53 protein-coding genes and 1 riboswitch (2 of these 54 cut by a window edge) are annotated in these 57,671 nt (G+C 40.8%); of the genes, 10 read left to right on the top strand and 43 right to left on the bottom strand.

Annotated features, from left to right (window positions below):
* Together BM097_RS04690 and BM097_RS04685 are read right to left on the bottom strand one after the other, a co-directional pair.
* On the bottom strand, window positions 1-270 hold the beginning of the coding sequence (locus BM097_RS04690) for a hypothetical protein (protein ID WP_090546397.1). It extends 978 nt beyond the left edge of the window; only the first 270 of its 1,248 coding nucleotides appear in the window; it begins with the start codon at window positions 268-270; its stop codon lies off the left edge, out of view.
* 19 nt (window positions 271-289) lie between these two features.
* On the bottom strand, window positions 290-1,216 hold the full coding sequence (locus BM097_RS04685; protein ID WP_242944658.1) for an alpha/beta hydrolase: 927 nt from the start codon (window positions 1,214-1,216) through the stop codon (window positions 290-292).
* Window positions 1,217-1,437: 221 nt separating this feature from the next.
* On the opposite strand from BM097_RS04685, the gene BM097_RS04680 reads away from it, so the two are divergent.
* Window positions 1,438-1,635 (top strand): YjfB family protein, encoded by a 198-nt coding sequence (locus BM097_RS04680; protein WP_090546395.1) that lies wholly within the window; start codon window positions 1,438-1,440, stop codon window positions 1,633-1,635.
* Window positions 1,636-1,963: 328 nt separating this feature from the next.
* Entirely contained in the window at window positions 1,964-3,031 is a 1,068-nt protein-coding gene (locus tag BM097_RS04675; protein WP_090546393.1) for a GntR family transcriptional regulator, read from the top strand.
* Here BM097_RS04675 and BM097_RS04670 read toward each other — a convergent pair.
* The 6 genes from BM097_RS04670 to BM097_RS04650 form a co-directional block, all read right to left on the bottom strand.
* The gene (locus BM097_RS04670; RefSeq protein WP_090546391.1) at window positions 3,028-4,242 is read right to left on the bottom strand and encodes an LL-diaminopimelate aminotransferase; all 1,215 of its coding nucleotides are present in this window, start codon (window positions 4,240-4,242) and stop codon (window positions 3,028-3,030) included. The two genes, BM097_RS04675 and BM097_RS04670, sit on opposite strands and share 4 nt — an antisense overlap.
* 25 nt (window positions 4,243-4,267) lie before the next feature.
* Complete coding sequence (gene hisA / locus BM097_RS04665; RefSeq protein ID WP_090546389.1) at window positions 4,268-5,056, bottom strand: phosphoribosylformimino-5-aminoimidazole carboxamide ribotide isomerase; 789 nt, start codon at window positions 5,054-5,056, stop codon at window positions 4,268-4,270.
* A 41-nt stretch (window positions 5,057-5,097) separates the two neighbouring features.
* Window positions 5,098-6,402, bottom strand: coding sequence for a M18 family aminopeptidase (locus BM097_RS04660; protein WP_090546387.1), 1,305 nt, complete (start codon window positions 6,400-6,402; stop codon window positions 5,098-5,100).
* The gene (locus tag BM097_RS04655) at window positions 6,399-6,974 is read right to left on the bottom strand and encodes a flavin reductase family protein (RefSeq protein ID WP_090546385.1); all 576 of its coding nucleotides are present in this window, start codon (window positions 6,972-6,974) and stop codon (window positions 6,399-6,401) included. The genes BM097_RS04660 and BM097_RS04655 overlap by 4 nt, the downstream gene beginning before the upstream one ends.
* An 89-nt stretch (window positions 6,975-7,063) precedes the next feature.
* Complete coding sequence (locus tag BM097_RS16300) at window positions 7,064-7,219, bottom strand: hypothetical protein (RefSeq protein WP_177197371.1); 156 nt, start codon at window positions 7,217-7,219, stop codon at window positions 7,064-7,066.
* A gap of 2 nt (window positions 7,220-7,221) precedes the next feature.
* Window positions 7,222-8,115 carry a 3'-5' exonuclease family protein gene (locus BM097_RS04650; RefSeq protein ID WP_090546383.1) on the bottom strand — a complete coding sequence of 298 codons (894 nt, stop codon included), beginning with the start codon at window positions 8,113-8,115 and terminating at the stop codon, window positions 7,222-7,224.
* Between the two features lie 188 nt (window positions 8,116-8,303).
* Here BM097_RS04650 and BM097_RS04645 point away from each other — a divergent pair, with 188 nt between their 5' ends.
* The 3 genes from BM097_RS04645 (at window position 8,304) to pflA (ending at window position 12,351) form a co-directional block, all read left to right on the top strand.
* Window positions 8,304-8,954, top strand: coding sequence for a hypothetical protein (locus BM097_RS04645; RefSeq protein WP_090546381.1), 651 nt, complete (start codon window positions 8,304-8,306; stop codon window positions 8,952-8,954).
* 298 nt (window positions 8,955-9,252) lie between these two features.
* Complete coding sequence (pflB, locus tag BM097_RS04640; protein WP_090546379.1) at window positions 9,253-11,511, top strand: formate C-acetyltransferase; 2,259 nt, start codon at window positions 9,253-9,255, stop codon at window positions 11,509-11,511.
* Between the two features lie 105 nt (window positions 11,512-11,616).
* Window positions 11,617-12,351 (top strand): pyruvate formate-lyase-activating protein, encoded by a 735-nt coding sequence (gene pflA / locus BM097_RS04635; RefSeq protein ID WP_090546377.1) that lies wholly within the window; start codon window positions 11,617-11,619, stop codon window positions 12,349-12,351.
* Window positions 12,352-12,428: 77 nt separating this feature from the next.
* On the opposite strand, the gene BM097_RS04630 is transcribed toward pflA, so the two are convergent.
* On the bottom strand, window positions 12,429-15,293 hold the full coding sequence (locus tag BM097_RS04630; protein WP_090546375.1) for a beta-glucosidase: 2,865 nt from the start codon (window positions 15,291-15,293) through the stop codon (window positions 12,429-12,431).
* Window positions 15,294-15,476: 183 nt separating this feature from the next.
* On the opposite strand from BM097_RS04630, the gene BM097_RS04625 reads away from it, so the two are divergent.
* From BM097_RS04625 to BM097_RS04615, 3 genes are all read left to right on the top strand, one after another.
* Window positions 15,477-16,184 (top strand): LytR/AlgR family response regulator transcription factor, encoded by a 708-nt coding sequence (locus BM097_RS04625; RefSeq protein WP_177197370.1) that lies wholly within the window; start codon window positions 15,477-15,479, stop codon window positions 16,182-16,184.
* Window positions 16,181-17,422, top strand: a complete 1,242-nt coding sequence (locus BM097_RS04620; protein WP_090546371.1) for an ATP-binding protein — start codon at window positions 16,181-16,183, stop codon at window positions 17,420-17,422. Before BM097_RS04625 ends, BM097_RS04620 begins: the two co-directional genes overlap by 4 nt.
* Before the next feature lie 177 nt (window positions 17,423-17,599).
* Complete coding sequence (locus BM097_RS04615; RefSeq protein ID WP_090546368.1) at window positions 17,600-18,067, top strand: DUF2798 domain-containing protein; 468 nt, start codon at window positions 17,600-17,602, stop codon at window positions 18,065-18,067.
* 37 nt (window positions 18,068-18,104) lie between these two features.
* Here the strand turns inward: BM097_RS04615 and BM097_RS04610 are convergent, their stop codons facing one another.
* Genes BM097_RS04610 through BM097_RS04590 form a run of 5 tightly spaced genes read right to left on the bottom strand, consistent with a single transcriptional unit; the run spans window position 18,105 to window position 24,159 of the window.
* A complete protein-coding gene (locus tag BM097_RS04610; protein WP_090546366.1) occupies window positions 18,105-18,944 on the bottom strand; it encodes a sugar ABC transporter permease in 840 nt (279 codons plus the stop codon).
* Window positions 18,941-20,236, bottom strand: a complete 1,296-nt coding sequence (locus BM097_RS04605) for a carbohydrate ABC transporter permease (RefSeq protein WP_090546364.1) — start codon at window positions 20,234-20,236, stop codon at window positions 18,941-18,943. The genes BM097_RS04610 and BM097_RS04605 overlap by 4 nt, the downstream gene beginning before the upstream one ends.
* A gap of 11 nt (window positions 20,237-20,247) precedes the next feature.
* On the bottom strand, window positions 20,248-21,702 hold the full coding sequence (locus BM097_RS04600) for a sugar ABC transporter substrate-binding protein (RefSeq protein ID WP_090546362.1): 1,455 nt from the start codon (window positions 21,700-21,702) through the stop codon (window positions 20,248-20,250).
* Window positions 21,703-21,717: 15 nt separating this feature from the next.
* Window positions 21,718-23,352, bottom strand: coding sequence for a glycoside hydrolase family 13 protein (locus BM097_RS04595; protein WP_090546360.1), 1,635 nt, complete (start codon window positions 23,350-23,352; stop codon window positions 21,718-21,720).
* Window positions 23,353-23,361: 9 nt separating this feature from the next.
* Window positions 23,362-24,159, bottom strand: a complete 798-nt coding sequence (locus BM097_RS04590; protein ID WP_090546358.1) for an InlB B-repeat-containing protein — start codon at window positions 24,157-24,159, stop codon at window positions 23,362-23,364.
* 202 nt (window positions 24,160-24,361) lie between these two features.
* On the opposite strand from BM097_RS04590, the gene BM097_RS16640 reads away from it, so the two are divergent.
* Window positions 24,362-25,162 carry a LacI family DNA-binding transcriptional regulator gene (locus tag BM097_RS16640; protein ID WP_090546356.1) on the top strand — a complete coding sequence of 267 codons (801 nt, stop codon included), beginning with the start codon at window positions 24,362-24,364 and terminating at the stop codon, window positions 25,160-25,162.
* 149 nt (window positions 25,163-25,311) lie between these two features.
* Here the strand turns inward: BM097_RS16640 and BM097_RS04580 are convergent, their stop codons facing one another.
* The 11 genes from BM097_RS04580 to BM097_RS04530 all read right to left on the bottom strand — a co-directional run bounded on the left by BM097_RS04580 (window position 25,312) and on the right by BM097_RS04530 (window position 36,865).
* Window positions 25,312-26,139: a hypothetical protein gene (locus BM097_RS04580; RefSeq protein ID WP_090546354.1), complete on the bottom strand. Its 828-nt coding sequence runs from the start codon at window positions 26,137-26,139 to the stop codon at window positions 25,312-25,314.
* Window positions 26,140-26,540: 401 nt separating this feature from the next.
* A complete protein-coding gene (locus tag BM097_RS04575; RefSeq protein ID WP_090546352.1) occupies window positions 26,541-28,793 on the bottom strand; it encodes a glycoside hydrolase family 31 protein in 2,253 nt (750 codons plus the stop codon).
* 125 nt (window positions 28,794-28,918) lie between these two features.
* The gene (locus BM097_RS04570; protein ID WP_090546350.1) at window positions 28,919-30,241 is read right to left on the bottom strand and encodes an aspartate kinase; all 1,323 of its coding nucleotides are present in this window, start codon (window positions 30,239-30,241) and stop codon (window positions 28,919-28,921) included.
* Window positions 30,242-30,256: 15 nt separating this feature from the next.
* Window positions 30,257-31,057, bottom strand: coding sequence for an ABC transporter ATP-binding protein (locus BM097_RS04565; RefSeq protein WP_090546348.1), 801 nt, complete (start codon window positions 31,055-31,057; stop codon window positions 30,257-30,259).
* The gene (locus BM097_RS04560; RefSeq protein WP_090546346.1) at window positions 31,057-32,001 is read right to left on the bottom strand and encodes an ABC transporter permease; all 945 of its coding nucleotides are present in this window, start codon (window positions 31,999-32,001) and stop codon (window positions 31,057-31,059) included. The genes BM097_RS04565 and BM097_RS04560 overlap by 1 nt, the downstream gene beginning before the upstream one ends.
* Window positions 32,001-33,062, bottom strand: coding sequence for an ABC transporter substrate-binding protein (locus BM097_RS04555; protein WP_090546344.1), 1,062 nt, complete (start codon window positions 33,060-33,062; stop codon window positions 32,001-32,003). The genes BM097_RS04560 and BM097_RS04555 overlap by 1 nt, the downstream gene beginning before the upstream one ends.
* Window positions 33,063-33,148: 86 nt before the next feature.
* Window positions 33,149-33,673: a hypothetical protein gene (locus BM097_RS04550; protein WP_090546342.1), complete on the bottom strand. Its 525-nt coding sequence runs from the start codon at window positions 33,671-33,673 to the stop codon at window positions 33,149-33,151.
* Between the two features lie 3 nt (window positions 33,674-33,676).
* The gene (locus tag BM097_RS04545) at window positions 33,677-34,510 is read right to left on the bottom strand and encodes a metal ABC transporter permease (RefSeq protein WP_090546341.1); all 834 of its coding nucleotides are present in this window, start codon (window positions 34,508-34,510) and stop codon (window positions 33,677-33,679) included.
* A complete protein-coding gene (locus BM097_RS04540; protein ID WP_090546339.1) occupies window positions 34,504-35,145 on the bottom strand; it encodes a metal ABC transporter ATP-binding protein in 642 nt (213 codons plus the stop codon). Before BM097_RS04540 ends, BM097_RS04545 begins: the two co-directional genes overlap by 7 nt.
* Before the next feature lie 217 nt (window positions 35,146-35,362).
* Window positions 35,363-36,355, bottom strand: a complete 993-nt coding sequence (locus BM097_RS04535; protein ID WP_090546337.1) for a metal ABC transporter substrate-binding protein — start codon at window positions 36,353-36,355, stop codon at window positions 35,363-35,365.
* Window positions 36,356-36,556: 201 nt separating this feature from the next.
* Window positions 36,557-36,865: a hypothetical protein gene (locus BM097_RS04530; protein WP_090546334.1), complete on the bottom strand. Its 309-nt coding sequence runs from the start codon at window positions 36,863-36,865 to the stop codon at window positions 36,557-36,559.
* A 198-nt stretch (window positions 36,866-37,063) separates the two neighbouring features.
* Between BM097_RS04530 and BM097_RS04525 the strand changes: the two genes are divergently transcribed.
* Window positions 37,064-37,633: a cytidylate kinase-like family protein gene (locus BM097_RS04525; protein ID WP_090546332.1), complete on the top strand. Its 570-nt coding sequence runs from the start codon at window positions 37,064-37,066 to the stop codon at window positions 37,631-37,633.
* A 557-nt stretch (window positions 37,634-38,190) separates the two neighbouring features.
* On the opposite strand, the gene thiC is transcribed toward BM097_RS04525, so the two are convergent.
* The 18 genes from thiC to polA form a co-directional block, all read right to left on the bottom strand.
* The gene (gene thiC / locus BM097_RS04520) at window positions 38,191-39,498 is read right to left on the bottom strand and encodes a phosphomethylpyrimidine synthase ThiC (protein ID WP_090546329.1); all 1,308 of its coding nucleotides are present in this window, start codon (window positions 39,496-39,498) and stop codon (window positions 38,191-38,193) included.
* A gap of 17 nt (window positions 39,499-39,515) precedes the next feature.
* Window positions 39,516-40,772 carry a 2-iminoacetate synthase ThiH gene (gene thiH, locus BM097_RS04515; RefSeq protein WP_090546324.1) on the bottom strand — a complete coding sequence of 419 codons (1,257 nt, stop codon included), beginning with the start codon at window positions 40,770-40,772 and terminating at the stop codon, window positions 39,516-39,518.
* Window positions 40,773-40,781: 9 nt separating this feature from the next.
* Window positions 40,782-41,549: a thiazole synthase gene (locus tag BM097_RS04510; protein WP_090546452.1), complete on the bottom strand. Its 768-nt coding sequence runs from the start codon at window positions 41,547-41,549 to the stop codon at window positions 40,782-40,784.
* A gap of 21 nt (window positions 41,550-41,570) precedes the next feature.
* Window positions 41,571-42,206: a thiamine biosynthesis protein ThiF gene (thiF, locus tag BM097_RS04505; RefSeq protein WP_090546322.1), complete on the bottom strand. Its 636-nt coding sequence runs from the start codon at window positions 42,204-42,206 to the stop codon at window positions 41,571-41,573.
* Window position 42,207: 1 nt separating this feature from the next.
* Window positions 42,208-42,402, bottom strand: coding sequence for a sulfur carrier protein ThiS (thiS, locus tag BM097_RS04500; RefSeq protein WP_090546320.1), 195 nt, complete (start codon window positions 42,400-42,402; stop codon window positions 42,208-42,210).
* Window positions 42,389-43,201 (bottom strand): bifunctional hydroxymethylpyrimidine kinase/phosphomethylpyrimidine kinase, encoded by an 813-nt coding sequence (gene thiD, locus BM097_RS04495; protein WP_090546318.1) that lies wholly within the window; start codon window positions 43,199-43,201, stop codon window positions 42,389-42,391. Before thiD ends, thiS begins: the two co-directional genes overlap by 14 nt.
* Entirely contained in the window at window positions 43,198-43,827 is a 630-nt protein-coding gene (gene thiE / locus BM097_RS04490) for a thiamine phosphate synthase (protein WP_090546316.1), read from the bottom strand. Before thiE ends, thiD begins: the two co-directional genes overlap by 4 nt.
* 66 nt (window positions 43,828-43,893) lie before the next feature.
* A riboswitch (TPP riboswitch) is annotated at window positions 43,894-43,998 on the bottom strand.
* An 81-nt stretch (window positions 43,999-44,079) separates the two neighbouring features.
* Window positions 44,080-45,405, bottom strand: a complete 1,326-nt coding sequence (locus BM097_RS04485) for a sensor histidine kinase (RefSeq protein WP_090546314.1) — start codon at window positions 45,403-45,405, stop codon at window positions 44,080-44,082.
* 4 nt (window positions 45,406-45,409) lie between these two features.
* Window positions 45,410-46,561 (bottom strand): MalY/PatB family protein, encoded by a 1,152-nt coding sequence (locus BM097_RS04480; RefSeq protein ID WP_090546312.1) that lies wholly within the window; start codon window positions 46,559-46,561, stop codon window positions 45,410-45,412.
* Complete coding sequence (locus BM097_RS04475; protein ID WP_090546310.1) at window positions 46,561-47,445, bottom strand: DUF3737 family protein; 885 nt, start codon at window positions 47,443-47,445, stop codon at window positions 46,561-46,563. The genes BM097_RS04480 and BM097_RS04475 overlap by 1 nt, the downstream gene beginning before the upstream one ends.
* A 62-nt stretch (window positions 47,446-47,507) precedes the next feature.
* A complete protein-coding gene (locus tag BM097_RS04470) occupies window positions 47,508-49,133 on the bottom strand; it encodes an Mbeg1-like protein (protein WP_090546308.1) in 1,626 nt (541 codons plus the stop codon).
* A 101-nt stretch (window positions 49,134-49,234) separates the two neighbouring features.
* Entirely contained in the window at window positions 49,235-50,599 is a 1,365-nt protein-coding gene (locus BM097_RS04465) for a PFL family protein (protein WP_090546307.1), read from the bottom strand.
* A gap of 73 nt (window positions 50,600-50,672) precedes the next feature.
* Window positions 50,673-50,948, bottom strand: a complete 276-nt coding sequence (locus BM097_RS04460; RefSeq protein ID WP_028242085.1) for an ACT domain-containing protein — start codon at window positions 50,946-50,948, stop codon at window positions 50,673-50,675.
* Window positions 50,949-50,966: 18 nt separating this feature from the next.
* On the bottom strand, window positions 50,967-51,767 hold the full coding sequence (locus BM097_RS04455; RefSeq protein ID WP_090546305.1) for an MBL fold metallo-hydrolase: 801 nt from the start codon (window positions 51,765-51,767) through the stop codon (window positions 50,967-50,969).
* Window positions 51,768-51,800: 33 nt separating this feature from the next.
* A complete protein-coding gene (locus BM097_RS04450) occupies window positions 51,801-53,882 on the bottom strand; it encodes a cell division FtsA domain-containing protein (protein WP_090546303.1) in 2,082 nt (693 codons plus the stop codon).
* A 22-nt stretch (window positions 53,883-53,904) separates the two neighbouring features.
* Complete coding sequence (gene coaE, locus BM097_RS04445) at window positions 53,905-54,498, bottom strand: dephospho-CoA kinase (RefSeq protein ID WP_090546301.1); 594 nt, start codon at window positions 54,496-54,498, stop codon at window positions 53,905-53,907.
* A gap of 20 nt (window positions 54,499-54,518) precedes the next feature.
* Window positions 54,519-55,220, bottom strand: a complete 702-nt coding sequence (locus tag BM097_RS04440; protein WP_090546299.1) for a DUF975 family protein — start codon at window positions 55,218-55,220, stop codon at window positions 54,519-54,521.
* A gap of 27 nt (window positions 55,221-55,247) precedes the next feature.
* Window positions 55,248-57,671, bottom strand: partial view of a DNA polymerase I gene (gene polA / locus BM097_RS04435; RefSeq protein ID WP_090546297.1) — the 3' portion only. 279 nt of this gene lie beyond the right edge of the window; only the last 2,424 of its 2,703 coding nucleotides appear in the window; its start codon lies off the right edge, out of view; its stop codon occupies window positions 55,248-55,250.

The raw sequence follows: 57,671 nt of genomic DNA, 5'->3' as shown, positions 1-57,671 counted from the left end.
TAATCTAGGGCAAACTCTGCCATGCTCCTCTGTAACCACCGGCTGAATATCTGTGTCCTCCATATAATGCCAAAAGACACCTCTTCTGATTCTCACCTGAAATTGTGGTCTAATCTGAATTGCAGATAAAACTGCTTCCTGTAATAATTCTGGATCTATTTCCTCCCAAAGTGTTGCGCTGACACGCAAGGTTCTCGTATCTCTTTTTGCTGCTGTTGCTAGGAAGACCTTGGCAACATTATCTACCTTATACCAATTATCTCTACTCATTTCCTATTACTATCCTTTGCTACGCTAATTGCGTATAGATTGTCTTTGACACGAAGTCTGCAAGCCTTTTCATCGCCCGGCTTGCCACAGGAAGTGGCATCTGCTGATACACATGCCAGCCATCCTTTTCAATATCGATGACCACATTACACCCTGCCTTATGCATTTTCTTTTGAAGGCGCACGCTGTCATCTAAAAGAATTTCATTTTTTCCAACCATGATTAAGGTTGGCGGAAAACCATCAAAGCTTCCGTTTAACGGACTGTATATTTCAACGGAAGAATCAACTTCTTCGCCAATATAAGCATCTCTAACACCTATTACATAATCCTTTGTAAGAATTGGATCTTTGTCCTTGCAGGTTTCGTAGGTGCCTGAGGTTGCAGTCATGTCTGTCCATGGACTGAACAAAAGAAGACATTTAGGTGAAAGATTTTTCTCCTTCAAAAGCTTTTGTGCCATGCACAAAACCAAATTGCCTCCTGCAGAATCTCCTGCAAAAATCACCTGCTTGGCACCATAGCCCTTATCTCTAAGGTAATCCCATATTTTCATGCCATCCTCTATTGCCGCTGGGTATTTATTTTCTGGAGCCAATCTATATTCGAAGGAAATCACTGAAAAGCCTGTGGCAACAGCCAGCTTTGCAGCAAGGATTCTTGCATAGCCCAATCCACCACAGGTGTATCCTCCTCCATGAGCATATAAAATTATGTACTGAGGATTATGAGCGAAATCTGGCTTTAGCCATTCGCAAGAAATTCCATCTACCATAAAACCATCAACTGTAACATCACCAGTTGGCGCCGCAAGCTTCCCGGCTCTTTCCATGGCAGCTCGTTGTTTTTTCAAGTCTTCTTCTGTTAAAGAATTTCCACCGATGGAATTGATTGCCTTTATGGCCTTCATCAGTGGATCATTAAGATTAATCTTCAATAACGCCATACTATCCCTCTATATCAAACATAATTCTATTATAATGATTGCGCGTCGATTTTTCTACAAAACCACAGTAAATTCACCTATATTACACATTTCAAATCCTCAGAGTAGGATTTCACAATTTTTTCACAATTTAGTCACATTTTGACACCAAATAACTATAATCACATGCTAGAATATTTGTGTACGAAAAAGCAGTAGTCTTTTTTAGGGGAGGCGCAGCCATGGATATAGCTGAGATTTCTATGAATTTAAGTCAAAACCAGCTACTTACAGCAGTGGGGACTGCTATGCTAGGCAAGACCTTAGATGTTGTAGAGGGACAAGCTGCGGCTTTTACTCAAAGTATGGATATGAATTCTCCTTCTTTGGAAAGCCTGGTTTATCCTACCTCAGGTACCATGATTGACCTGCGCGTTTGAGTTATAAATGTATTTTGGTTTTTACATTAAGAGCTTGCCCGTTGCAAGCTCTTTTAATTTGCGTTACATGACTTAACCTATATATATCAACTCGAAATTATGCCAAGCAATTCACAAATTAAAATTTAATTTCTATCCTTTATTCACAGTTTATACATTGTTCCTTCATGGCTAGATTGTATTATAATTACATCGCAAGACAGAAGCGATGAACCATTTTTTTCATAACATTATTCTCCCTTTTGAAAAGCGATGCCCCGCCGGCATCGCTTTTTACTGTCTAAAAAACTTCTTTAACACTTCAGCCCTATTTTGATATTATATACTCATGATTAATTCAAAACACGAACTGATAATTAAAGATATAAAAAGCGCTATTAATGCTGGAAAGTTTGATGCAGGAGAAAAGATTCCTTCAGAGAATCAGCTTGCCGCAAAATATAACGTTAGCAGGCAAACTGTGCGAAAGGCACTTGCAAAGCTGATTGAGGAAGGCTATCTCTACGCTCTTCACGGCAGTGGCACCTTTGTTGCGCAGCGAAAGAGTAAAAATAAGAACACCAAAAACATTGCGGTGGTTTCTACATTTATGTCCGATTATATTTTCCCAAGAGTAATCCAGGGCATCAATCAGGTGTTAGATGAAAATGGCTACAGCATTCTTCTTAAAACCACCAACAATTCCCGCAAGGGTGAAGCATGGTGCATGGAGGAGCTACTTTCCAAAAATATAGACGGAATGATTATCGAGCCTAGCCAAAGTGCCATCAGTTGCCAACATCAGGTGCTTTACGACCAGATGGATGCCATGGGAATCCCATACGTATTCATCCAGGGTTGCTACGAGGCCATGATGGACAGGCCATTTGTAATGCTTGATGATGTGGAGGGTGGCCGTCTTATCACAGAGCATCTGATAAACCTTGGGCATCGAAACATTGCAGGTATTTTTAAGGCCGATGATACTCAGGGAATTTTGCGCCACAAGGGTTATGTAAAGGCTCTTTTGGCCGCTGGAATCACCTACAATCCTGATTTAGTTATCTGGTATCACACTAAGGATAAAACAATGAAGCCAATGGAAGGCTTAATTAGAATATTAGAAAGTGGAACTGCATGCCATGCAGTGGTTTGCTACAATGACGAGATAGCCGCCGATGTTATAAAGGGTCTTCAAAATATTGGGCGAAGCGTCCCTCATGATATTTCAGTTACAGGCTTTGACAATTCCCTACTTGCCCACAGCAAAGGAATAACCACCATCGCTCATCCACAGGAGGAGCTTGGAAAAAAAGCTGCCACCACCCTGTTAGGGTTAATCGATGGCAGCATTTCCCGCAAAGAAGCACATATTCTTCTGGAACCTAAATTAATCGAAAGAAAATCTTGTTTCTAAAGATTCTTTATACGCTGGATTGCTCTAGCGGTATTTTCTGCGGATCCGAAGGCTGTCAGGCGGAAGTATCCTTCACCTGATGGTCCGAAGCCTGCTCCTGGTGTTCCAACAATCTGAACCTTCTCTAATAAGTAATCAAAGAACTCCCAAGAAGTCATATTATCAGGTGTCTTGAGCCAGATGTAAGGTGCATTCACACCACCATAAACCTCAAAGCCTGCATCCTTAAGACCTGTGTAGATAGTCTTTGCATTATTCATGTAATAAGCAACCTGCTCCTTAATCTGAGCCTGTCCTTCTGCTGAATAAACAGCCTCGCCGGCACGCTGGATGATATAAGGTGCACCATTGAATTTAGTTCCGTGACGTCTAGCCCACATATTGTGAAGTGACATGCCATCAAAAACTAAATCCTTAGGCACTACAGTGTAGCCAAGTCTTACACCAGTAAAGCCTGCGTTCTTTGAGAATGAATGAATCTCGATAGCACATGTGCGTGCACCCGTACATTCATAGATGGAATGTGGAACATCATCCTCTGAAATATATGCCTCATAAGCTGCATCAAAAATAATCAGGCAGCCATTTTTATTTGCATAATCAACCCATAGCTGAAGCTGGCTCTTTGTAAGAGTAGTTCCAGTAGGATTGTTTGGAAGACATAGATAAATTACATCTGGTGTCTCCTTTGGAAATTCTGGAACGAATTTGTTTTCTGCTGTGGTTGGCATGTAAATAATATCTGACCACTTCTGTGATTTTTCATCGTAAGTGCCGCAACGACCAGCCATAACATTTGAATCAATATAAACTGGGTAAACTGGGTCGCAAACTGCCATTTTAACATCAGAGGCGAACAGTTCCTGGATATCAGCTGAATCTGATTTTGCTCCATCTGAAACAAAAATCTCATCAGCGCTAATGTCGCACCCTCTAAGCTGATAATCATTCTTCGCAATAGTTTCGCGCAAGAATGGGTATCCTAAATCTGGAGCATAACCATGGAATGTGCCAGCGTCGCCCATTTCATCAACAGCGTGATGCAATGCGTTAATCATTGCTGGTGCTATAGGCTGAGTAACATCACCTATACCAAGCCTGATAATATCCGCTGCTGGATTAGCCTCAGAATATGCAGCCACCTTTTTTGCTATTGTGGAAAAAAGATAACTGCCTGGAAGTTTTGCAAAATTAGAATTAACCTTAAACATGTCCGCCTCCCTTTTAAGTATTAAATTATCTATTAACTATTCTTTTAACTATTCTCTCATAGGACATATTCCCGCCGAATAAATCCAGGCATGAGCCAATAGTAAAATCCATATTATTATCACTAAGGTAGCTAATCAGTTCTATGTCGCCATAGTCTGCAACACCACCTGCATAAGTGATAGGAACTCTTTTATACCTAGACAAAAATCCAACTAAATCTCTATCTATACCCTTCTGTCTTCCCTCAACATCTGCTGCATGAATCAAAAATTCATCGCAGTAATATGCCAAACGGTCAAGGAAATTGTAGGTGATAATTTCCTTTGAAACCTTCTGCCAACGGTCAGTAACGATATAGTATTTATCATCGATTCTGGTGCAGGACAAATCAAGTACCAGATGCTCCCTGCCAACAGCCTTGGAAATACGCTCCAACGCATCGTAATCAACTCTTCCATCATTAAATACGTATGATGTAACTATGACATGACTGGCGCCAGCATCTATAAATGATTTGGCGTTTTTATCATCAACGCCTCCACCATACTGCATTCCCCCTGGAAAAGTACTAAGTGCCTTTATTGCCTCTTCCATTGATGCCTTGTATTCCTTAGTATTTTTCTTGTTCAGATTGATGATGTGGCCACCCTTTAAATCGTCTGCCTTGTAGATGTTTGCATAATAAGCAGCATCCTTATCAGCTACGAAATTCTCCTGTGGCTGGTCCTTCTTCTTTCCTGAATCAGAAAGTGTACCTCCAACAATCTGTTTAACCTTTCCATTATGAATGTCAATGCATGGTCTAAATCTCATTTTGCCCCTCCCCCTGATGTAGTTGTCTTTAAGCAAGTAAATTATTGAACAGTATAATCGCTGCCTGAAATATTTTCAATTACACTTTCGTAGAATTTTGTTGCAATTTTAAGCAAATATTCGGTATCTTTTACACCTGCTGTCTCGTAGCAAGAATGCATAGCAAGCTGAGCTAAACCTATATCTACACCATTGATAGATACGTGTGCGTTTGAAATATTACCAAGTGTTGAACCACCAGCTACATCTGAACGGTTTACAAATGTCTGATATGGTACATTTGCTCTGTTGCAAAGCTCACTAAATACACCGTAAGCAAGACCATCTGTCATGTACTTCTGGTTAGCATTGAACTTGATTACAACACCCTCGTTCATGAATACCTTGTTTGTAGGATCGCTCTTTTCTGGATAATTAGGGTGAAGAGCGTGTGCATTATCCGCTGACACCATGAAGGAATTAGCGATAGCTGTAAGGAGTGTAGAATTGTTTCCACCCATTGCCTCGTTGATTCTAACAAGTGTGTCATAAAGGAAAGTAGAATCTGCACCCTGCTTTGTACCACTTCCAACCTCTTCGTTATCAAAGGTTACGTGAATCTGAACTGCTGTGTTTGAATTCTTTGCAGCAAGAAGTCCCATCATTGAGCTGTATGAGCACTGAAGGTCATCTAATCTTCTGATTGAGATGAATTCATCATTTGCGCCCCATACCTTACCAGGCTCTCTATTGTAAAGGAATAAATCACTTCCTAAGATATCCTCTTCCTTAACTGAAAGGCTATCTGCAACAAGCTTCTTAAGCTTGAAGTTTTCATCCATAGATACAAGTGGAAGTAAATCCTTTTGAGCATTGTACTTGTAACCATCGTTTGCTTCACGGTTCATGTGGATTGCAAGAGATGGAAGCATGCAAAGATCCTTATCAAGATTTACAAGCTTTGTCTCGATGCCCTTGCTTGTTTTGATGATGGCACGACCAGCGATAGAAAGTGGTCTGTCGAACCATGGTGCCATAAGCATTCCACCATACTTTTCTGTGTTAAGCTTTACATAGTGACCTTCCTTCATTTCAGGCATTTCCTTGATACGGAAGCTTGGAGAATCACTGTGTGATGCCATAATCATAAAGCTCTTGTAATTTTCCTTTGGCATTCTGAAAGCAAGAATAGAAGAACCATTTCTTGTAACGAAATAATTCTTTCCAAGCTCAAGCTTCCATTCCTTTGACTCTAAAAGCTCTGTAAAGCCTTCCTTTAAGAAGCGCTGTCTTTCGTTTTCAACAACGTGAAACTGTGAAGGGCTCTCCTCTATAAATTCAAATAATCCTTTTACTGTCTCATTCATTTCTTTTTTCCTTCTTTCTTGATTGAATATCCAAAAGTCCCTTTAGGACTGGTTAGACCAAAATAGGTTCCATGTGAATAGGCAAGCAGTCTTGCTTTTTCCAAATCGAATTTGCCGGTTTCATCCATGTATTTTTCATCAGCATGAACAGATAAAACGTCAGCTACAAACATGGTATGACTGCCATATTCATGGATTTCCTTAACACGGCACTCTATGTTGACTGGTGATTCAACAATAAGCGGTACATTGATTTCATCAGCCTCTTCCTTATGAAGCTTGCATCTTTCGAATTTATCAACATCTCTTCCGCTTTGAACTCCACAAAAATCTGTTGCAAAGCTAAGCTCCTCTGTAGTTAAGTTGATTGCAAACTCGCCTGTTTCCTTAATCATATCGTAAGAATATCTGCTAGGTCTTACAGAAATGTAGGCCATAGGTGGATTAGTACAAACGGTACCTGTCCATGCTACAGTCAAAACATTATCATTGCCATCATTATCTCTGCAGGTAACTAGAACTGCAGGAAGTGGATAAATCATATTTCCTGGCTTCCAAGTTTGTTTTCCCATTATAACCTCCTTGATAAACTACCCTACTAATATACTCTAAAAAATGCCTAAAGAAAAGGGAATTGCAAAAGCAATCCCCTAATAAAAAGCTATTTAATAACTGGTTTTCTGGTTACAAAATCTATAACCTTTTTTCTTTCCTCCCACTCGGCCTTGAACTCTTCCTTTTTTTGCTCAAGCTCCTTTTTTACCTCTTCAGTTATGGGAGTCCCCCTGTGCATTGCGCAAAAGCCATACCCTAACATAACTACCCCTCCTTGCTGTTTTTCTCCTCCATCATTTCGGAGAATGTACCCATGTAAACATTGTCCTTGCCAAGAATAAACTTTAGATCGTCCATGAAGGCCTTTGTTTTAGGATTATCCTCAAAACCACGAGCCATAATCTCCTGAAGGAATTGCTCACCCACAGCGGAATCGATAATGAACTCTCTATCCTCCTCGAAATCGTCAAAGCTTCTATTCTTAACATATTCACCGCGGAACTTTTTATATTCAGCAGCCTTTTTGCCATCGTATTGCATTTCATCCTGTTCGATAATGCGAATGCAATTAAGCATATCCTCTGCATCAGAAAGAGCATTATGCTCTACAACGCCGCCAAGCCCGCAGATGGTCTTCATATCAGCTAATGAAAGATTGGCATCAAGTCCATCTGTTACATCCAGGCTAACTTCCTTTTGGATATTTTCGATGGTACTGATGAATTTGCCGACGCTGCGCTTTAAAGGCTTTTCAAGCTCTCTGGATTCATAATCCCTTTGGAAGCTGTTTTTATCACCGCCCCAAACGCAGATTTTTCCAACCTGATATTTACGAATCATGGCTATAAGCTCTGTCATAACAGTTTCGTATTCAGGTGCAAATTCTAAATCTTCATTTGTAAGACCTGTAAGCTCAGAAATAAGAGGTGGAAGCTTGTGTCCTGGGCGAAGTCTTACTGTAGAATAATATCTATCAAGCTCCTCATGCTCAGGATTTGTAATGATTATTCCCACCGAAATAACGTCCTCTATTGAGCCTTTTTTATATCTGGCACTTAGGTATTCTGCATCCAGGAAGGCCTGATTTTTCCCCTTATAACCTGCTGGTGCAGTCTGACTAGGTCCCTTTACTTTTTTATTTGAATTATTTGTTGCCAAGTGTTTTTCTCCGTATCAATTCTTTTACCTAGTTTAAATCTTATCATGTTTTTCATTAAGCAACAACCTTGTTATCCAACCTTGATATTCCGTTATAATTAAGTTATAGAACGTCACAATTATTTCATAATTAGGTTATATAATAACATTTAGAAGTGGTAGTATGCATTCCACTGAAAGGAGTCGCTATGGCTGATATAGGTATTAAAAACAATCTTCACATAGAGAATTCTGCACCTGCAAAATCTGCTCAAGCTCCCCAGCAGACCAGCACACCAAAGCCTAAAATTGAGGCTGAAAAACCTGACAAAAAGGCTTCTGCGGATATTTTATCTAAGGAGTATGGCCCAGTGGTTTCTAAATCCAAAGATGGAGACACAGTTCGTGTAAAGCATGACGAGGATGAGGGAAATAAAATCCACGAAATACTTCAGGAGGAAATAGAAAAGCTTCAAGAACAAAATTCCCATGAAAAACCTGATTTTGAGACCCACGCGACAGTAACTCAAATTCAGAAAAACAATTGGGACATTTCCTCTGAAGCAATAGATGTAACCTCCTATGCAGGATACAGTGATTCCAAGCTGAAGGAGCTTTATCTAAAGGGTGATATTTCTCAGATTGATTACAATCAGGAAATGGAGGCCAGGGCTGCCAGAAGAGAAAATGAAAGGATTGAAGCTCAAAGCTTTAACAAGGATTTCGCCACCAGCATTTCAAAGCTTTCTCAGGTTGAAAGAGATGCTCGAACCGTAGATGAAATCCAAAACGGTCAGCAATCTACTACTATTCCAGACGAAATTCGAATACAGGCACTTCAGAATTTTGACATTGTTTAACGTCTGGTAAAACTAAAAACACTCTAATTGACAATAACATTTTTCATGGTCAATAAGCTACGTAACAGTAGTTTATTGGCCACTTTTTTTGTGCTCTGCTGCATTGTATTTTTTTGTATTTAGATAAATACATTTAATTATGTTTTTATTTTCGTACATTGTTAATTATTTATCAGTCTTATGGTATAGTTTAAATAGGCTAGGTTGTTAGTTATGTCTAACTGTCCATGACATTTCAAACTTAACCCCACTAGCTCGTACCAAAATAACATTTGTAAACAAAGAAAGGGAAAATCAAATGGCAAATCACGATTTCGAACAGTGGAACGGTTTCGTAGGCCGCGTTTGGAAAGATAACGTTGACGTACGTGACTTCATTCAGAACAACTACACTCCATATGATGGAGACGAGTCATTTTTAGCAGGTCCTACAGACGCTACTAACACTCTTTGGGGCAAGCTCCAGGAGCTTCAGGCAGCTGAGCGTGCTAAGGGTGGCGTTTTAGACATGGAAACAGAGGTTGTTTCTTCACTTACTTCTTACGGCCCAGGCTACATTTCAGACGAGACAAAGGATCTTGAGCAGATCGTTGGTCTTCAGACAGATAAGCCACTTAAGAGAGCATTCATGCCTTATGGTGGTATCAAGATGGCTGAGCAGTCTTGCAAGATGTACGGTTATGAGCCAAGCGAGAAGCTTCACGAAATCTTTACAAAATATCATAAGACACATAACCAGGGTGTATTCGATATCTACACTCCTGAGATTTTAAAGGCACGTCACAACAAGATCTTAACAGGTCTTCCTGATACATACGGACGTGGACGTATCGTAGGCGATTACAGAAGAGTTGCTCTTTACGGTATCGATTACCTTATCGAGAAGAAGCAGATTGACTTCAAGAACACAAACCGTCAGGGTATGAGACGTTACGACTTCCAGCTTCGTGAGGAAATCACAGACCAGATCAATGCTCTTAAGGGCATGAAGGAAATGGCTGCTTCTTACGGCTTCGATATTTCTAAGCCAGCTGCTAACGCTAAGGAAGCTGCTCAGTGGTTATACTTCGGTTACCTTGCAGCTATCAAGACTCAGAACGGTGCTGCTATGTCAGTTGGTCGTGTATCTACATTCCTTGATATCTACATGACACGTGACCTTGCTAACGGTGTTATCACAGAGTCTGAGGCACAGGAAATCATCGATCACTTCACAATGAAGTGCCGTATGGTTAAGTTTGCTCGTATCGAGTCTTACAACCAGTTATTCTCAGGTGACCCAGTTTGGGCTACTCTTGAGGTTGGTGGTATCGGTCTTGACGGACGTCACCAGGTTACAAAGACATGTTTCAGATTCCTTCACACACTTGAGAACATGGGACCTTCACCAGAGCCAAACCTTACAGTTATGTACTCTAGCCGTCTTCCTGAGTCATTCAAGAAGTATGCTGCTAAGATTTCTGTAAACACATCTTCTATCCAGTACGAGAACGATGATGTTATGAGAGTTACATGGGGCGATGATTACTCAATCTGCTGCTGTGTATCTGCTACAGAGACAGGTAAGGAGCTTCAGTTCTTCGGTGCTCGTGCAAACCTTGCTAAGTGTCTTCTTTACGCTATCAACGGTGGTGTTGATGAGAAGACTCATGATCAGGTTGGTCCTGAGTACACACCTATCACATCTGAGATCCTTGACTACGATGAAGTTATGCACAAGTTCGATCAGATGATGGATTGGTTAGCTCACATGTATGTTGGAGCACTTAACATGATCCACTACATGCACGATAAGTATTACTATGAAGTATGCCAGATGGCACTTATCGATACACACGTACGTCGTTCATTTGCTACAGGTATCGCTGGATTCTCACACTGTGTAGATTCACTTTCAGCTATCAAGTACGCAAAGGTTAAGGCTATCCGTGATGAGGACGGAATCACAAAGGATTTCGAAATCGAAGGTGACTTCCCACGTTACGGTAACGATGATGACAGAGCTGATGAGATCGCTGTATGGCTTCTCCGCACATTCATGAGCAAGCTTCGTCACATCCACACATACAGAGATTCAGAGCCTACAACATCTATCCTTACAATTACTTCAAACGTAGTTTATGGTAAGGCTACAGGTGCTCTTCCAGACGGAAGACCAGCAGGCGAGCCACTTTCACCAGGTGCTAACCCAGCATACGGTGCAGAGAAGAGTGGTCTTGTTGCATCACTTAACTCAGTTGCTAAGCTTCCATACGAAGAGGCACTTGATGGTATTTCAAATACACAGACAATCAACCCAGGTGCTCTTGGACACTCAGAGGAAGAGCGTGTTAACAACCTTGTTAACGTTCTTGACGGATACTTCGATCAGGGTGCTCATCACCTTAACGTTAACGTATTTGGTAAAGAAAAGCTCATCGATGCTATGGAGCATCCAGAGAAGCCAGAGTACGCTAACTTTACAATCCGTGTATCTGGATACGCTGTTAAGTTCATCGACTTAACAAAGACTCAGCAGCTTGACGTTATCGCACGTACATGCCACGAGGCTTTATAATATCTTTTAATTAGAACTATTTTGGTTCCCCTCTGAAAGCCTTCCCCCTCTGGGGGAAGGTGGCCCGCAGGGCCGGATGAGGGGATTTTTTTATGAGGTAGATTTATGAGTGAAATTATAGGATACGTAAATAAATTTGAAAGCTTCGGTGCCGTAGATGGACCTGGAGTTAGATTTTTGATTTTCTTAAATGGATGTAAGATGCGCTGTGCATTCTGCCACAATCCTGAGACTTGGGCTGAGCACCAGGGTGATGAATACACTGCAGACCAGGTGTTAGAAAAAGCACTTCGTTTTAAGCCATATTGGAAGAAAGACGGTGGTATCACAGTCAGTGGTGGTGAGCCTCTTCTTCAGATTGATTTTGTATTAGATTTATTTAAGAAAGCCAAAGCTAAGGGTATCAGCACATGTATCGATACAGCTGGTCAGCCATTCACTCATGAAGAACCATTTTATAGCAAATGGAAGGAGCTTATGAGTGTAACAGACACTGTAATGCTTGATATCAAAAACATCGACCCTGAGGAGCACAAAAAGCTTACAGGTGTTGATAATGCCAATATCCTTGAAATGGCAAAAGAGATTTCTGATATGGGTATTACTCTTTGGATTCGCCACGTACTTGTGCCTGGCGGAAGCGACAATGATGATTTGTTACATCGTACTAGAGAGTTCATTGATACTCTTAAAACTGTAGAGCGTGTGGAAATCCTTCCTTACCACTCTCTCGGTGTTCCTAAATACGCAGAGCTTGGTATTCCATACCGCCTTGAAGGTGTTGAATCTCCAACAGCAGAACGTATCCAGAACGCAAAGGAAATACTTGGTTGTAAATAACCTTAAGATACTTTAAAGGGCTAGACATTATCGTCTAGCCCTTATTTATAAGATTAAAGAAGAAGAATGTGATTAATCTACATTGTAGATTTTATTGTTTTATATTTCTTCATTGTCTTTACTTCAAGAAGGATTAATAATCCTGCAAGAATAATATCAACAATGATGAATGCAATCTGCCATGGATATAAACCTGTCTTTAGGTTTTCTGGCTCGTATGCGCGGCTGTTAACAACTGTGTACATGATGTTCTTAGAAGCCTGACGCATTGCCTTGATTCCTGTAGCGCTTGTCTGGTCGTCCGGTGTATTTGTTCCCATTTCATAAGCAACAAGCATAAGGTCGTTACCATTTCTGATAGCTGCATCAGCATCCATGAAGTTTGCTCCAAGGAAGTAATCTGTGATTACCATTCCGCGGAATCCCCACTCATCACGGAGTACCTTGTTAAGAAGGCTATCATTTGCACCTGACCAGTGTGGTCCGATGTAGCTGTATGAGCTCATAACTGCCTGTGCGCCACCCTGCTTTACAGCAAGTTCAAATGGCTTTAGGTAGATTTCTCTGATTGCCTGTTCTGGAGCCCAAACTGAAATCATATTCCATCTGTTTGTCTCCTGGTCATTCATTGCGAAGTGCTTGATGTAGCTGTATACGCCAAATTCCTTAGCACCGATAACTTCCTGTGTAATCTGTGTACCTGAAAGAAGTCCATCCTCTGATACATACTCAAATTCACGTCCGCCAAGTGCTGCACGGTGTGTGTTGATAGCTGGTGCATACCAACCTGAAGCATCCATCTCATCACACATCTTACCCATGATGCGACCATAGCTTAATGCAAGTTCCTTATTGAATGTACATGCAAGTGTAACTGAAGAAGGCATACCGATTGAGAACTTGCCTGTAAAGTTGTTTGTGATTGAAGCAGGTCCATCGCAATCTGTTGTTCTAGCCTTTTCAACAGATGGAACCTCAAGTGTCTGATATCCGCCAAGTCCTACAAGTGATGCCATTTCAGATACTGTAAGCTCATCTAATAAATCTTCCCAACGTGGATCATCATACTCAGCGCCCCTGAGGTCCTCTAACTTAAGTCCATTCTTTGCCCCTGTTGTAGGCATCTGATCGTTAGAATCATTTAATGCGTTTGGATCATAGTTAAGGTTGCAAACATATTCTGCCTTAGCTTCATCTGTCATAGAAAAGTTTGTTGGTGCTGCAGTGGCCTCTTCATAGTTTGCAAAATGATCTGCACGCGATAAATATGTTGCGTTTCCGATAGCTGTATCAAAGTGATTTGTAGCTGCTACCTGGTCTGTCGAACGTTTATTATTTTCCCCGTAGACAATAGTCTTAGCAATGTTGAGAGTCTTCTCATCGATAACAGTATGGGCATCCTCTCTAAGAGAAATGACATAATCGCCCTCCTCTAATACATACGCCTTCTCAGCCTTGTCGTCGTATGAAGCAAGTGATTCCTCTGTAAAATCAAGTGTGATTGTCTGTGACTCTCCTGGTCCTAAGATGTCTGTCTTATCAAATGCGATAAGATTTACTGCAGACTTCTCAATTCCACCGTTTGTATAAGGTGGTGTGTCATAAAGCTCTACTGCAGATTTGCCTGCAACATCGCCTGTGTTTGTAACAGTTACATCAACGGTAACATTACCGTCAGCATCTATGTTTAATTCTCCCATTTCCTGCTTGAAGGTTGTGTATGACAAGCCGTAACCAAATGGGTACTGAACCTCTTTATCATAGTCGATTAAACCTTCAACAGCGGCTGTTTCGTAAAAACGATAGCCAACGTAAATACCTTCTACGTAATTTACAAAGTGTGGAGCTGAAACTCCAAGAATTGGATCACCTGAATCATAAGTGAACTCATCCACATTATCGAATGCATAATCACCAAAGTTGTTGAACCAAGGTGCATTATCAATGTGGCGTGCAAATGTGTCTGCTGTCTTACCTGATGGGTTAACATCACCATTTAAGATGCTACCAAGAGCTGGGAAACCACCCTGTCCTAAGCCCTGGCACCAAATTAACCCCTTGATGCTTGGATATTCATCTACAAAGTTCATCTCAAATGTGTTTGCACCTGTGTAGACAACGATTACATTTTCGTAATCTGCGCAAACTTCATCGAAAAGATCACGTTCAGTCTTATCTAACTGAAGGATGTGCTGGCCCTTTTCAAAGTCCTTGTAATCCTCTGAGTTTTCATTGTAAGTAACACCGCTTGCAACATCCTTTGGAAGGTCGGCTCCCTCGCCACCGCTTCGTGCAATTACAATAAGTGCTGTGTCAGAATACTCTTTTGCATTTTCCAAAAGTTCCTTTGGATATGTTGAAAGAGCTGGTTCTGGAAGTGTCCAGTCCTGTCCAAACAAACCGATTTCAGGTCTGTCTGTTCTGTAGCTTGTATAGAAATCTGAAAGTTCTTCATTTGTTTCAAAGCCTGCTTCGTGAAGTCCATCTAAAAGAGATGTTGTTTCAAAATCAGCTGAAAAACCGCCGGAACCTGTTCCACCATAATATGGATTTGTTGAAGACCAACCGAATACGTTGAGCTTCTTACCTGATTCCATTGGAAGAGCGCCCTTGTTCTCAAGAAGTACGATTCCCTCACCCGCAACTTCCTTTGAAAGCTCTCTGGCTTCGTCAATTGTCTTGTCTGAAACCTCACCCTTGCCTGTTGCAAGTGTGATCATGTTAGACATTGGTCCGAAGCAAATCAAGTTGACGATTGTAATTATTGCAAGCAAAAATGCTGTAAGTGATTGTCTACGCATTAAAAAGCGTGTGTGCTTTTCTCTCTTGCCTGCAAGAATCATGCAAACAATGAATGCTACAATAACAATCGCTAGTGCAATAAGATGTGGTGCAATCAATTTTAGGACATTGATTACATCAGTCATGTTGATTGATAACATAAATCATTCCTCCATTTTTTGTTTGATGAGTGCATTGTAGCCTCTGGAATTTTCAGATTCAATCAAATGTCCTATCCTGTCATTTAGAGTCCCTTCTTTGTCATCAGCAGCGATTTTTTAGGCCTCTTTGTATGTTATAATATGAACTGCAAATTATGTATTAACACTTTCTTGGAGGAATCTATGCTAAACATAGCTCTTATAGAAAATGATATAGAGGATGAAAAAGCTTTTTGTAATATAGCGGATGTTTTTTTCAAGCAACGTGGGGAACAGTACGACATTGCTGTTTTTAACCGTGCTGAGGATTTTTTAGAAAGCTACAATCATCAATATCAAATAGTATTTATGGATATAGAATTAGACGGCATGAATGGAATGGATGCGGCGCACAAGCTTAGAGAGCTGGATTCAGATGTGCTTCTCATCTTCCTTACTAATCTGGCCCACTACGCCATTGCGGGATATGAGGTGAATGCTTTGGATTACATCCTAAAGCCATTGTCAGAAAATGCTTTTAGCCTGAAGATGCCAAAGGTTCTTGCGATTATTAAGCAGCAGTCTAAAAAGAATATTACTGTTGCATCAAAAGGCGAAATCCATACCTTTTCTACAGATAGAATCTACTATGTGGAGGTTTTGTCACACAGACTTTACTATCACACCATGGACGGGGTTTTCGACACCAGAGGTGCTATCAGCGAGGTGGAGGGGATGCTTCATCCTTACCACTTTAGGCGCTGTAACAACAGCTACCTGGTAAATCTGAAATATGTGACCAGTATCGAGGGGAATGACGTGAAGGTTGGACCAAATGTATTGCCAATCAGCCGCCCTAAGAAAAAGATTTTTATAAATGAAGTTACAAATTATCTAGGAGGACAATTATGATAGCCTTTCATCTATCACCTTTCGTAGTTTTAATAGAGCTTTTAGCGTCCATAGGCATTCTGCTTTTATTGCAGGAAAAACGCCCACACTTCCTTCTTCGCGTGCTACTTTGCGGCACTATTCTTGTTTTCATGAACTTTATGTGGGATTTATTTGTTTTTGACAATCTGGCATATATGCTGCAATTTGTTGTTATCGTATTTGCGGTATTGTTTTGCTACAAGCTTAATCCTATATCAGCCTTATACTGGAGTACCGCCGGCCTTGCAATACAGCATCTATCCTATTCACTGCTAACACTAGGAATCAATTATATTCCAGGGATTATGACATCACTTGCTTATACCATAGTGATTTATATAACCATTTTAGTATGTGAATATTTTTTAATAACAAGACGCTTTGGAAAGGATTTTGAACTGCGAGACAACCAGTTCAAGCTCACCATCGTGTCCTTGATTGCAATGTTTTCCTGCACACTGCTAAACTCCTACAGAATGAATTATTCCTCAGACTCGGATTTGATTTTTGTGACATCCATCTATTCTATTATCTGCTCTTTGCTTGCACTGGTGCTACAGCTTGGATTATTTGAAAAGACTCAGATGGAGATGGAAATGTCTGTGTTAGAGCAAATCATTGCAAATGATAAGCAGCACTATGACGATTCAATGCAGAACATGGAACTGCTGAACATGTACTGCCACGATTTAAAATATTTCCTTCGAAGAAACGCTGATGAGGTAGGCTCCTTTAAATCACAGGCTGAGAAATTCCTTTCAACCTTCGATGCGGACATATCTACCTACAACCATGCGCTGGATACTATACTTACTGAAAAGTCACTGTACTGCGCTAACAACGATATCGAACTTACCTGCATGGCTGATGGACAGCTCCTTTCATACATGGATACAGCTGATATTTATGCTATGTTTGGAAATCTATTATCAAATGCTATCGAGGCTGTGTCAGCCCTTGAAAACAAGGATAAGCGTATGATTTCTCTTACCGTACGACGCAGAAATGATTTTGTCCACATTCTTGTAGACAATTACTACGACAATACACTTTCCTTCCACAACGGACTGCCTGAATCCACAAAGGACCAGCCTCATCTACATGGCTACGGGTTAAAGAGTATTAAATATCTGGCTGAAAAATACAATGGAAACCTTACTATTTCTGCCGATGATGATGTTTTTCATGTAAATATTTTAATGCCAATCAATCCTTAAAATTATATTGCCTACAATTTTCACAATTTTTGCACTTACATTTTAGTAAATATTATGATACAATTGCGAAGCAATTTAAGAAATTATGGTTTTATTGGAAACGACACATCCTCCGGATGATAACGAACAACACATTTATTCTTATGTAGTTATTTATTATCAGAAGGAGGATTTTTTATGCCTAAAAACAAATTTCAGGACGTAGTTTTTACAATTATTATGGCAACTATCATGGTTTACGGAATGGTAGTTTACAACGTAGCACTTAACATGGGTGGTGTTAGCGGTGCCACTTTCTTAGCAGCTTTACATGAGCTTCCAATCATGGTACCTATCGCATTCGTATTAGAATTCTTTATCGTTGGTAAGATTGCCAGAGGGCTTGCATTTTCAGTAATGGACCCTACTAAGGATCGCCCACAGTTCATCACTTATGCAATTTCAATCTGCATCTGCTGCATCATGTGCCCTAGCATGAGCCTTGTTGCTACTATCCTTTTCAAGGACACAAAAACATTCGGTACATGGGTACAGACATGGGCTATGAACTTCCCAATGGCTCTTTTATATCAGCTTTTCTACTGCGGACCATTCGTAAGACTTATCTTCCGTACAATCTTCCGTGAGAAGAAGAATACAAAATAAAAAAAAAGCTAGCTGTTAAATTAACAGCTAGTTTTTTTTATCCCTTCACGGCGCCTTCTGCGATTCCGTCTACCATGTTTTTAACTAGGGCGAAATATAGAATTACGATAGGCACTGCGATAAATACGCTTCCTGCGGCGAATCTGGCGAATTCTGTTTCATCTAGACACATCAGTCCAACAGCCACTGTATACAAATCCTTTTCCTTTAATAATAGCTTTGGCAAAATAAAATCTGACCATGGCCATGTAAAAGAAGTTAATGCCGTATATACGATAATTGGCTTTGAAAGTGGTAGATTGATTTTCCAAAATATCTGTGCAGAATTGGCACCGTCTATTTTGGCTGCTTCATCGATAGCCTTTGGTATGGTGTCGAAGAAGCCCTTTTGTGTAAGGTAGCCCATAGGCGCCCCTGCTGCATATATCAAAATCAATCCCCATAGCTGATTGATAAGACCAAATTGGGTCATCAGAATGTATACAGCAGTCATTCCCATGAAGGATGGAAACATGCCAAGAATCATGGTAGTTTTCATCATTGTTTTTCTGGCCCTAAACTCAAATCTGGACATTGTATAGGCAGTAAGAATTGTGAGAAAGGTGCCAAGTAAACAGCTACCGACTGCAACAAACAATGTGTTCAAAAACCATCTTGGATAGTTGTACATTGTGGTATCTGTAAATAATTTCTTAAAAGTGGCTACGCTGTAGCTTTTTGGGAAGAACCCATCAAATGAATATATGCTTCCTGACTTTGAGAATGATGCAAGTACAATCCAAAGGCAAGGGAAGAAAAATATAAAGGCTACAATTAAAAGTAATGCATAGGTCCAGGTAGCATCAATGATTTTTCCAACGCTTTGCTTTTTCATCATTGGAAGGTATCCTCCTCTCTGTAGGATGGTGATTTAACATATACTGCAAGCGAGATGGCTGATGTAATGATAAATATAATCAGCGAAATAGCCGCGCCAATGCAGTAGTAATTGTTATCTATGGACAGATTATAGAGCCAATTGATAAGCAAATCAGTATCGCTAGCTAGGAAATATCCATCCATGTATAATCCACCTCTGAGGAAGTAAAAGATACCGAAGTTGTTGAAGTTACCAATAAACTGGCCTAGCAAAACAGGGGTTGTTGCAAAAAGCATAAATGGCATTGTAAGCTTTCTAAACTGCTGAAATGGTGTTGCTCCATCGATTCTGGCTGCCTCGTATAAAGACATATCTCGATTTGAAAGATGTCCTGTGGCAAGCAGCATAATTGATGGTACGCTAATCCAGCAATTTACAAGTATTCCTATTAATCTGGCCATCCATTTGGCATCCAAGTCAAGGAAGCCGATTGGGGCTGCGCCAGTTGCCTTTATCATCTGATTGATTGGCCCACCGTAGGAAAACATAAACTTAAAGGCAAGTAGTGTAATAAATCCTGGGATGGCGTAGGCCAGCACTGGAAAGGCTCTAAAGAAGGCTTTGCCCTTTACGCAGTCCTTGTTTAATAAAAGTGCCAGGCCTAGTCCTGCAAAATAATTAAGAGCTGTTGAAACTACTGCCCAAAGGATGTTCCAGCCTAAAATCCTTGCAAAGGTTGGAGCAAACTTTGAAAGGGTAAGAATCTTTTTAAAGTTATCAATGCCTACCCAATCTACAAGCTCTGGTGGCACAATGCTTCCGCCGTAGTTAGTAAAAGAAATTAGTATCATAAATATAATTGGTAAGATATTGAAGATACACACTCCCACTACTGGTAGCACCAACACAGTGATATAAAACTTTCTATCTAATAATTCCTTTAATTCGTCTATAAAGCTCTTTGGCTCTCTCCCCGTGCTTACACGCTCTTCTATATCGCAAGCACTTTTGATATTTAATACATACAGGTAGATAAATGCTGCAACCACAATCCATGCAAGTATTCCCATCAAAAGCATTACTACGGAATTGTCTCCCACAGTTCCAAGCCAGGCATCTGCCTTTGTGGTTCCCAAGGTGAAGAAGCCTGCTATATCAGAGAAGCCTCTTATCACCATGTATGCAATAAAACCTATTTCTATTAAAATATAAATAATTCCTTTAGCCACACAGCCATACATCAGCTGTCCGCTTCCCATAATTAGGGCAGAAAGCTTAGCGCGCCATGAGCTATTCAAAAACTTTCTCATCGTCTTTCCTCTTATTCCAAGGTATGTATTGCATCACTTATCTGATTGCACATATCCTCAAGTCCTGCTTTTAATGCATCTAAATCCTTGAATTTCTTTTCTGATTCTGGTCTGAAGCTATCCTTTGCCAAATCAGTAAAGAAGGTCTGGCCTGGTGTCCAAATCTGGCCCACCTCCTTGATAGATGGCATTAATACAACATTGCCCTTTTCAAGGTTTTCATACATCTGTTTAGATAATCCACCTAATTCTTCAGCAACGTCTTCTCTTGCTGGAGCAATTCCAAGCTTCTCATTTCTAAGCTTTATCATTTCGTAGTTTGTTGCAAAATCAACAAAGGCAAGACAAGCGTTTGGGCACTTGGTATAAGAGCTGATGGCATATCCATTTACTCCACCCATTGTCTTTGTATCGATTAAGGATGGGTTCTCCTCTGATAAATCTCCGCTTTCTGGAAGTTTAGGAAGAGATGTCATTACAAGATTTTCTGTGGCCTTTTCCTTTGCTTCGTCCTCAGTCATATCAGTGTTTTCGTATTCTTCTACCAAACTATCATAAAATGTAGTGTAGGTGTCTGGTGTGGAAAGTGTGGCAAAATATGTGCCATCTGCAAGCTTGCTGTATGCGTTTGTGGTGATAGTATCGTCGATGCAATCCTCGTTCATGTTGCTGGCAAGCTGGCTTAATACCCATGCACCCTTGTTGGCATCACCTGCTGCAAAACCTATATCATTAGTGTCTGTGTTGTTATTTCCAAAGATGTACCCGCCATAAGAGAATAAGAATCCGCTGGAGAAATACACATCATATAAGGATTTCATATAGCCATATTTATCTGGATTGGCCTCATGGATTTCCTTTGAATAGGCATACATGTCGTTCCAGTTTTCTACCATGTCCGGAACATCATTTTTGTTATCATCCCAATTGCTCTTCCAATCCTCTGGAAGTAAATCGGTTCTGTAGTAAAGCATTGGTGCCTGAACATTTACAGGAACACCGCAGGTGTAGGTGTTACCCTCAACATCCACCTGATATGCCTTCCAGGCAGCCTCTGGTATCTGGCTGTAGCAATCCAACTGCTCCACTGGAAGTGGATAGATGTGCTTGCCCTCAGCGTACTGCATAATTACATCATTAGCCTGATACAAAACATCTGGGCCGTAGCCGTAAGGGCCATCGTTTGCCAAATCCAAATACTGATCCATGTTGGCATCTACCGCTGTGATGCCGTACTTTTCATATTCCTTGTTAAAAGCCTTTATAAGCTCATCAAAATATCCCTTAGAGATAGCTGTGTCATTTTCCAAAACCTGGATGGTTACGTTCTCCTCTAATTCTCCGGTGAAAATGGTATTAGTAGGAGAAGCAGCTTCCTTAGCGGCTTCCTTGGATTCACTCTTACAGCCTGCAAGGGTAGTGAGCGCCATCATCCCAATTAATGCCAAGGCAATTTTTCTTTTCATAATAGATATACCCCCCTAGTTATTTTCAAAAGATATCGTATATACGGTAGGACTTTCGATTTTTAGTTTTGCAACATTTCCATTATAGCGTCTTTTCACAATTAATGAGCCATTTTCTTCAGTAATAGATACGTCGCCATACTGTAAAACCAGATTTTTCTTTAGGGCGATAAGCTCCTTCACCTTATTGAAAAATTTCATATCCCATTTACTTTCATCCCAATCAAAGCAGCGTCTGCAATCAGGATCGTATCCGCCCTCCATTGCATGCTCGGTACCATAGTAAATACATGGTGTTCCTGGCATAAACATGGTAAGGGCCAATGCCGCCTCAAGCTTTTTCTTATCCTTTTTGCACATTGTAAAGAAGCGATCTGTGTCGTGTGAATCAAGTAGATTTAGCATCATGTAATTTACCTGCTTCATATTTCGCATCAAGATGCCGTTTAGGTGTTGTGCAGTCTTTCTGGCATCACAGCTTTCATTAGCGAAATAATCCAAGCAAATCTTCGTAAATGCGTAATTCATAATGCTATCCTGCTGGTCACCCTGAAGTGAAGGATATGCATCATGCCAGTTTTCTCCAATGATTACCGCATCACTTTTTTTTGCCTTCACTGCTCTTCTAAACATTCTCCAGAAATCGTGAGATACCTCATCGGCAACATCTAATCGCCAGCCATCAATATCTGCCACATCAATCCAGTAGGTGGCAATATCTAAAAGGAAGCTTTGAACCTCTGGATTTGCTGTATTTAATTTTGGCATGTAATCGCAGTAACCAAAGCATTCATAATTTCGTTTTTTGATATCAACCTTATCTCCGTCGATTATGAACCAGTCGAAATACTCAGAAGCTTTTCCATTTTTAATTACATCCTGGAATTGCTCCATCTTATAGCTACAATGATTGAATACTGCGTCAAGCACCACCCTGATACCCAGGCTGTGTGCCTTTTTTACCAGCTCCACAAAATCTTCATTATTTCCAAACTGTGGGTCAATCTTTTTGTAGTCGATAATATCGTATTTATGGTTGGAATCTGATAGGAAAATAGGATTGAGGTAAAGTGCCGAAATTCCTAAATCCTTCAGGTAATCCAAGCGCTTAATAATTCCTCGCAGATCCCCGCCTGCATGGCTTTTTGGAGTAGGCTTGCTGCCCCACTTCATATCGATGTAGGACATATCCTTGTTCTCGTCCCCAATGCAAAATCTGTCTATAAAAATCTGATAGAACACAGTGCCTGGCATCCAATCAACTAATGGCATGACATCATTTTCATTGATGTAAGGTAGCTGGAAGAAATTGTAATAGCTTTCTTCATAATTGTAGCTGTCTGTTAAGCCATCCTCGCTGAAGTACTGCTTTTTTCCATTTTCCTCAAGCTCGAATATGTATACAAATCGTGTGTCCCTTATCTTTAACTGAATCTCGTAATATGCAAACAGCTCGTCATCATATTTGCGAGGAACCTCTACTGTAAAACGCTCTTTCTGGTAATCGTATTTAACACCATAAATAAGCCTTACCTTAAGTCCTGCATCTGCATCTTCCTTTGCAGTTCTAAGTCTGATAACAACCTCTTCCTTTGATAATGGGAAGCAGTATCTGGATTCGGGAATGTGTAGTAATGCGTGTTTATTCATATATCTCCTTTACTCGGTGTATGTCCATGTAATCTTGTCGTATGGATTAGAATTGAAATTTTCTTTTGTTTCTTCTGTGTAGTACTGGTCTGCTTCATCATAAACATCCTCACCTGGAAAAGTTGTAAGAGTAAATGTGTATGTACCAGCTACTGCAACCTCTATGTTAGATTTTTCTGCTGGTGTATCTCCCAGACCGCCTGCATTTTTAAAGTATGTTTTGCCATCAAGCATGCCAGACTCTAGATAGCCATAGCCTCTTTGATCTGCCCATGTTTCATCTACTGCAAACTGGAACTGATCACCCTCCTGAAGTTCAACTGTGATTGTGTACTGGTTTGCCTCAGAGTTGTCCTCCTTTGTAAGCCTGTGGTCATCAGATATAACCTCACCCCAGTTAGATTCCTTTAAAAGCTCACTTTCGCCAGAGCCAACGATGGCGAAGCTTCGTGTATCCTCAACATAGCTTACAAAGCCTGCGTAAAGTGGTGTATCCTCTGTGATAGCTCTGCTAAAATCAAATTCTCTTGTAAGCTTTGGAGTTGCGAACCAGCCTACGAATGTATAGCCCTCCTTCTCAGGTGTGAAATCCTCGGCATTAGCCTTGTGATCTACTACCTTTGTATCAAGGACTGTAGTTCCATCTGAATCATAGTAGGTTACAGTGTGCTGATTTGAAGTCTCATCAGCTGTTGCTTCCACCTGTGCCTCAGCAGCAGAGCTTTCACTATTTCCACAGCCTGTCATAGCCACTGCGTTAACTCCAATACATCCTACTAATAGCATTGTCACAATTCTTTTTTTCATAATAATACCCTCCTGTTATTTAACCGTTTAAATTAATTTGTAAAAATATAAGCAAGCCCGTTTTAATGCCTGCTTAACCGTTTAAATTAATTAGATACTACACTCTTTTTTCTACACTGTCAATAGGTTGTTATTGACAATTGGAGAAAAGATTCCCATAATTGATTTATCAATCGATTAAACGGTTAAATGGAGGCAAGAAATGGCAAACAAAAAAGTTACCATCAGGGATGTTGCAAAAGAGGCGGGAGTTTCGGTAGCTACAGTTTCATACGTGGTAAATGGAAGAACTGATTTAAAAATATCTGATGAAACAAGGAAGAGAGTTTTGCAAGTAATCAATCTGCTAAACTACTCTCCTAATCAGGCTGCAAAGGCTCTGGCTTCAAAAAGAAAAAATCAGGTTGGCTTTGCTATTTCTGATACTGATTCTGTTTTAAAGGCTGCAGATGAAATGCAGGTAATGAAGACTGTTACAAAGTTCCTTGGGGATAAAAACTATGATGTGTTTTTGATTCCACCTTCACGCTTTGAAAACTACGGGCAGGCAGATGCACTTATCTGCTACGATTTAGATAAAAGCACTTTTTCTGCAATTGGCGATTGCAACTTTGCACCACTACTTGCCCTTGACTGCTACATCAACGACCCACTTTTCTTCCAGATAAATACTAATCTAGAGCGACTAAAAGCAGCCGCTAATAAGCAGTTTTCTGGGGAAAAGTATCAATATGTCCTACTGGATACAAACAATGCTGAGAAGAAAGACTTCATCTCAGATTTCTTTGAAGATGTTTTATTTGTTTCATCACCTGATGATATCAAGAAGATAAATTTAAAAAATGTTTTAGTATCAAGCGAAGCCCTATTACCATTTATACCAAAGAAATACAATATCTGCTTCGAACCAGATACCACCAAAGAAAAATTGGAACTCCTTTACACCGCCTACGAACAGGCCGCCAACAGAGTTCCAATTGAAAATCATAATCTATGTGTTTAAATATTTTATCCACTGCAGGCCCTATAGCTTTGGGACCGCGGTGGATTTTTAATCATCGTTTAAAACAGAATGAATTATATTTACATTCATAACATAATAATTCTTTCCCGGTTCTTTCAGTATGGAATTTCTGTATTAAACAAATATAATTATAATAATAATTCATTAATTTTCTCCTCTACATTTTTTATATCAAGCATCACCATATCAGACTCCATTGTAATAATCAGGTTTGTCCCAAGATAATAACCATTCTTCTCATACATCTGAAGCTTTTTAAAGTTCTTTTTAGCATAATCATTTTCAGAAACAATTCCTAAATGCTCCCAGTACAAGGTCTTTCGCTTTTTCAAATTCAATACAGCAAAATCAGGATAAACAGCGCTATTTCCTAATTCAAGAAAAGGTTCGTATTGATAGGGAATTCCATATCTATCTAAAGTATCTGCAATGATTTTTTCTGATTTCGATCTAACTAATTCACCGCGATTAGTCTTATATTTTCCCTCCACTGGAAATGTATTCTGCATTGCAGGATGCTCTGCTCGCCATTTCAATACATATTGCTCATCGTTCAGAACAATTGGATTTGTAAGCTGCTGCCTAGCTGCTGGCATTTTTTCATAAACCTTATCAATAGCATCAAAATCGTAATTAGCTATGAATTTCTCAAGTTTACCTATCTGCTTTCTAATGGTTTTGTTAACTTCAAGGTTGTAATCTCTTTGGATAATTCTGGCTACCTTCATTAAATCCTCCTTTTTCACGTATACAAGCTTTTTTGTGTCAGGATTAATGTAATAATATTGGTTACAGCCATTACTTTTGGAAACCTTTACATGTATATTGGGAAGACGCTTCCCAATTGCTACTCTCTTATCAGATTCTTTAAGGAGAAGCCTTAGTTCTTTGAGCTGTTGCTCCACATAATCTTTATTTAATACCAATAAATCACTCTTTCTATTTACAAATTTCATCCCACTACGTCTAAATCATCTACAATCGTATCGCAAGACGTAGGCAGGCCTATACTACTACGTCTAATTTATCCTTTGGGATAGAATAAGACGTAAGCTCTCTTTTGGGTGCATTTCAAACTACGTCTACGGTTCTCATAAACCTCTCCCGAGACGTAACGATAGTTTTTGACTACGTCTTAACATTTAAATTAACAAAACATAGACGTAGTACCATAAAAGCCAATAAAAAAACATCGGAAACATGCAACGAAGTGCTGCAAGAATAGTGAAAAACAAAAATAAAATAACAAAAATCTTCATTAATATAACGTTTTATGGTGTTGCTGTCAACAATTTTCTCCAAAAAAAGAAAGGCTCTGATTCATTTACGAATCAGAGCCTTAGCTCATTTATTAGTTTTAAAGCTTTTCAACCTTAATGTCCTTATATTTCCCGTAGCCCTCGTGAAGCATGTCCACATCCAGCTTGCCATCCTCGTAAGTGAAGCTGTAGAGGTTGTACTGTCCATCCAGGTACTCAAAGTCCTCGCCGTTATCCTGGTAGTGTGAACCCCAGGTGCTGTCGCCAGCTACAAGGAGAGTTACTGTGTCATAAGGCTTTTCGCCAACGTACTGGACATCTTCGTACATAGGGATGATGCTGCCTTCCTTAATGAAGATTGGAAGCACATCGATTGGGGCATCCACGATGATGTGCTGATTGCCCTGGAATTTCTTGCCATCCCAGTAGCTAATCCAATTTCCATCAGGTAGATAAACCATACGCTTGGTAGCGCCCTGCTCTACGATTGGTGCCACCAGCATGTTCTCACCGACAAGGTATTCATCGTTGAGATTGAAGGTGTTTTCATCATCCTCGTAGTGCAAAACTAAAGGTCTCATTACTGGAAGACCTGTGATTTGGCTTTCAAATAATAGGTCGTAGATGTAAGGCAAAAATCTATAGTGAAGTTTAACGTATTTTCTATAGATGTCTACAACCTCTTGACCAAAGTTCCATGGCTCCTGGTCCTTATGGCCCTTGGCGCAGTGATTTCTGAAGAAGGTTGAGAATACGGCTGCTTCTATCCATCTGCATAAAAGCTCTGGTTTGGTATCACCGCCAAAACCTCCGATGTCTGTTCCTGCAATGGTAAAGCCACTCATTCCAAGATTGCAAAGCTGAGGGATAAGCATTTGTAAATGAGGCCAAACAGATTGATTGTCTCCTGTCCATACTGCAGAATACTTCTGAGTTCCAGCATAGCAGGCTCTTGTGATAACAAGTGGACGTTTGCCTGTAAGCTCCTTCATTCCCTCGTAGGTAGCCATGCTCATGTAGTGACCGTATACATTGTGGGCCTCTGCATGATTAGTGAGTCTGTCATCCACTGAAAACTGTACATCAAGTGGAAGTGGGCCTCTAAAGCTTGCAGGCTCGTTCATATCGTTCCAGATTCCCTGCATGCCGATATCTGTAAGGAACTTGTGATTGTCTGACCACCATTTACGTACATCAGAACGTCCAAAATCTGGATAAACTGCATCACCTGGCCAAACCTCGTTTACATAAACCTCCCCATCCTTATCGTGGGCAAAGTAATCCTTTTTAATTCCTTCGTCGTAAACGCTGTAGCCCTTGTCAACCTTTACGCCTGGGTCAATAATGCAGACAGCCTTGAAGCCATCCTCGCTAAGCTCCTTTATAAGCTGGCCGGCTGGCTCGTATTCTTTATCATCCCAAGTGAATACACGGTAACCATCCATGTAATCAATGTCGTACTGAACTGTCTCGCAAGGGATTTGATTTTCTCTCATGCCCTTTGCAACACGTCTGATATCTTTAGCACTTTCGTAACCCCATCTGCACTGATGATAGCCCAGTGTCCAAAGCTGTGGAAGTGGTGCACGTCCAGTAAGATATGTGTAGTGCTCCACGATATCAGTCATGCGCTCACCTGCCATGAAATAGAAATCAAGATTACCATCATCGGCGCCATACCAGAAATATTCAGTGCTTTCCTTGCCCAGATCCATGTAGCTATGGAAGGTATTATCGAAGAACAAACCATAGGTGTAGCCGCTTCCCTTGCCAATCACAAATGGAATGGATTTGTAAAGTGCTGGCATGTTCTCGTGGTGAAGCTGCGGAATATCTGAATTCCAATTTTCATAGCAGTAGCCACGCTTATTTAAAAAGCCTGTCTTGTCGCCCATTCCATAGAACTTTTCGCTGGCATTTAGCTTGAAAAGCTGCTCAACCTCGTGGGTTTTAAATTGGTCTGCATTAAAAAGATGGCCCTCTGCAATCAAAAGATTAAGAGCTTCTTCTGATATGCCACCAAATATCTTGCGCTCTCCCTCAAAGCTTGAAAGAAGCTCATCGCCGTATCTATCTAAAAATTGGAACTTAAAATCATCCCCAATTTCAAGGGTTACTTCCTTTGTCTTGATTCTTACTCCTGCGTTTCCTTCAAGGTCTTCCACATCAAAATCTGTTGGAACAGCCACGCTGCCTTCTACAGCAACAGATTTATAATCCTTCTTCCAGATAGGAACATTAACCCTAATAATTTCATCTGTGATAATTTCCACATTCACAGCCTGCTTTTCAAACTGTAATGCTACGCAATTGTCATTTACAGTCGCTCCGGCAAACTTACCATATTCCATAAATATATCCCTCTTCCCTTAACATTTTTTCTTATTGTACACTATAAATTCTTTTTTGGAAACGTTTCCAGTAAAATTCATAAAACAAGTGCCTACCATTTTTTCACTATGATAGGCACCTATAATTAAAGCTTAGTTGTTACAAAAATATCGTAGATGGCCTTAACAGCTACTTCGAAATCCTGGTTTTCAACACCGATGATGATGTTAAGCTCGGAAGAACCCTGGTCAATCATGCGGACATTAACATGAGCATGACTTAAGGCTGCAAAAATACGACCTGCAGTACCACGTGTACTCTTCATACCACGTCCAACGACTGCGATAAGAGCAAGGTCAGATTCGATTTCGATAGAATCTGGTGAGCAGTTTCTGTGGATAGCTGAAACAACTGCCTGCTCCTTGTTGATGAATTCATCCTCATGAACAACAACTGTCATGGTATCGATACCTGATGGCATGTGCTCGATGTTGATTCCGTTGTCCTCGAAGGCTGAAAGAGCCTTACGGCAGAAGCCAACCTCTGAGTTCATAAGTGACTTTGTGATAAGTACTGTGCAGAAGCCCTTCTTACCAGCGATACCTGTGATAACGTATTCGTTGCGCTGACCTGTGCTTTCTACAATCCATGTTCCGTCATCATCTGGCTTGTTGGTGTTTTTGATGTTGATTGGAATACCTGCTGAACGAACCGGGAAGATGGCATCCTCATGAAGCACTGATGCGCCCATGTATGAAAGCTCTCGAAGCTCGCGGTATGTGATGGTCTGCATACCTACTGGATTCTTTACGATTCTTGGGTCGCAGATTAAGAAGCCTGATACGTCAGTCCAGTTTTCGTATACATCTACCTTTGCAGCGCCTGCAACGATAGAACCTGTAACATCAGAACCACCTCTAGAGAAGGTCTTTACTCTTCCATCCTTGCCACATCCGTAGAATCCAGGGATAACAGCACGTGGGTGCTCCTCTAGTGTCTTGGCCATTGCCTTTTCTGTCTTGTATGAATTAAGATGTCCTTCCTCGTTGAAGAAAATAACATCCTTTGCATCAATAAAATCGTAGCCTAAATATTCTGCCATGATTTTGCCGTTAAGATATTCGCCACGGCTTGCAAGATAGTCTAATGAAAGGTCTTCCTTGATATCAGCAGCAATCTTTTTAAAATCCTCATCAAGGCTAAAGTTTTTAAGCTCAAGCCCCTCTATAATCTCGTCATATCTAGCCTTAATAGCTGCAAGATTGGATGAAACATCCTTGCCCTTTGATGCGTCTTCGTAGGTGCCGATGAGCATGTCTGTTACCTTTGTGTCCTTGCTGTTTCTCTTACCAGGAGCTGATGGAACGACGAAAACTCTGTTTTCATCTGCTCTGATAATGTCGCCCACCTTCTTAAACTGCTTCGCATCTGCAAGTGAACTTCCGCCAAATTTTACAACCTTTTTCATTACAATTCCTCCTGATTAACTTAAAAGTACTCTATCATTATCTAAATCTTCGCCTGCTTTTGTTTTGAACCTTTCCAGCAAATCTGCTACGGAAAGTGAGGCACGTTCCTCGCCTGAAGTATCGAAAACAATACGTCCTGCATTCATCATCAGCGTCCTGTTTCCTACCTCTAAGGCCTGATGCATATTGTGGGTAACCATAAGGCAGGTGATGCCTCGTTCCTTAACAATTGATTTGGTGAGCTCTAACACCTTTTCTGCTGTGGCAGGATCAAGTGCCGCTGTGTGCTCGTCCAAAAGCAAAAGCTTTGGGGTTACAAAGGTGGCCATAAGAAGTGTCAGTGCCTGACGCTGCCCGCCTGATAGTAAACCTACCGGCTGCTTCATTCTATCCTCTAATCCCATACCAAGTAAAGCTAACTGTTCTCTGAATTTTGCCTTGTCCTTGGCGCTGATTCTTGAGAACAGCTTTCCTGTGGAATGAGATGCTCTAAGATAGGCAAGTGCCATGTTTTCTTCGATGGTCATGTGAGGTGCAGTGCCCTTTAATGGGTCCTGGAACAGATGACCGATGTCCTGGCTTCTCACATATTCCTTTTTGAAGGTGATGTCCTCTCCATCCAGATAAATATTTCCCTCATCTACAATGAAGGTGCCTGCGATAGCGTTGAACATAGTGGATTTACCAGCACCATTTGAACCTACGATAGTAGCAAAATCCCCATCAGCCAAATCTAGGCTAAGATTCTTTAGGGCTGTCTTTTCATTAACTGTGCCAGGATTGAAGGTTTTGGATATGTTATCTATTTTAAGCATTACACACCTTCCTTTCTGGCATTTCCTCTATAGTTGGCAAACTCGCGCTTTTTGAGAGCGAGCTTTCTTTTTACATAAGGTGTTGCGATTGCAACAGCTACTATTATAGCAGAAACCAGCTTCAATGCCTCGGCTGGAACTGAAAGTCTTAAAGCAATTGCTACAATAAAGCGATACAAAATGGAACCTAGGATTGTTCCAAGGATACGTCTTGGAATGCTACCCTTGTTACCAATCAAGGTCTGTCCGATGATAAGTGATGCCAGGGCGATTGTTACCATACCTGTACCGATATTAATATCTGCAGATTTCTGGTACTGAGCAATAAGGGCACCAGAAAGACCTGTCAGTGAATTTGCAATACAAAGTCCAACTGTGATTGTAAGTGTTGGATTGATGGAAGATGATTTCACCATATCAGCATTATCACCTGTGGCTCTGATGGACATTCCAAGGGTGGTGCCAAGGAACCACCAAAGAGCAACTGCAATGATAGCAACGATTGCAATTACAATTACAACCTTGTACCAATCTCCTAAAAATGTGGCGCCTAATGTATCCTTTCCAAGAGAGAATACTGTGTCGCAGCCAAAAAGATTTGCAATGGAAGAAAATCCCATTACAGCAATATTAATTGTGTATAATCCTGTGTTTACGATGATACCTGCAAGAATAGATTCTACCCCAAGTCTAGTCTGAAGAAAAGCTGTTACAAAGCCTGCACAAACACCTGCAAGCATAGCAGCAAAAAGGGCTAAAAATGGATGACCTGCAAGAGACACCATTGCGCCCACTGCACAGCCTAAAGTAAAGCATCCATCTGTAGTAAGATCTGCGATATTAAGAATTGTGAAAGAAATAAAAAGTGCCAAGGCAACTAGGGCGTATATACACCCTAGCTCCAATGCACTCATAAAAATCGAAACTGTAAAAATACTAGACATTACTCAAACTCCTCCGCTGTCTGTACTTCAACGAAGCCGTCGCACATGCTCTTGAGCTTGTCGTAATCTAGATTGATAGCAGCTGCTGTATCAGTATTTACTGTAGCTGTACCATTATCAAGAAGCTTAACTGGAAGCTCTGCTGGAGACTTGCCATCTACCAACACCTCTGCAACCATGTTAGCTGTCTCTTTTCCAAGTGTTGCGTAATTTACGCCATATCCTAAGTAAGCACCATTAAGTGCAAATGAATCAGCGCCGCAATAGTGTGGGATACCTGCATCGATGAATTTCTCATAGATAGCAAGCTCGCACTTCATGATTGTGTTATCAGTAGGAGTGAATACTGCGTCAACGCCTGCCGCAACAAGGGCATCGGCTGCAAGCATAACCTCATCATTAGAGGTTCCTGTCTTTTCTACATATTCAACACCGGCTGCATCAAGAATCTTTTTTGCCTCATTGATAGGGCCAGCTGATGCATCCTGACTCTTGTCGTAAAGAAGACCTACCTTTGAAATATCCTTATTTTGAGCAAAAATTAAATCAAAAACTGCCTCTGTATTAAGAGCATCTGAAGTACCTGTTACGTTAGCACCTGGCTTGTCATTAGATGCAACAAGACCTGCTGCCTCTGGGTCTGATACTGCTGCAAACACAACAGGAATCTGATTATCCTCTGTTGCAGACTGGCAAATCATAGCTGTAGGAGTAGCTACTGGAACAAGCACATCAACCTCATCATTGATAAGCTCGGTCACTATCTGATTGATAGTGGTGGCATCTGCCTGACCATTATAATAGTAATTACCATAATCAAATGTGCAGCCCTTCTCCTTGCCAAGCTCATCAAGCTGACTCTCCACATTTGCAACAATCTGATTCAAGGATGCATCATCTACATACTGAATAATGCCTACCTTATAGACCTTGCCATCTGCAGGAGCCTCTGTGTTTGAAGCATCTGCACCAGTATCTGTAGAAGCTGCTTTATTACCACATCCAACCATTACAGCCGAAAGAGTTAAAACCATCATTATTGAAAGCAATCTTTTCTTCATAATATCCCTCCTAACACATTCTGTTAATAAAGAATATTGTATCACAACGCTTTAACAAGTTAAAGTGTAAAATTGCCTAATAGTTATTATTCCAAAACTGAATCCTTGATGGTTATGTAGGTGCCACCATTCTCTTCGTAGGTAGCGAAGGTTCCCTTGATTACGATTGGATCACCTTCTACTGGATAGTCCGATGCTTCATATTGGCTTTCGTCCAGAAGGAATTCAAGCCCCTGAGAGCAGCACTGGGTTGCATCCTGTACCACACAGGCATAGTAAGTATTTCCTGTTTCTTCATCTGTGTAGATCGCGCAGTTTCCGTCCATCTTCACAGTCTGTCCTTCATAAGCCACTGGCTCCATCATCATATTGAAGACTTCTGAATAAACCATAGTAGATGACAGCGATGTTAAATCTACATCTACTGATGGGTCTTTTGTACTTTCTTCTAATGCTTCAACTTCCTCGCCCTCTTCTGACTGATTTTCCTCAGGAGCTACTGAAGTATTTTTAATATCCACTTCTGCTGCAGCATCATTGCCAGCTTTTCCACAGCCTGCCAACATAACCATGGCTACTATACAAAGAATTGTTAATAATCTCTTCTTCATTAATTACCCCCTGATTTTTCCAATCAAAAAACAAATACCGAATAGCACCACATCAGCGGCCACGATTGTAGAACCTACTGGCGTGCCTGCAAGGATGGAAATAAGAATTCCAAGCAGTGCGCATATCATAGAAGATACTGCCGAGAAAATTGTTACGCTCTTAAAATTTTTAAGAATGCTCATTGCAGAAAGTGCTGGGAAGATGACTAAGGCTGATATCAAAAGAGAGCCCACCAAATTCATTGCAAGGACAATGATTACAGCAATAACTGTAGCAATTAACAAATTATAAAAATTTACCTTGGTGCCTACAGCGTTAGCAAAATCCTCGTCGAAGGTTACTGCAAAAATGCGATTATATAAAAAGATAAACAGTATAGTTACGATTATGGCAAGAATTCCACAAAGCCACACATCAGTCTTTGTAAGCATCAAAATTGACATTGAGCCAAACAAAGTTGTGCACACATCACCTGATACGTTTGATGAGCTTGGGAACAGATTCATCAGCATATAACCAAATGCCAAAGCGCCAACAGAAAGCATGGCGATTGCAGCATCTCCTTTTATCTTTGTGTTCTGTCCCTTTCTAAGGAGAAGTATCGCAAATGCGATAGTGACAGGAAGAACTATTATCATTCTATTAGTCAGATTGAAAACTGTTGCGATGGCAAGGGCGCCGAAGGCTACATGTGAAAGGCCATCTCCTATGAAGGAATATCTTTTAAGCACCAGTGTAACTCCAAGCAGTGAGGAGCAAAGTGCGATAAGCACTCCCACTATCAATGCATATCTTACAAAAGGAAAGCTTAAATATTCTATTAATGTATCTAGCATGTCACTACTCCTTCATTCACATCAAAAATCTTATTTGCATACTTGCTTACATTTGCAAGGTCATGACTAATCATTATGATTGTCATGCCATCATCATTCAGCTGCTTGATTAGCTCGTACATTTCCTCCGTTACGGTTGGGTCCAGGCCTGCCACTGGCTCATCCAAAAGAATTGCCTTTTTGGTTGCGCACAATGCTCGCGCCAACAATACTCGCTGCTGCTGACCACCTGAAAGCTCACGATAACATCTGTTTTTCAGCTTCTCTATTCCCATCTTTTTGATATTAGAAAGAGCCAGCTTCTTTTGCTCCTTTGTGTAGAAAAATCTTTTGCCCAAGCTATTTTGGCAACCTGAAAGTACGATTTCAAACACTGATGCCGGAAAATCCTTCTGTGCCACCGACTGCTGAGGCAAATAGCCAATTTCATTTTTCATAAGCCCATCACCAAATTCTATGGTGCCCGAAACTGGGTTCTGCAAACCTAGAATTGTCTTCATCATTGTGGTTTTGCCAGAGCCGTTTTCTCCTACTATGCAAAAGTAGTCTCCCGCTTCTATTTCAAAATTGATGTGGTCTAGAACTGCCTGGTTGTCATAACCCACAGCAAGTTCCTTCGCTGTTAATACTGCCATAATGTCTCCTATTACTCTAGTCCGCCAGATACTGAGACTATTTTAAGTGTTTCATGCTCCCGCAGGGCACCCTCCATACCTAACCATGGGAGCCCGCCGGCGTGGGCCCCCACCCATGGTCAGGCATGGCGCCCCCCTGCTCGCGCTTGCCAAGGTTATGTATAGTCTCAGTATCAGGCTCATCTAAATTTGTTAGATTTCAATTACTATAGTATTTCTAGTTTAACGCTTCGGTTAATACGTTTAGATTGTTTTTCATGATGCTTAAATATGTTACGCCGTTTTCGTAGTCTGCGGATGTTGTAGACTGCATGGAATCCATGGCTAGGATATTAGCGTCTTTTGAATTCGTATTTGCGATAATGGTGTCGGCGATTTTGTTGTCTGAGTTTTCGATAGTAAGGACTGTCTTAAGGCCAAGCTCGTCTACTTTTTCTGCAAGGAATTTGATTGTTTCGAAGCTTGCTTCTGTTTCTGCCGAGCAGCCTACGAATGCTGCAAAGTAATCAAGGCCATAATCGTCTACCATATATCTGAATGGGAAGCGGTCGCCAAATAATACTGTCTTTGTTGTTGCACCGTCTACCATGTCTCTATATTCATTATCAAGGTTTTTGATTTCGTTTACGTAGGCATCTGCATTTGCTGCGAAGGTGCTGGCATTTGCTGTGTCAATTTCTGACATTGCAGCTTCAATAGCATCTACACATACTGCTGCATTCTTAAGAGAAAGCCATACGTGCTCGTCATACTCAACCTCTTCCTCGCCTTCTTCTTCCTCTTCTTCAGCCTGCATACCCTCTACAACTTCCTCTTCCTTAATGCTATCCTTAAGCACTTCCATAAGGTTGATTACCTTCTGATTTGGGTTTACAGCTGTCTTTATAGCATCCTCTGCCCACTCATCAGACTCGCCACCAACATATATGAATAAATCACATGTAGCAATAGTCTTAATGTCCTCTGCTGTAGGCTGATAGTTGTGAAGGTCTGCACCGTTATCAAGCAGATTAGTAACCTCTACTCCTGCTGCATCCCCTGCTATTTCCTTTACCCAATCGTACTCTGGGAAGATGGTAGTGACAATAGATATGCCATCCTTTGAAGCATCTGATGCTACAACATCAGCGCTATTTGTGCCACAACCTGCAAAAGCTCCCATCATAAATACAGTAGCTGCCATTAAACCTATTAAATTTTTAATTTTCATCTTTAATTAATCCTTTCGTGTCTATAAAAAAATATAGGTTTTTGTTTTTCATCAGAAAAACAAGAACCGGACATAGACCAATATTTTCTGAAAGAAAATATTGCTTGGCGAAGCCAAGTTCTTGTGGGCTTTTTCCTTAAGTAGCCCACAAGAAGTCATACCAAAATAAAACCTTATAAAATTTATAAAATATAGACCTTTTTAAGAATCAATTCTTACCTTTTGGGATACTAAACTAGCCTGAACAGGCTGGCTTTGAATAAAGCCTTCAATATCCTTCATTGCAAATGCAATTACATAAACTACTGCTGCAACTACAAGACCAGCACCAATGCTTTTGATATTGCTTTCGCACTGCTCCAAAACAAGACATATTGGGCAGTGTGCTTCATCATCACAATGATGTACGGCATGCTCTGCAATGAAGACAGTAGAAAAGAGCATAACAAGAACAGTAGCTGCAATAGCTACTAGCGCAAGGATTCTATTGTTATTCCTTAGCTTTAACATACTCTCTCCTTAAATAAATCTTAAATACCCTGTCATAATAATTGCTTTGGTTCGATTTGTCAAACCCAAAGGACTTATGAATAAAAAATGAAAAAATAGTGAATTGCCGCATGATTATTCTTAAATCTACTATAATAATCTTATATTGTGGTGTAATGTAAACTTTATAACGAAACCCTATTGAGAGGAGGCTCTTTTATGTACGAATATATTACTATTGAACGTAAATATGGAAGTGGCGGCCATAATATTGCTGATAAGCTGGCTAAACGTCTTGGTTACCGCTTATATGACCGTGGTGTGGTAGTTGAAACCTGTAAGCGCATGGGGCTTTCCTATGATCAGGTATCAGGCATGGATGAGCAGACTCCTATTAAACCAATCTTCAAGGCTCCTGGCAACGAGCACCTTTCAATGGAGGAGCAGATTTATAATACAGAGGTTGAGATTATCCGTGAGGCTGCTGAACAGCCTGGTTGTGTATTTGTGGGAAGATGTGCCAGCGAAATTCTTAAAGATAAAAAATGCTTAAAGGTTTTCATTACAGCTGATGATGATTACAGACTGGATCGTTCTATCACTGTAGAAAAGAATGAAAAAGATAAAGCCGAAGAGGTAATGAAGAAATTCGACAAGAAACGTGAGAAATTCTTCACCACACACTCCGGCGGAAAATGGGGCTCACCTGACTACTTCGACATTGTAATCAATTCTACTAACCTTAGTGAGGATGACTGTGTAGCACTCTTAGAAGCCCTAGCTAAATAATAAACTGTTAATTAATAAAGAGGTTTATATTTAATGACAATATAAAGGAACATTATCTTATTTAAACATCTAAGATAATGTTCCTTTTATCATTTGTCACTTATATCTATTGCAGTTAAGTGAAAAACAGATGAATTCATAATTCACTTATCTCACAATCGCTTAAAAGTTAAGTGTATTAAACAAAATAAAAATTTCACTTATAAATGCAAAATCCTGTTAAGTGTATTAAAAAATAAATATTATAAACTTAACTTTTTAGTTGTAACTTTTGAATTTCTTAAGTTTATTTCCTTCATAATAGATTTAAACTTATAAAGCTCAATCACCTTATTAAGTGAAAATATAGTTTTCAGAAATAAACTTAATTATACATAAATATTTTTAAGCTTTTTGAAGTGAATTTTTATTTTTCTTATATTCACTTAACACACTTTCCATTTTTTAAGTGGGATATCAACTATTCCAATTTTCACTTAACAAAAAACTCTATTTATCAGTGTTATTGCATCCAATTCAAAAAATAATCAGGCTCTAGCTTAAATTCAGCATAGAAATTATCCTAATATATCAATATACTCGCCTGCTAATGCTTTGTTCATGCTGCGGACTGCACAGAATTTGCCGCACATAGAGCAGGTATCATCAAATTCTGGTGAACGGTCGGCGCGGATGGCTTGAGCAGTTTCAGAATCCAGCGAGCATTCCCACTGCTTATCCCAATCGAAGCATTGTCTGGCCTCTGCCATAGCATTATCCTGATCCATTGCGTGAGGAATATGCTTTGCAATATCTGCAGCATGAGCTGCTATTTTTGAGGCAATGATTCCCTGCTTTACATCTTCTACATTAGGAAGTGCCAAATGCTCGGCTGGTGTTACGTAGCAAAGGAAGGCTGCGCCGTTTTGAGCTGCGATGGCACCACCGATAGCTGATGTGATATGGTCGTAGCCTGGTGCAATATCTGTTACGATTGGTCCAAGTACATAAAAAGGTGCTCCCATACAAATCTTCTGCTGAATCTTCATGTTTGCAGCAATTTCGTCCATTGGCATATGCCCTGGGCCTTCAACCATTACCTGGACATCCTTTTCCCAGGCACGCTTTGTAAGCTCACCAAGTCTAACCAATTCCTCTATCTGGCATACATCAGATGCATCTGCAAGACAACCTGGACGGCATGCGTCACCAAGAGAAATTGTCACATCATACTCACGACAGATGTCTAGTATTTCATCATAATATTCGTAGAAAGGATTCTCCTCACCTGTCATGCACATCCATGCAAATACAAGTGAACCGCCACGTGATACGATGTTCATTTTTCTTTTGTGCTTCTTGATTTGGTCGATGGTTTTGCGTGTGATTCCGCAGTGAAGGGTGACAAAATCAACTCCATCCTGAGCGTGAAGTCGAACCACATCAATGAAATCCTTGGCGGTAAGTGTGGCCAAATCGCGCTGATAATGTATTACGCTGTCATAGATTGGCACGGTTCCAAGCATGGCAGGACATTCCTCTACAAGCTTTTTTCTGAAAGGCTGTGTGTTGCCGTGGCTGGACAAATCCATAATCGCCTCTGCCCCCATATCCACAGCTGCCATAACCTTTTCCATTTCAATATTGTAATCCTTGCAGTCACGTGATACGCCAAGGTTTACGTTGATTTTTGTGCGAAGCATACTGCCAACGCCCTCTGGATTTATGCACTTGTGATTGATATTTGCAGGAATTGCCACCTGGCCCTTTGCCACCAAATCACGAATTTCCTCTGGTGTGCGGTATTCCTTTAGAGCAACCTGCTTCATTTCAGGTGTAATAATCCCCTGACGGGCAGCGTCCATTTGTGTTTTATAATTTCTCATTAATCTTTCTCCTTCTCTTATGAAACGTATATATAATCGTTGAAAACTGGCTGTAGGCCTTCATCTGCAATGTCTGAATACATTTTTATCAGGCTTCTGCCGTCAGATATTTCAAACTGCTCATCTCCTGATTTGTCATCGGATTCCTTGCCAGTATATTTTTCCTCGTGGTCGCCGATTCCTGTGGAAACCCCTGCAGAAACCTTTGTGGCTGCAATCTTGACGATTCCATTTCTGAATTCTGCTGTCTCTCTGGATGAAACGGTGATTCCTACAAATGGCAAAAAGATTCGATATGCGCAAAGTATCTGGCAAAGCTGTCTTTCCCCAACATCCAACGGATTTATAGTTTCGTTGTTGATAATTGGCCTTAATCTTGGGCAAGACAAAGACATTTCTGCATAAGGATATTTACGCTGTAAAAAGTAAACGTGTAGTGCTGATGCAAGGGCGTCCTTTCTAAAATCTGAAAGGCCTAAAAGGGCTGAAAAGGCAACCCCTCGCATGCCTCCCATCAATGCTCTCTCCTGAGCATCAAATCTGTATGGCCATACACGCTTATTTCCTGCCAGATGTAGTGTCTCATACTTTTTGGTGTCGTAGGTTTCCTGAAAAACAGTTACATAATCAACACCACATTCATGCAAATATTTGTAATCCTCTACATTTACAGGATAGATTTCGATGCCCACCATCCTAAAATATTTTCGTGCAATCTTACATGCCTCGCCGATATATTTCACATCTGATTTGGCTGGGCTTTCACCTGTCAGGATAAGAATTTCTTCCATGCCACTGTCGGCAATTACCTTCATTTCGTGCTCAATCTGCTCCATTGAAAGCTTCAAACGATTGATTTTGTTGTAGCAGTTGAAGCCACAGTATACGCAGTAGTTTTCACAATAATTTGCTATGTAAAGTGGCGTGAAAAGATATACCGTATTTCCGAAGTGCTTGCTGGTCTCAAGCTTTGCCTTTGCTGCCATCTGCTCCAAAAATGGCTCTGCCGCTGGTGAAAGAAGAGCCTTGAAGTCTTCTATTGTGCATTTATCCTTGGCTAATGCTCGTCTTACATCTGCTGCTGTGTATTTGGTGTAATCGTAGGCTTCCATTTCTGCCATCACGTTTTTGCATACATCAGATTCGATTACATCCATCCCTGGCAAATATTTCATGTGGTCGATTCTGCAGCTTGGGTCCGACTCCAGCTGATGCTTTCTTTTTAGGGCTGTTTCTGTCAGCTCATCTGAATCTATTAAAAAATTATTCTCCATGACTGCCTCCTAGTGCAAAAATCCTGTTAAAGGATCAGATGCTGATGCTCCACGTGTAAGAACTCTGCCAAGCCCTGCGAGATAAGCATTTCTTCCTGCTTCGATAGCTGATTTAAAGGCTGATGCCATCAGTGGAAGATTTCCTGCTGTAGCAAGTGCAGTATTTGCCATGATGGCTGCCGCTCCCATTTCCATGGCCTCGCAGGCCTGAGATGGAGCGCCAATTCCTGCATCTACAATGATTGGCAAATCAATCTCGTCTATCAAAATCTGAATAAATTCCTTTGTTGCAAGTCCTTTGTTAGAGCCGATTGGCGAAGCAAGTGGCATTACCGCTGCAGCCCCTACATTTACAAGCTCTCTTGCCACATTCAAATCTGGATACATGTAAGGCAATACCACAAAACCTTCCTTTGCCAAAATTTCTGTGGCCTTGATGGTCTCATAATTGTCTGGTAAAAGATATTTGCTATCTCGCATAATTTCGATTTTTACAAAATCACCGCAGCCCAATTCTCTTGCCAGTCTGGCTATTCTTACTGCCTCTTTAGCATCTCTTGCGCCGCTTGTATTTGGAAGGAGGGTTACGTTCTTTGGAATATAATCCAAAATGTTTTCCTCATCCTTTGTATTAGTACGTCGCACTGCAAGTGTTATTATCTCTGCCCCTGCATCCTTCACTGCTGCCTCAATCAGCTTCATCGAATATTTTCCTGAGCCCAAAATAAATCTTGAGTTAAATTCTTTGCCACCAATTACCAGTTTGTCGTTTTCCATTTTTTTCATCCTTTCACACTTTTAAGGCTCACATTCTCCCATTAAAATTCTTAGCACCATATGGGCCTCTTGGGCGGCGCAAACCATTACGCGGCTTGCCACCAGCCCGATTCCATCCTCTACGTCACTCACCCCGTCACCGCACAGATAAAATCTGCCGGAAAGCTTTTTTGTAGTTATAAGATTTGCACTACCAAATCCAGCCATTCCCGAGCTGGACAATATATATTTTTCACCAAATTTTTCTAAAACCTCATTAACAAGCATTGCTTTATATCTGGCATCATCAAAGGCTTCGCATACTATGTCCGCCTCCTTCAGAATGTCCTGCAGATTATTCTCATTCAAAATAATCGAATAGGCTTCTGCCTGAAGATATGGATTTATCTCCATAAGATTTTCCATCATTGCATAGGTTTTAAGCATACCCACTTGATTGGCCTTGTACTGCTGACGATGAAGATTTGTTACATCCACCTTGTCGTAATCTATCAAAATCAGCTTGCCCACTCCCGCTCTGGCAAGGCAGATGGCTATATTTGAACCAAGTCCTCCAAGTCCGCAGATAGCCACTGTAGCCTTAGAAAATTTCTCCTGATTTTTCCTGCCATGCCTTTCTACTAAAGCCTCGTAAAATTCCTCTTTGGTTGGTAACATATCAGCCGCCTCCCACAAAGCTTACTATCTCTAAAACATCACCCTCTTTTAAAGTAGTGCTGTCATAATCAGCTTTTGATACGATTTCTTCATTCAGCTCCACGGCAATAGTCCTTATATCGAAATTCATTTCGATGACCACATTTCCAACTGTTTTTCCTACTCCCGCATACTCTTTTCCGTTAACCTGCAGCATTGCCATCCTCCCTTCCGTAATGATTCCATACGTTATGATTTAGCGGACCACTTCCATGACCTAAGTTTAAATCTGCTGAAATTGCTGCTGAAATATAAGCCTTAGCTCTATTGATTGAGGTTTGCAGGTCATAGCCTAAAGCAAGATTTGATGCAATGGCACTTGAAAGAGTGCAGCCTGTTCCATGGGTATTTTCACTGGCAATTTTTTTGCCATCAAACCAGGTGATACTGCCCTTTTCAAAAAGCACGTCACAGGCATCCTCCACGCTATGGCCGCCCTTTACAAGCACCCCGCAGCCATATTGCAAGCCCAGCTTTTTAGCAGCCTTTTCCATAGTCTCCTTACTGGTTATCTTATCTCCTGTAAGCGCTTCCGCCTCTGGAATATTTGGAGTAATCACCCTAGCCATTGGAAACAGAAGCTTGGCCATAACAGCTGGTGTAGAATTTTCCATCAGCTTGCTACCGCTGGTTGCCACCATCACAGGATCCACAACAATATTTTCCACTTCATATTCCTTCAGCTTTCTTGCCACCATTCTTACCTGCATAGCCGATGGAAGCATGCCGATTTTTACAGCATCTGCAGGAATATCCTTAAGGCAGGCATCTATTTGAGCTTCTAGAAAATCCACCGACGATTCAACTATCTGGGTTACCCCAAGTGTGTTTTGTGCTGTAAGTGCAGTAATGGCTGTCATTCCGTAGACTCCGTGGCAGGTCATGGTTTTTAAATCTGCCTGAATTCCTGCGCCCCCACTGCTGTCGCTTCCAGCAATTGATAAAACTACCTTCATCCTTTAATCTCCCTAAACTTCTTAAGCATATTTTCTGCCGCAAGCTTTGGCGAATCAACCTTCATAATAGCTGACACTGCACATACGCCTGCAATGTTTACTCCCTTTAGCACATCCATGTTAGAAGGATTCAATCCACCAATAGCATTAACAGGAATTGGTACCGCATTTACGATATCCTTCAAGGTTTCCACTGATGTAATAATTGTCTTTACCTTTGTAGTGGTTGGATAGATTGCTCCAACTCCCAAATAATCAGCTCCTGCTTCATAGGCTGCCTTTGCCACCTCTACCTTTTTGGCGGTAGCCCCCAGTATCTTATTGTCACCAATTATTTTTCTTGCTGTGGACCATTCCATGTCCTCTGCCCCAAGATGCACACCTTCTGCATCAACAGCCAGCATTACATCCACTCTGTCATCAATAATCAGAGGCACATTATATTTCCTGCTGATTTCATGCACCTTTGTGGCCAGCTCAATATACTCCCTCGTAGTCCTATTCTTTTCCCTAAGCTGCATCAAGGTAACGCCACCCCTTAGCGCCTCTTCTACACGGAATAGAAACTCATCTAATTCATAAGGTGTACTGTCCGTAATAAAATAAAGCTCGCTATTAAAATCCATTATTCCTCCTAATTTTCCAATAAAAAAACGGAAGCTACCTGATTTCTCAAATAGCTTCCGCGTAATATCATAATTAATCGGCGTCCCTACGTTGGCATTATCCAAATCAGGTTCTCGGTCGAAGGTCACACCTTCCTCTCAGCCTGTTTACAAGCTCCCGTTTCTATATAAAATTTCCTTCACTATAATGCTACAACTGTGGCAAAATTGCAACCCCCTAAATTTATTTGTGTGAATAGTAACTTATTTGTTCTAGAAAATAACTGTTATAGTGGTGCCTACTCCAGGGGCGCTGTCAAGTTTGATTTTAGCGTCATGTATTTCCACGATATGTTTAACTATGGCAAGTCCCAGCCCTGTTCCACCTGTTGCTTTGGATCTGCTTTTATCAACTCTGTAAAATCTCTCAAAAACTCTTTGTTGATCCACTGCTGGGATGCCAATTCCATTATCTTGTACAATCAGGCAGGTTGAATTGTCTATTGTTTTAACCAGTACGCTGACTTTTCCACCTGGATTGTTGTATCTAATTGAGTTTTGAAGAAGGTTTTCAACAAGCTCCTTAATAAGGTCTTTGTTAGCATGAATGAATTTTGATTCACCCTCCACATTTATGCTAATATTCGAAAGCTTGGCATTAATTGAAAGGGCATTGACGCATTCTACGACAGTTTCATACAAATCAAACTTTTCAAATGAAATGCCATGCTCCTCTCTGTCTAGCTCCGATAGTTGGATAATATCGTTAATTATTGCAAACAATCTGTCAGCATTTTTTCGAATCTCTTTATAGAAATGCTTCTGCTTATCTGTTTCGACCATCCCCTCCTCTAAAAGCTCTGCATATCCTGAGATAGCTGTAAGAGGTGTCTTGAGCTCATGGGATACATTTGCCGTGAAATCCTGTCTGGCCTTGGCGGCACCTAAAATATCTATATGCTGTGATTTTAGCATTTCACAAACAGGCTCTAATTCCTTGTATGGAGATTCATAATCTGAATTTTCCAAATTTGAAATCATCACTTCAATTGGCTTAATCAACTGTTTGGTGAGTAGATGGGAAATCACCACACAAACAGAAATAATGCTAAGAATAATCAGCCCAATAAATGGTGCCACGGAAAGAAAAACAGACCGTAAGCTTTGGGCATTGGTAGCTACTCTAAGGACTGTTCCATTATCCAAGCGGACAGCATAATAAAAGGTGTTTTTATGCATTGTGTCAGATTTTCTAACTGCTTCACCAACACCCTTATTAAATGCATCCTGGATTTCAGGTCTATTATTATGATTCGTCAATAGCTCTGCCGAGGTGTCATTATCATACAAAACTGTACCATCTTTTGCTATCCAGGTTACACGCAATTCATCCCTTTCTGTAGATAAATCAATCTTGTCACGATCAATATTGACCGACTCAAAATAACGTGTGTCCTTTAAAAGCTTTGCACTTATTGACAAGTCAGCCCTAACCTGCTTCTGAAACAAACTATAATATATAACTGTTGTTCCAATAACAGTTGCAAATACAGCGATAATTGCAATACCAACGATTCGTAAATTAATCTTCTTTTTCATATATTTAGATTCCGTTTTTTAGTCGATTAAGTCCGTCCTCAAGTGTGGCGCGGGTGCAGGCTACGTTCATGCGAAGGAAATAGCGACCGGCTTCGCCGTATTCGATGCCTTCAGTGATGTAAAGACCTGTTTTGGCTCGAATAGCTGCAGCCACATCTGCACTGTCTTTTCCAAGCTTGCTAATATCTATCCAAAGAAGATATGTGGCCTCGCCATGAACTATGCTAAGCTTTGGAATTTCCTTTTCAATGAAATCCTCGGCAATTTTTCGATTCGTAAATACGTATTCACGCATTTCATCAAGCCACTGGCCGCCCCTATTAAAGGCTGCCTCAGTAACAACCTGAGCAAAGGAATTAGGCTCTGCCACTTCGTCTGTATTAAGGCCACGCCATACCTTGTGACGCAAGAATGGGTTTGGCACCACAACAGCTGATGTCTGCATGCCTGCAATATTAAAGCATTTAGTAGGTGCGATGCAGGTGATGCTCACATCCTTGCAGATTTCTGAAACTGAAGCAAATGGTACATAAGACTTGCCAGGGATGGTGATGTCACAGTGGATTTCATCTGAAATAACTGTAACACCGTACTTCTTTGCAAGCTCGCCCACCTTTGCAAGCTCTTCCTTATTCCAAATTCTTCCAACAGGATTGTGAGGATTACAAAGAATCATAAGGCTAGCCTGTGGGTTTGCCATCTTTTCTTCCAAATCTGCAAGGTCCATTTCGTAGTTACCATCCTTGTAAATAAGAGGGCTTTCAAGTGGTCGGCAGCCATTGTTTACAATACTGTTAAAAAAGATATTGTAAACAGGTGTCTGAATGATGACCTTTTCATTTGGAGTGGTAAGCTTACGAACAATGGATGAAATAGATGGGATTACACCTGTTGAAAAGATAAGCCAATCCCTTTCAATTTCAAAGCCATGTCTATTCTTCCACCAGCTCTGATAAGCCTGATACCATTCATCTGTTATGTCCGAATAACCAAATACGCCATGGGCAAGTCTATCTGCAATAGCTTCTCTGATTTCTGGGGCAGTCTGAAAATCCATATCTGCCACCCACATAGGAAGCTCATTTTCCTTCACATCCCACTTAAGTGAATCTGTGCCACGACGATTTACCGGTGTATCAAAATCATATTTTCCCATTAACGGTCTCTTCTCCATTCTACGATTTCTTCTGTCTTGCCAACTGCATTACAAACAATCTTGGTCTTAGAAGGGTCTACCATATCCTTTTCAACAATCAGCTCCTCGATTTCCTCTGCTGTGATTGTTCCGCTTTCAGGATTAAATACGCTGTCGATCTTGTTAGTAATTTCAGCATCGATATTCTTAGCATACTCAAATGCAAGTGTTGTATTGATGAGCTTACAGTTTTTCATTGTAAGATTATCAATATAGCAAAGTCCCTGAAGACTTTCGATAGTACAATTTACAAATGTAAGATTCTTCGCATTCCAGCCAAGGTATTCACCACAAATGTAAGAATCGTAAACTGTAACATTCTCTGTATTCCAGAAAGCATCCTTTGATAAAAGCACTGAATTACGAATAGTGATATTGCTGGCACCATCAAAGGAATAGTTTCCATCCAATCTAAGGTTATCAATTTCGATTCCCTGTGAATTCATAGCAAAATAATGTCCCTTTGCAGTTACATTATTAAGCTTGATATTCTTACACATCCAGAAGGTTTCCTCAGCATTGGTTAAATCCACATTGTCTAATGTTACGCCATCACATCTTCGGAAATTCTTAGGTGCTGTGATAAGAGAATCCTTTACAGTGATGTTGTTTGTGTACCAAACTCCTGAACGGGCCATTTCGAACCAGTTGCAGTTTGTTACGTTGATATTATTTGAATACCACATTGGATATTTCCATTTAAACTGTGAATTGTAAACCTCTATATTCTTGCTTTCCTTTAAAGGAGATTCTCCATCATCAAAAACAGAATCATAGATCTTTGCACCATCCTCTGCGAAAAGTGCTCTCTCCCCTTTAAAAAACTGCTGTCTATATTCTTTCATTCTATACCTCCGAACTATCAATATACATTTACATTCTATCACCAATATTCGATTTTGTAAAATTAAATAGTACGCTTCGCGTTCAGGTATCTATTAATAATTATTCCAAGGTTCACAACACCATCCACAAACAGCACAATTCCAAGGAAAACCATATACCATGCCAATGTATTTCTTGGAGCTATTAAAATAAAGCCAGCAAAAATGATTAGAAAAACAATTTCTACAATCAGCTTTACCTTTTCTAATCGTCTTTCCTTTTTTTCAGTTTCGCTGCACAGGTTTTTAAAGGCGATGGCATTTCTGTATGCCCATGCCAAAAATGAAATACCTATAACCACACTACCTATCAAAAACAGGGCATCTTCCTTTACTAAAAGCATGGCATAAATTCCTATCATAATGATACAGATATACACCCTGGCGGATTCCTCCTGCAGGTTCCATTTTGCCTTAATCAAATGTCTGATGGTTACTGCTATTTCAAATATTATCACTGCTAAAAGCACTAAGCTAATGCCAGCCTGAAGTATGTATTCTGGCACAATAAAAAGCACGATACTTATTAAAATCATCCCCACATAGGGCAACCATTCTCTGGCCTTTATGCCTTCTTTTACCTTTTTTGCCTTCTTTCCATCTGGTGCTTTATCAAGCGCTGCGGTAAGTGGCAGCTTCATGAAGGTTCGCACGGTGGTTTTATCCAAGGACAAAAGCTCAATTAAAATCTTTTCAATAGCAAATGGGCCTTTTTGCACCACCTGTGTTGTAGTTTTTATGCCAGCCTTGTCTATAGAATTAAAAAGATTGTTTACAAAGGTAGTACGCTTTTCATCATTAACGCTTTCTATCCACTGGTCCAAAACCTGATTTATAAACACGCTACCAGGCTGATTGCACTCTGCTGTAAGAGGCTGACCGTGGTCCACTGCCCATGAAAAGCAATCGTGCTGCATCAAGCCCTCTTCTGTACTTTTTACTATAGTAAGAGGAATTTCCGTTTCCTCGAAAAGCTTTCCAAAGATAGAATATTCAGGGATAAAGCGCTTTGCCTTATCCTTGATTTTTGAAACGCAGGCCTTATTACAAACCTCTGGACACAGGCCTGGCCCATCATTCATATATACGTATTTTATCCAAGGCTGATATTCATCCTCGATATGGGTAGATGCATACAGGGCCAGATTTGCCCCTTTGCTATGGCCCGCCACAATTATCTGATGCTTGTCATCTATGCTGTCACGAAGATAGGTAAGAGCCTTCTTTTGTGCTTCAGTTTCGGTGAAGCTAATCATAAAATCTTCCTTCCAGCCAGCCATGGTGTCGTCTGTGCCGCGATATGCCACAAACCTTAAATCCTCTGTCAAATCAAAGGTCATGGCTGCAAACTGGGCGCTTAAGGCTTCGTCCAATACATCAATATGGTTGCTCAAATAGATATCACCGAAGCGCTTTGACTGTGCTGCAATCTCCACCCAACTTTCTTTTCCATAGAAGGCTCCGTGTATGCCTGTAGAGGCCTTAACCTCCTCAACAACCTCCCTGAACCTTCTTGGCTCATCTAGTTTCACATCTGGCATAAGCAGATAAACAAGCTTGCACAGTATGAAGTTATCAACCTCTGTTAATTCCTTCACCTCAAATGATAAATCTTTATACCAATTGAGATAGTCCAATATGTTTTCCATTTTTTACTCCATAAAAAAAGTAATAGCCACTAACTAAAATAGTAACTATTACTTTAATCAAATACAATAAACTAAATATTAAATTTCTGCGAAATAAACTTTTAATTCTTGAAGGAATGGATTGGTGCTGGAATACGTCCCTCTCTGTTGATGAAGTCTGCGCAAGAGAACTTATTCACAGGCATGATTGGTGCATAACCGAATAATCCACCAAATTCAACAGTGTCACCAACACTCTTGCCGATAACTGGGATAAGACGAGCAGCTGTTGTCTTCTGGTTGACCATACCAAGTGCCATCTCATCAGCAATCATTCCTGAGATTGTAGTAGCTGGAGTGTCACCAGGGATGGCAATCATATCAAGACCTACTGAACATACGCAAGTCATAGCCTCAAGCTTTTCAAGAGTGATTGCGCCAGCCTCAACAGAATTAATCATACCCTGATCCTCTGATACAGGAATGAATGCACCTGAAAGACCACCTACGTAAGAGCTAGCCATAACGCCACCCTTCTTTACCTGATCATTGAGCATTGCAAGAGCTGCTGTGGTACCAGGAGCACCTGCATATTCAAGTCCGATTTCACATAAAATATCTGCAACTGAATCACCAACAGCTGGAGTTGGAGCAAGTGATAAATCGATAATACCAAATGGGATGCCAAGACGCTTTGAAGCCTCCTGTGCTACAAGCTGTCCTACACGAGTAACCTTGAAAGCTGTCTTTTTAATAGTCTCGCAAAGAACCTCGAAGCTTTCGCCGCGAACTGATTCAAGAGCTTTTTTAACAACACCAGGACCAGATACACCAACGTTGATGATTGCATCTGCCTCTGTAACGCCGTGGAAGGCGCCTGCCATGAAAGGATTGTCATCTGGAGCGTTGCAGAATACTACAAGCTTCATACAATCTACTGAATCTCTATCCTTTGAACGGTCTGCAACCTGAAGAAGAATGTCTCCCATCAAACGAACTGCATCCATATTGATACCTGTCTTTGTGGAAGCAAGGTTCACAGAACTACATACTCTACTAGTCTCACATAAAGCCTGTGGAATAGAACGAATAAGCATTTCATCTGCAGTTGTCATACCCTTTGAAACTAGTGCTGAATAGCCACCAATAAGATTAGCTCCTACGGCTTCTGCTGCCTTATCAAGTGTGTGAGCAATTCCAACAAAATCCTCTGGAGTCTTGCAGGCTGCCCCACCTATAAGTGCTATAGGAGTTACTGAGATACGTCTATTTACAATAGGAATACCGTAGTCTCTTTCAATTTCCTTGGCTACCTTATCAAGGTCCTTGGCAACTGTAGTGATACGGTTATAAATCTTTTCATTTAATAGCTTTAAATCTGCATCAATGCATTCTAACAAGCTGATACCAATGGTGATTGTGCGGACATCAAGTGTCTGCTCCTCTACCATCTTATTTGTCTCGATGACTTCTTTTATGTTTACCATGATTATTCTCCTAGTTTATTAACAACACCTCATCAGTCACCTACGGTGACAGCTTCCCCTCAAGGGGAAGCCTTTATAATCTGTGCATCTTTTCGAAAATCTCTTCCTTCTGAGCCTTTACCTGAACGCCGATTTCGTCCCCGAGCTTTTCCAATTCGCTTTGAAGATCACCGAAGCTTGTTGTGGCTGCGTTAATATCCACAATCATCATCATGTTAAAGAAGCCCTTTACAATAGTCTGAGTAATGTCCAGGACATTAACCCCATTGTCTGCCAAATATGTACAGATACGGGCAATAATTCCCACTGTATCCTTACCTACAACTGTAATAATAACCTTATTCTCCATCGTTTCTCCTTCCTTTTCTTACAGTACCACGCGTTCGGATACCTCGCTGCGGGAAGCTACGGTGATGTTGAAGTCTGCGCCAGAATATGGTGTAGCTTTGTCCATCGTTACTTCGAGACGTACGGTTTCGTATGCCAGGTCTGGGTAGTTGTTTTCGTGGCTTAGGTGCCCTAAGAAAACGTGTTTCACATCATCGTGAAGTACCTGACTAAGCAGCTTACCGCTGGCTTCGTTTGATAAATGTCCGTAGTCTCCTAATATTCTTTGCTTTAGTGGATAAGGATATGCTCCCACCTCCAGCATGTGAATATCATGGTTCGCTTCAAGCAGCATTGCATCAAGGCCTGTAAGGTTATCAATTATGTTGCTGTCATAATACCCTAAGTCAGTGCAGACTGCAACCTTTGATTTATCATTTTCTATACGATATGCAACTGGATCAGCCGCGTCGTGGCTGATATGAAATGGATGAATGGTAAGAGTACCAAGAGTAAAGCTCTCATCTGGCTTTATAACATGAAAGAGGCTATCATCGATAGCCCCCAAACTTTTCATTGAACGAATAGCACGAATAGTGCCAGCGGTAGCATAAATTGGAATATGATATTTGCGAGAAATAACACCAAGGCCTGACACGTGGTCAGAATGCTCGTGAGTTACTAAAAGGCCATTCATATCGGCTGTTGTGTAATCATAGGTGTTCATACCAGCCTCTATGCGCTTTCCAGAAATTCCTGCGTCAATCATTACATGTGTGTGGTCATCGCCTACGCAAATACAATTTCCGCTACTACCACTTGCAATACTAAAAAAATCCATTATAACTATAATCTTTCTAACTAAAATATTTATTTAATTGGCATCCTTCCAGAAACACTCCACCTCATCATTAGCGTGAAGTTCATCAGAATAACCGCATTTCTCACCGTTTATTCGGATGATAAGCGGTCTGCCGTTTCCTGCGTTAGGATCGAAATCGATAACATTATAGATGTCTACGAAAATGTAGTCCTTCTTGCCTGACAGTACCATGTTCTTGCCATTGATTTTAACTGGCAAATCCACTGTCTCAATCTTAATCTTTGTTCTTGCATCCTTAACAGGTGCTTCCTCTAATTCAGGTGCCTGATAATCCTCTGGCAATCCTTCCCCATCATCTACAATATAATCTCCTTCGTAGGAAACCTGTGATGTGGTGGTCCAATCAATTACAAAGTTCTCATAAACTAGAGAATCGTAGCCTGATGGACGATTATTTACAAGAATTTCATATCTGTCATCTATAGTAACATCCATGAATTCTGCTAACTGGCCAACTGTATAGAAAGGACGTGTTTCAATCACATCACCTTCCTTGATAACGTAGGTAGGTGGCTCCATGGAGCCGTTAACCTCTACAAACTTAGGGCATTTAACCCTGTGACCACAAACTGTAAAGTACAGATAATCTGTAGTGAATTCCGATAAATCAGCAATTGTGCCTGTGCCGCCTTCGCCAACTGTAGATGGAACAAGTGTAACATCCGCGTTGAATTCAAGAGGTGTGTTAATACCCACTGTCCTGCCATTCATTGTGACAACAGCTGATTCACCCTCTGTTCCGCGAATCATGCGGGCTACTCCGTTAACCGTGAAATTAACCTCGCGGCCTCTTCTAGGGAAGAGCTGGTCGGCTGAAAAGCCTGCCTGCATAGCAGCATCCACAATTGTAAGCTGACCATTATCATATAATTTCATCATCTCACCGTTGAAGTGAATCATGATAAAGTTGTTCTTTGTTTCGTAGTAATTGAGGCAGATGCCAATAGGTGTAACAAGAAGTGAATCCTTTACAACATCCTCTTCCTCAAAAATAATGTTCTTCATGACTTCCTCGCCACGAAGGGCTACACGCTCTGGCATGATTTTTAAGTCCTTTGCCAAAGCTTCTGTAAAGCCGTGAATTTTGCCACCGCCACCTACTACAAAGGCTGCTGATACAGATTTGCCACCGTTAAGCTCCTGAATCTTGGCAGAAACTTCTCCTGCAATTTTTTCCATGATTGGATCTGTGAGCTTCCATACATCCTCTGATTTGATGGTATGGCTGATGCCCATAATATCCTCGTAAGTGATTTCTCCACCCTTAGTAGATGCACGCTTGATGTTTTCAGCTGTGGCAAAGTCTACTAAAAATTCGTGAACTAAAACCTCTGTAAGCTCATCGCCCGCCATAGGAATCATGCCGTAAGCAATGATGCTTCCATCTCTGGTGACACAGATATCGGAGGTACCTGCGCCTACATCCACAAGTGCTATATTAAGCATGCGGAAATTCTGAGGAATGGCAACATTGATAGCTGCAATAGGCTCCAAGGTAAGATTGGCAACCGAAAGGTCTGCCTTGCCAACAGCAGCATAAAGACCATCTACAACATCCTCTGGAAGGAAGGTTACGATAATATCCTCCCCGATAACATCTGCCTTATGGTCTTCAAGTGAAGTGAACACATCACCATTCAAATAATATTTAACTGTAGAATAGCCTACACAGAAAAATTTGTATTTTTTATCTTCTTCGCCCTTGATTTCCTTACCGGCCTGCTCGATGCCCATCATATCAAGGGTGTGCAAATCCTCGCCAGTAACAACTGTTTCTTCTGGGTACTCAAGCTCCACGTGGGTGGTGACTGTACGAAGTACACGACCAGCAGCAGCTATACATACTTCAGAAAGTGTAAAGCCTGTTTTGGCCTCAAGAGCCTTTTTAACATCATCACAGGTAGCGCCTACACGGCCTATGTCGTGAATCTGTCCGTCAAGCATAGCACGTGTATCGTGCTCTTTTAAGTCCTGCGCGATAACATGAAATTCATCCCCATCTAGATATCCTACTGTACCAATGACATTTCTGGTACCGATATCTAACCCAAATACAATATCCTTCGTCTCCATAAACTACACTCCTCGGAAATTATTAATCTGACAATATGGTCTTAAGCTGAGCTAAGGTAGATTCCTTATCCCCGCTATTATCAATAATCCTATCTGCATGCTCTCTAAAGGATGCATCGCTACGTTGAGACATGATAGTATTTTTTATTCTTTCAACCCCATAGCCTCTTGATTCCATAAGGCGTTTTGTCCTTATTTCTTCATCGGCATATATATACCACATCTCATCAACAAGTTTACCATATCCACATTCTATGAGCAATGCAGCTTCAAAGAAAAAATACTCTATATTGTGCTTTTTTCGTTCTTCCTCTACTTGATTTAGTACTTCCCTTTCTACTGCTGGGTGCACTATACCATTCACCGACTCCCTAAGATTATCATCTGCAAACATAAGCTTTGCCATAAGTGGACGATTAATCTGTCCGTCAGTTCCTACAATGCTCTCAGGCCATGGAAGACCTACCACTGCCTCAAAGCATTGTGTGCCTGCCATCATGAGCTGGGCAGCCACTTCATCTGCAAGTAAAATCCTGCAATTAAAATTTTCTTTTAGTAAAGAGAGCACCGTGCTTTTGCCAGCGCCGATGCCCCCTGTAATTCCAATAAATTTCATATTAATTGTTAAATTACCTTTTACTCTGCTGTTTCTGTTGTCTCAGCAGTTGTTTCCATTCTAGTTCTCTTTAAGTAATCGTATGCACCACCCATAGCAAGTGTAAGGTAAGGTGTTACGAAGAAGATATCAAGAATACCTAATGTAAATACAGCAAGGATTGCCCATCCAATGAAGCTTAACTCAAGTACGAATAAGCTCCACTTGAAGCCTGATGTCATCTGCTTAGACATTGCGAAGCACTCCTTGATTGAAAGGTCTGGTCTGTCAATAAGAAGGTATGGCATCATTGAATACTGATAAGCCTTAACAATACCAGGAATGATGAAAAGTAAAGACCAAAGGAAAGTATAGATACCTACTAAGATCATACCACCTAATACTCTACCAAAGTTACCATCCTTGAAAGCTGCGAATAAATCGCCAACCTCTGGAGCATCTCCTCTGTAAACTCTGTATGCAAAACGTGCAATACCAACTTCAAATAACATTGAAATTAAGCCACCCACAATTGATAAGCATGATGTGAATAATGATGTTGTTGGTACGTAATCTACTCCTGCAAGTGAAGCCTGAACTGTAGCTACAGTACTTGGAATCTGTGCTACTCCAATGATAACACCGCTAAGGATTGATCCTAATAATAGGATACCAATTACTGGCCAATAGTTAGCCTTAAGTGCTGCTTTTGCATTTGATTTGATTTCTTGTCTTGGGAACATAACTCTTTTTTTCTCCTTTTCTACTTTTTAATGAGCCTCAGCCCAGTTATTTCCAGCATTCATATCTATTTCTAGTTTTACTGAAAGGGCTGCTGCGTTCTCCATTTCCTCGCGAATAAGCTTCTCTACCTGGGAACGTTCCGATTCCAAGGTTTCAACCAACAGCTCATCGTGGACCTGTAATAACAGCTTAGAGTGTAGATGCTCACTAAGCAGTCTATCATGTACTCTGACCATGGCAATCTTGATAATATCAGCAGCTGTGCCCTGTATAGGGGAATTCATCGCCACTCTCTCACCAAACTGTCTTGTCATAAAGTTTGAGGATGAAAGTTCTGGAATCGGACGACGTCTGCCATACATGGTAGTTACATAGCCCTTTTCTTTACCTTCAGCCTTTAAGCCCTCTAGAAATACATGCATTTTTGGATATGCCAAAAAGTAATTATCAATGTATTCCTGTGCTTCACCCCTGCTTACATCTATATCTTTAGCAAGACCAAATGCACTAATGCCATAAACAATACCGAAATTAACGGCCTTTGCCCTACGACGCTGCAAATCCGTAACCTCTTCAAACGGTGTTGAAAACACAAGTGAGGCTGTGGAGCGGTGAATGTCCTGTCCTGCCTTAAACGCACCTATCAGATTGTCGTCACCAGACATATGTGCCAACACCCTAAGCTCAATCTGAGAGTAATCCGCGTCTAAGAAAACATAACCCTCCTTCGGATGGAATACCTTTCTAATCTCCTTACCAAGTTCCATTCTGATTGGAATGTTCTGAAGATTAGGCTCGGTAGAGCTGATTCGCCCTGTTGCAGTTACAGTCTGCATGAAAGTAGAACGAACTCTGCCATCTGAATCTACGCAATTTGCAAGGCCATCAGCGTATGTGCTTTTTAGCTTTGCTAGCTGTCTATACTCTAATATATCACATATTATTGGATTTGTAGAGGAAAGTTCTTCCAAAACATCAGCAGCTGTAGAATAACCTGTCTTTGTTTTTTTACCTCCCTGAATTCCAAGCTTCTCAAAAAGTACGATTCCAAGCTGCTTTGGAGAATTAATGTTAAACTGTTCCCCTGCCTGCTCATAAATATTTTTTTCAAGCTCTGCTATTCTAACCGCAAGCTTATCACCAAATTCAGCCAAAGCCTTGGCATCCATGGCAATTCCTGCAATTTCCATATCAAACAAGGTATATACTAAAGGAAGCTCGATTTCATCGTAAATCTTGAGCATGCCCTCTTCCTTTATTTCTGCAATAACCTTTTCAAAAGCGGCGTAAGCTACATAAGCATTGTAACAAGCGTAGGTAGTTACAGCCTCAAGCATGCTGTCGTCCTCTAAGGCTGCTTCAAGCTTTTTCTTGCCAAATAAATCTGCCGCAGCTGGAATGATGATGGAAAGCACTTCGCTAGCCACATCATCTGCTGTGTAATCATTTTTAGTAGGATTGTGTAGATATGCTGCCACTGTCACATCACAAGCTGATGGGAAAATGACTGCCTTACCACCTTTTTCTTCAACAGCCTGCTTCTCAGAATCACCAAGAAGGTTGTAGATTAAATGCATGGCATTCTTTAAATCCCAGAAGCAAAGCCTTACATCTGCTGCACTTACCTCCATAAGCTTGTGTGCAACGTAATCAGGTGTGATAAAGCCTGCGCAATCTATATAAATAGTAGAATCTCCTACAGAAAGTGCTACACCCTTTATAGTTTTATCTGAGCCTGCCATAATGCTAGCGCCGATGAAGGCTTTTCCACTTTTCTTTAAATCTGAAAAGAAGTTTTCCACATCACCAAGGTCAGATATCCTCTTAAAGGTTTCAGAAGTGGTATCCTGCACCTTTTCTGTGGTAGTGCTTTCAAATCTAGGTAAAAGCTTTTTAAGCTCGTATCTCTTGCAAAGAAGATATGCCTCTTCTGTAAATATGTTTTCAAGCTTTGTACAGCCTTCCTTAAGCTCTATTGGTGCCTGAAGATTAATAGTAGCAAGCTCCTTTGAAAGAACTGCAATATCCCACTGGGCTGCAAGATTCTTTGAAGCTCTAGGTGGCTTCAGCTCTTCTACATGAGCGTAGCACTCCTCGATAGAGCCATATTTCTGAATAAGGGCAGATGCTGTCTTTTCACCGATTCCCTCAACACCAGGGATGTTATCTGAAGCATCACCCATAAGAGCTTTAATATCGATAAACTGCTTTGGAGTAACTCCGTAAAGAGCCTGTACATCCTTAGCGTAATACTGTTCTATTTCTGTTCCTGTCTTTTTAGTCTTTGGAATGGAGATTTTAACCTTTTCAGTGGCAAGCTGAAGTAAATCTCTATCTCCTGATACGATAGTGACATCAAAGCCCTTTTCCTCTCCCATTCTAGAAAGAGTACCAAGGATATCATCAGCTTCCCAGCCCTCCAAAGTAATAACTGGAACTCCCATAGCTTT

Origin of the sequence: Pseudobutyrivibrio sp. OR37, from assembly GCF_900113655.1 — a bacterium.
GTDB lineage: Bacteria > Bacillota > Clostridia > Lachnospirales > Lachnospiraceae > Pseudobutyrivibrio.
This window is presented reverse-complemented; position numbering and strand designations above follow the sequence as displayed.

What these genes read in the sequence shown, in the direction of transcription:
- BM097_RS04615 (WP_090546368.1), top strand. Translation starts at nt 17,600, where the DNA reads ATGCCTAAAAACAAATTTCAGGACGTAGTTTTTACAATTATTATGGCA.
- BM097_RS04545 (WP_090546341.1), bottom strand. Translation starts at nt 34,510, where the DNA reads ATGCTAGATACATTAATAGAATATTTAAGCTTTCCTTTTGTAAGATAT.
- BM097_RS04685 (WP_242944658.1), bottom strand. Translation starts at nt 1,216, where the DNA reads ATGGCGTTATTGAAGATTAATCTTAATGATCCACTGATGAAGGCCATA.
- BM097_RS04570 (WP_090546350.1), bottom strand. Translation starts at nt 30,241, where the DNA reads ATGAAAAAGGTTGTAAAATTTGGCGGAAGTTCACTTGCAGATGCGAAG.
- BM097_RS04475 (WP_090546310.1), bottom strand. Translation starts at nt 47,445, where the DNA reads ATGAAAGAATATAGACAGCAGTTTTTTAAAGGGGAGAGAGCACTTTTC.
- BM097_RS04485 (WP_090546314.1), bottom strand. Translation starts at nt 45,405, where the DNA reads ATGAAAAAGAAGATTAATTTACGAATCGTTGGTATTGCAATTATCGCT.
- BM097_RS04480 (WP_090546312.1), bottom strand. Translation starts at nt 46,561, where the DNA reads ATGGGAAAATATGATTTTGATACACCGGTAAATCGTCGTGGCACAGAT.
- pflA (WP_090546377.1), top strand. Translation starts at nt 11,617, where the DNA reads ATGAGTGAAATTATAGGATACGTAAATAAATTTGAAAGCTTCGGTGCC.
- BM097_RS04670 (WP_090546391.1), bottom strand. Translation starts at nt 4,242, where the DNA reads ATGTTTAAGGTTAATTCTAATTTTGCAAAACTTCCAGGCAGTTATCTT.
- BM097_RS04580 (WP_090546354.1), bottom strand. Translation starts at nt 26,139, where the DNA reads ATGAAATTTGTAAATAGAAAGAGTGATTTATTGGTATTAAATAAAGAT.
- BM097_RS04470 (WP_090546308.1), bottom strand. Translation starts at nt 49,133, where the DNA reads ATGGAAAACATATTGGACTATCTCAATTGGTATAAAGATTTATCATTT.
- thiS (WP_090546320.1), bottom strand. Translation starts at nt 42,402, where the DNA reads ATGCTGCAGGTTAACGGAAAAGAGTATGCGGGAGTAGGAAAAACAGTT.
- BM097_RS04510 (WP_090546452.1), bottom strand. Translation starts at nt 41,549, where the DNA reads ATGGAAAACGACAAACTGGTAATTGGTGGCAAAGAATTTAACTCAAGA.
- BM097_RS04465 (WP_090546307.1), bottom strand. Translation starts at nt 50,599, where the DNA reads ATGGTAAACATAAAAGAAGTCATCGAGACAAATAAGATGGTAGAGGAG.
- BM097_RS04645 (WP_090546381.1), top strand. Translation starts at nt 8,304, where the DNA reads ATGGCTGATATAGGTATTAAAAACAATCTTCACATAGAGAATTCTGCA.
- BM097_RS04655 (WP_090546385.1), bottom strand. Translation starts at nt 6,974, where the DNA reads ATGGGAAAACAAACTTGGAAGCCAGGAAATATGATTTATCCACTTCCT.
- pflB (WP_090546379.1), top strand. Translation starts at nt 9,253, where the DNA reads ATGGCAAATCACGATTTCGAACAGTGGAACGGTTTCGTAGGCCGCGTT.
- BM097_RS04530 (WP_090546334.1), bottom strand. Translation starts at nt 36,865, where the DNA reads ATGTTAAAGCTAAGGAATAACAATAGAATCCTTGCGCTAGTAGCTATT.
- BM097_RS04600 (WP_090546362.1), bottom strand. Translation starts at nt 21,702, where the DNA reads ATGAAAAGAAAAATTGCCTTGGCATTAATTGGGATGATGGCGCTCACT.
- BM097_RS04565 (WP_090546348.1), bottom strand. Translation starts at nt 31,057, where the DNA reads ATGCTTAAAATAGATAACATATCCAAAACCTTCAATCCTGGCACAGTT.
- BM097_RS16640 (WP_090546356.1), top strand. Translation starts at nt 24,362, where the DNA reads ATGGCAAACAAAAAAGTTACCATCAGGGATGTTGCAAAAGAGGCGGGA.
- BM097_RS04590 (WP_090546358.1), bottom strand. Translation starts at nt 24,159, where the DNA reads ATGAAAAAAAGAATTGTGACAATGCTATTAGTAGGATGTATTGGAGTT.
- BM097_RS04660 (WP_090546387.1), bottom strand. Translation starts at nt 6,402, where the DNA reads ATGAATGAGACAGTAAAAGGATTATTTGAATTTATAGAGGAGAGCCCT.
- BM097_RS04575 (WP_090546352.1), bottom strand. Translation starts at nt 28,793, where the DNA reads ATGGAATATGGTAAGTTTGCCGGAGCGACTGTAAATGACAATTGCGTA.
- BM097_RS04625 (WP_177197370.1), top strand. Translation starts at nt 15,477, where the DNA reads ATGCTAAACATAGCTCTTATAGAAAATGATATAGAGGATGAAAAAGCT.
- BM097_RS16300 (WP_177197371.1), bottom strand. Translation starts at nt 7,219, where the DNA reads ATGTTAGGGTATGGCTTTTGCGCAATGCACAGGGGGACTCCCATAACT.
- BM097_RS04630 (WP_090546375.1), bottom strand. Translation starts at nt 15,293, where the DNA reads ATGTTATCAATCAACATGACTGATGTAATCAATGTCCTAAAATTGATT.
- BM097_RS04450 (WP_090546303.1), bottom strand. Translation starts at nt 53,882, where the DNA reads ATGGAGACGAAGGATATTGTATTTGGGTTAGATATCGGTACCAGAAAT.
- BM097_RS04540 (WP_090546339.1), bottom strand. Translation starts at nt 35,145, where the DNA reads ATGGCAGTATTAACAGCGAAGGAACTTGCTGTGGGTTATGACAACCAG.
- thiF (WP_090546322.1), bottom strand. Translation starts at nt 42,206, where the DNA reads ATGTTACCAACCAAAGAGGAATTTTACGAGGCTTTAGTAGAAAGGCAT.
- thiE (WP_090546316.1), bottom strand. Translation starts at nt 43,827, where the DNA reads ATGGATTTTAATAGCGAGCTTTATTTTATTACGGACAGTACACCTTAT.
- BM097_RS04610 (WP_090546366.1), bottom strand. Translation starts at nt 18,944, where the DNA reads ATGATGAAAAAGCAAAGCGTTGGAAAAATCATTGATGCTACCTGGACC.
- BM097_RS04680 (WP_090546395.1), top strand. Translation starts at nt 1,438, where the DNA reads ATGGATATAGCTGAGATTTCTATGAATTTAAGTCAAAACCAGCTACTT.
- thiH (WP_090546324.1), bottom strand. Translation starts at nt 40,772, where the DNA reads ATGGAGAATAATTTTTTAATAGATTCAGATGAGCTGACAGAAACAGCC.
- BM097_RS04535 (WP_090546337.1), bottom strand. Translation starts at nt 36,355, where the DNA reads ATGAAAATTAAAAATTTAATAGGTTTAATGGCAGCTACTGTATTTATG.
- BM097_RS04460 (WP_028242085.1), bottom strand. Translation starts at nt 50,948, where the DNA reads ATGGAGAATAAGGTTATTATTACAGTTGTAGGTAAGGATACAGTGGGA.
- BM097_RS04455 (WP_090546305.1), bottom strand. Translation starts at nt 51,767, where the DNA reads ATGGATTTTTTTAGTATTGCAAGTGGTAGTAGCGGAAATTGTATTTGC.
- BM097_RS04550 (WP_090546342.1), bottom strand. Translation starts at nt 33,673, where the DNA reads ATGAAGAAGAGATTATTAACAATTCTTTGTATAGTAGCCATGGTTATG.
- BM097_RS04555 (WP_090546344.1), bottom strand. Translation starts at nt 33,062, where the DNA reads ATGAAGAAAAGATTGCTTTCAATAATGATGGTTTTAACTCTTTCGGCT.
- BM097_RS04605 (WP_090546364.1), bottom strand. Translation starts at nt 20,236, where the DNA reads ATGAGAAAGTTTTTGAATAGCTCATGGCGCGCTAAGCTTTCTGCCCTA.
- BM097_RS04560 (WP_090546346.1), bottom strand. Translation starts at nt 32,001, where the DNA reads ATGTCTAGTATTTTTACAGTTTCGATTTTTATGAGTGCATTGGAGCTA.
- BM097_RS04595 (WP_090546360.1), bottom strand. Translation starts at nt 23,352, where the DNA reads ATGAATAAACACGCATTACTACACATTCCCGAATCCAGATACTGCTTC.
- thiD (WP_090546318.1), bottom strand. Translation starts at nt 43,201, where the DNA reads ATGAAGGTAGTTTTATCAATTGCTGGAAGCGACAGCAGTGGGGGCGCA.
- coaE (WP_090546301.1), bottom strand. Translation starts at nt 54,498, where the DNA reads ATGAAATTTATTGGAATTACAGGGGGCATCGGCGCTGGCAAAAGCACG.
- BM097_RS04675 (WP_090546393.1), top strand. Translation starts at nt 1,964, where the DNA reads ATGATTAATTCAAAACACGAACTGATAATTAAAGATATAAAAAGCGCT.
- hisA (WP_090546389.1), bottom strand. Translation starts at nt 5,056, where the DNA reads ATGAGATTTAGACCATGCATTGACATTCATAATGGAAAGGTTAAACAG.
- BM097_RS04440 (WP_090546299.1), bottom strand. Translation starts at nt 55,220, where the DNA reads ATGTTCCCAAGACAAGAAATCAAATCAAATGCAAAAGCAGCACTTAAG.
- BM097_RS04620 (WP_090546371.1), top strand. Translation starts at nt 16,181, where the DNA reads ATGATAGCCTTTCATCTATCACCTTTCGTAGTTTTAATAGAGCTTTTA.
- BM097_RS04525 (WP_090546332.1), top strand. Translation starts at nt 37,064, where the DNA reads ATGTACGAATATATTACTATTGAACGTAAATATGGAAGTGGCGGCCAT.
- thiC (WP_090546329.1), bottom strand. Translation starts at nt 39,498, where the DNA reads ATGAGAAATTATAAAACACAAATGGACGCTGCCCGTCAGGGGATTATT.